55 protein-coding genes (1 of these 55 running past the window's edge) are annotated in these 56,990 nt (G+C 68.5%); 28 read left to right on the forward strand and 27 right to left on the reverse strand.

All coding sequences use genetic code 11. The annotated features are described in order from the left end of the window. A partial coding sequence (locus RU09_RS14030; RefSeq protein WP_042541495.1) for an LLM class flavin-dependent oxidoreductase occupies positions 1-752 on the forward strand: 752 nt, incomplete at its 5' end. Positions 753-782: 30 nt separating this feature from the next. Here the strand turns inward: RU09_RS14030 and RU09_RS14035 are convergent. Beyond that, a complete protein-coding gene (locus RU09_RS14035; protein WP_042541496.1) occupies positions 783-962 on the reverse strand; it encodes a hypothetical protein in 180 nt (59 codons plus the stop codon). 99 nt (positions 963-1,061) lie between these two features. Between RU09_RS14035 and RU09_RS14040 the strand changes: the two genes are divergently transcribed. From RU09_RS14040 to RU09_RS14050, 3 genes are all read left to right on the forward strand, one after another. After that, entirely contained in the window at positions 1,062-1,511 is a 450-nt protein-coding gene (locus RU09_RS14040) for a carboxymuconolactone decarboxylase family protein (protein WP_042541561.1), read from the forward strand. A gap of 124 nt (positions 1,512-1,635) precedes the next feature. Then, on the forward strand, positions 1,636-2,676 hold the full coding sequence (locus RU09_RS14045) for an iron-containing redox enzyme family protein (RefSeq protein WP_042541562.1): 1,041 nt from the start codon (positions 1,636-1,638) through the stop codon (positions 2,674-2,676). Continuing rightward, complete coding sequence (locus RU09_RS14050) at positions 2,673-2,879, forward strand: CDGSH iron-sulfur domain-containing protein (RefSeq protein WP_042541497.1); 207 nt, start codon at positions 2,673-2,675, stop codon at positions 2,877-2,879. Before RU09_RS14045 ends, RU09_RS14050 begins: the two co-directional genes overlap by 4 nt. 45 nt (positions 2,880-2,924) lie before the next feature. Here RU09_RS14050 and RU09_RS18580 read toward each other — a convergent pair whose 3' ends face one another. Beyond that, the gene (locus RU09_RS18580) at positions 2,925-3,461 is read right to left on the reverse strand and encodes a hypothetical protein (RefSeq protein ID WP_156145939.1); all 537 of its coding nucleotides are present in this window, start codon (positions 3,459-3,461) and stop codon (positions 2,925-2,927) included. 327 nt (positions 3,462-3,788) lie between these two features. Between RU09_RS18580 and RU09_RS14060 the strand changes: the two genes are divergently transcribed. The 5 genes from RU09_RS14060 to RU09_RS14085 all read left to right on the forward strand — a co-directional run bounded on the left by RU09_RS14060 (position 3,789) and on the right by RU09_RS14085 (position 7,676). Further along, entirely contained in the window at positions 3,789-4,466 is a 678-nt protein-coding gene (locus RU09_RS14060) for a response regulator transcription factor (RefSeq protein ID WP_042541499.1), read from the forward strand. Continuing rightward, the gene (locus RU09_RS14065; protein ID WP_042541500.1) at positions 4,459-5,790 is read left to right on the forward strand and encodes a sensor histidine kinase; all 1,332 of its coding nucleotides are present in this window, start codon (positions 4,459-4,461) and stop codon (positions 5,788-5,790) included. Before RU09_RS14060 ends, RU09_RS14065 begins: the two co-directional genes overlap by 8 nt. A 312-nt stretch (positions 5,791-6,102) precedes the next feature. Beyond that, the gene (locus RU09_RS14075) at positions 6,103-6,942 is read left to right on the forward strand and encodes a PepSY domain-containing protein (RefSeq protein ID WP_231567601.1); all 840 of its coding nucleotides are present in this window, start codon (positions 6,103-6,105) and stop codon (positions 6,940-6,942) included. 162 nt (positions 6,943-7,104) lie between these two features. Further along, complete coding sequence (locus RU09_RS14080; RefSeq protein WP_042541503.1) at positions 7,105-7,407, forward strand: hypothetical protein; 303 nt, start codon at positions 7,105-7,107, stop codon at positions 7,405-7,407. A 41-nt stretch (positions 7,408-7,448) separates the two neighbouring features. Beyond that, positions 7,449-7,676 carry an RNA-binding S4 domain-containing protein gene (locus tag RU09_RS14085; RefSeq protein WP_042541504.1) on the forward strand — a complete coding sequence of 76 codons (228 nt, stop codon included), beginning with the start codon at positions 7,449-7,451 and terminating at the stop codon, positions 7,674-7,676. Positions 7,677-7,694: 18 nt separating this feature from the next. On the opposite strand, the gene RU09_RS14090 is transcribed toward RU09_RS14085, so the two are convergent. Beyond that, positions 7,695-8,252: a dihydrofolate reductase family protein gene (locus RU09_RS14090; protein WP_042541505.1), complete on the reverse strand. Its 558-nt coding sequence runs from the start codon at positions 8,250-8,252 to the stop codon at positions 7,695-7,697. A gap of 261 nt (positions 8,253-8,513) precedes the next feature. On the opposite strand from RU09_RS14090, the gene RU09_RS14095 reads away from it, so the two are divergent. Together RU09_RS14095 and RU09_RS14100 are read left to right on the forward strand one after the other, a co-directional pair. Then, the gene (locus RU09_RS14095) at positions 8,514-9,410 is read left to right on the forward strand and encodes an SDR family oxidoreductase (RefSeq protein WP_042541506.1); all 897 of its coding nucleotides are present in this window, start codon (positions 8,514-8,516) and stop codon (positions 9,408-9,410) included. Positions 9,411-9,510: 100 nt separating this feature from the next. Further along, positions 9,511-10,296, forward strand: coding sequence for a DNA/RNA non-specific endonuclease (locus RU09_RS14100; protein WP_042541507.1), 786 nt, complete (start codon positions 9,511-9,513; stop codon positions 10,294-10,296). Positions 10,297-10,639: 343 nt separating this feature from the next. Here RU09_RS14100 and RU09_RS14105 read toward each other — a convergent pair whose 3' ends face one another. The 6 genes from RU09_RS14105 to RU09_RS14130 all read right to left on the reverse strand — a co-directional run bounded on the left by RU09_RS14105 (position 10,640) and on the right by RU09_RS14130 (position 17,608). Further along, on the reverse strand, positions 10,640-11,587 hold the full coding sequence (locus RU09_RS14105) for a hypothetical protein (RefSeq protein WP_042541508.1): 948 nt from the start codon (positions 11,585-11,587) through the stop codon (positions 10,640-10,642). Beyond that, positions 11,584-12,375 carry a signal peptidase I gene (locus RU09_RS18115; RefSeq protein WP_194285978.1) on the reverse strand — a complete coding sequence of 264 codons (792 nt, stop codon included), beginning with the start codon at positions 12,373-12,375 and terminating at the stop codon, positions 11,584-11,586. Before RU09_RS18115 ends, RU09_RS14105 begins: the two co-directional genes overlap by 4 nt. A 71-nt stretch (positions 12,376-12,446) precedes the next feature. Further along, complete coding sequence (locus tag RU09_RS14115; protein WP_042541509.1) at positions 12,447-13,181, reverse strand: SipW-dependent-type signal peptide-containing protein; 735 nt, start codon at positions 13,179-13,181, stop codon at positions 12,447-12,449. A gap of 43 nt (positions 13,182-13,224) precedes the next feature. Continuing rightward, complete coding sequence (locus RU09_RS14120; protein WP_042541510.1) at positions 13,225-14,133, reverse strand: hypothetical protein; 909 nt, start codon at positions 14,131-14,133, stop codon at positions 13,225-13,227. Continuing rightward, positions 14,130-14,780, reverse strand: a complete 651-nt coding sequence (locus tag RU09_RS14125) for a SipW-dependent-type signal peptide-containing protein (protein ID WP_042541511.1) — start codon at positions 14,778-14,780, stop codon at positions 14,130-14,132. The genes RU09_RS14120 and RU09_RS14125 overlap by 4 nt, the downstream gene beginning before the upstream one ends. Beyond that, positions 14,777-17,608: a hypothetical protein gene (locus RU09_RS14130; RefSeq protein ID WP_156145940.1), complete on the reverse strand. Its 2,832-nt coding sequence runs from the start codon at positions 17,606-17,608 to the stop codon at positions 14,777-14,779. The genes RU09_RS14125 and RU09_RS14130 overlap by 4 nt, the downstream gene beginning before the upstream one ends. 451 nt (positions 17,609-18,059) lie before the next feature. On the opposite strand from RU09_RS14130, the gene RU09_RS14135 reads away from it, so the two are divergent. Then, positions 18,060-20,651 (forward strand): LuxR family transcriptional regulator, encoded by a 2,592-nt coding sequence (locus RU09_RS14135; RefSeq protein WP_156145941.1) that lies wholly within the window; start codon positions 18,060-18,062, stop codon positions 20,649-20,651. A gap of 245 nt (positions 20,652-20,896) precedes the next feature. Here RU09_RS14135 and dnaB read toward each other — a convergent pair whose 3' ends face one another. Continuing rightward, positions 20,897-22,270 (reverse strand): replicative DNA helicase, encoded by a 1,374-nt coding sequence (gene dnaB / locus RU09_RS14140; protein WP_042541564.1) that lies wholly within the window; start codon positions 22,268-22,270, stop codon positions 20,897-20,899. A 554-nt stretch (positions 22,271-22,824) separates the two neighbouring features. Between dnaB and RU09_RS14145 the strand changes: the two genes are divergently transcribed. From RU09_RS14145 to RU09_RS14155, 3 genes are all read left to right on the forward strand, one after another. Further along, on the forward strand, positions 22,825-23,916 hold the full coding sequence (locus tag RU09_RS14145; protein WP_042541514.1) for a hypothetical protein: 1,092 nt from the start codon (positions 22,825-22,827) through the stop codon (positions 23,914-23,916). Between the two features lie 109 nt (positions 23,917-24,025). Then, complete coding sequence (locus RU09_RS14150; protein ID WP_042541515.1) at positions 24,026-25,813, forward strand: chaplin family protein; 1,788 nt, start codon at positions 24,026-24,028, stop codon at positions 25,811-25,813. A 263-nt stretch (positions 25,814-26,076) separates the two neighbouring features. Next, positions 26,077-26,568 carry a hypothetical protein gene (locus RU09_RS14155; protein ID WP_042541516.1) on the forward strand — a complete coding sequence of 164 codons (492 nt, stop codon included), beginning with the start codon at positions 26,077-26,079 and terminating at the stop codon, positions 26,566-26,568. Positions 26,569-26,661: 93 nt separating this feature from the next. Here RU09_RS14155 and rplI read toward each other — a convergent pair whose 3' ends face one another. From rplI to rpsF, 4 genes are read right to left on the reverse strand one after another with little or no spacing between them, the layout of a single operon-like run. Next, the gene (gene rplI / locus RU09_RS14160; protein WP_042541517.1) at positions 26,662-27,114 is read right to left on the reverse strand and encodes a 50S ribosomal protein L9; all 453 of its coding nucleotides are present in this window, start codon (positions 27,112-27,114) and stop codon (positions 26,662-26,664) included. 11 nt (positions 27,115-27,125) lie between these two features. Beyond that, complete coding sequence (gene rpsR, locus RU09_RS14165; RefSeq protein ID WP_042541518.1) at positions 27,126-27,380, reverse strand: 30S ribosomal protein S18; 255 nt, start codon at positions 27,378-27,380, stop codon at positions 27,126-27,128. A gap of 50 nt (positions 27,381-27,430) precedes the next feature. After that, entirely contained in the window at positions 27,431-27,946 is a 516-nt protein-coding gene (locus RU09_RS14170; protein ID WP_042541519.1) for a single-stranded DNA-binding protein, read from the reverse strand. A gap of 5 nt (positions 27,947-27,951) precedes the next feature. After that, on the reverse strand, positions 27,952-28,320 hold the full coding sequence (rpsF, locus tag RU09_RS14175; RefSeq protein WP_042541520.1) for a 30S ribosomal protein S6: 369 nt from the start codon (positions 28,318-28,320) through the stop codon (positions 27,952-27,954). A 226-nt stretch (positions 28,321-28,546) separates the two neighbouring features. Between rpsF and RU09_RS14180 the strand changes: the two genes are divergently transcribed. Next, positions 28,547-29,245, forward strand: a complete 699-nt coding sequence (locus RU09_RS14180; protein WP_231567603.1) for a hypothetical protein — start codon at positions 28,547-28,549, stop codon at positions 29,243-29,245. Positions 29,246-29,646: 401 nt separating this feature from the next. On the opposite strand, the gene RU09_RS14185 is transcribed toward RU09_RS14180, so the two are convergent. Genes RU09_RS14185 through RU09_RS14205 form a run of 5 tightly spaced genes read right to left on the reverse strand, consistent with a single transcriptional unit; the run spans position 29,647 to position 34,935 of the window. Further along, a complete protein-coding gene (locus RU09_RS14185; protein ID WP_042541522.1) occupies positions 29,647-30,486 on the reverse strand; it encodes an ABC transporter ATP-binding protein in 840 nt (279 codons plus the stop codon). Continuing rightward, on the reverse strand, positions 30,479-31,369 hold the full coding sequence (locus RU09_RS14190; RefSeq protein ID WP_082041141.1) for an ABC transporter ATP-binding protein: 891 nt from the start codon (positions 31,367-31,369) through the stop codon (positions 30,479-30,481). The genes RU09_RS14185 and RU09_RS14190 overlap by 8 nt, the downstream gene beginning before the upstream one ends. Next, positions 31,366-32,277, reverse strand: coding sequence for an ABC transporter permease (locus RU09_RS14195; protein WP_042541523.1), 912 nt, complete (start codon positions 32,275-32,277; stop codon positions 31,366-31,368). The genes RU09_RS14190 and RU09_RS14195 overlap by 4 nt, the downstream gene beginning before the upstream one ends. After that, a complete protein-coding gene (locus tag RU09_RS14200) occupies positions 32,274-33,335 on the reverse strand; it encodes an ABC transporter permease (protein ID WP_042541524.1) in 1,062 nt (353 codons plus the stop codon). Before RU09_RS14200 ends, RU09_RS14195 begins: the two co-directional genes overlap by 4 nt. Positions 33,336-33,348: 13 nt before the next feature. After that, complete coding sequence (locus RU09_RS14205; protein WP_042541525.1) at positions 33,349-34,935, reverse strand: ABC transporter substrate-binding protein; 1,587 nt, start codon at positions 34,933-34,935, stop codon at positions 33,349-33,351. Positions 34,936-35,084: 149 nt separating this feature from the next. Here RU09_RS14205 and RU09_RS14210 point away from each other — a divergent pair, with 149 nt between their 5' ends. Further along, positions 35,085-35,672 carry an Lrp/AsnC family transcriptional regulator gene (locus RU09_RS14210; RefSeq protein ID WP_228385602.1) on the forward strand — a complete coding sequence of 196 codons (588 nt, stop codon included), beginning with the start codon at positions 35,085-35,087 and terminating at the stop codon, positions 35,670-35,672. 56 nt (positions 35,673-35,728) lie between these two features. Here the strand turns inward: RU09_RS14210 and RU09_RS14215 are convergent, their stop codons facing one another. Further along, positions 35,729-36,088 (reverse strand): hypothetical protein, encoded by a 360-nt coding sequence (locus RU09_RS14215; RefSeq protein ID WP_231567606.1) that lies wholly within the window; start codon positions 36,086-36,088, stop codon positions 35,729-35,731. A gap of 207 nt (positions 36,089-36,295) precedes the next feature. Between RU09_RS14215 and RU09_RS14220 the strand changes: the two genes are divergently transcribed. The 8 genes from RU09_RS14220 to RU09_RS14255 all read left to right on the forward strand — a co-directional run bounded on the left by RU09_RS14220 (position 36,296) and on the right by RU09_RS14255 (position 44,410). Then, positions 36,296-37,267, forward strand: coding sequence for a hypothetical protein (locus RU09_RS14220; protein WP_042541526.1), 972 nt, complete (start codon positions 36,296-36,298; stop codon positions 37,265-37,267). Further along, positions 37,264-38,397: a hypothetical protein gene (locus RU09_RS14225; RefSeq protein ID WP_042541527.1), complete on the forward strand. Its 1,134-nt coding sequence runs from the start codon at positions 37,264-37,266 to the stop codon at positions 38,395-38,397. Before RU09_RS14220 ends, RU09_RS14225 begins: the two co-directional genes overlap by 4 nt. Before the next feature lie 377 nt (positions 38,398-38,774). After that, positions 38,775-39,470, forward strand: coding sequence for a DUF1684 domain-containing protein (locus RU09_RS14230; protein WP_042541528.1), 696 nt, complete (start codon positions 38,775-38,777; stop codon positions 39,468-39,470). Positions 39,471-39,498: 28 nt separating this feature from the next. Then, complete coding sequence (locus RU09_RS14235; RefSeq protein ID WP_042541529.1) at positions 39,499-40,992, forward strand: ABC transporter substrate-binding protein; 1,494 nt, start codon at positions 39,499-39,501, stop codon at positions 40,990-40,992. 52 nt (positions 40,993-41,044) lie between these two features. Continuing rightward, entirely contained in the window at positions 41,045-42,007 is a 963-nt protein-coding gene (locus RU09_RS14240) for an ABC transporter permease (RefSeq protein WP_042541530.1), read from the forward strand. After that, complete coding sequence (locus tag RU09_RS14245) at positions 42,004-42,864, forward strand: ABC transporter permease (RefSeq protein WP_042541531.1); 861 nt, start codon at positions 42,004-42,006, stop codon at positions 42,862-42,864. Before RU09_RS14240 ends, RU09_RS14245 begins: the two co-directional genes overlap by 4 nt. Continuing rightward, positions 42,861-43,658 (forward strand): ATP-binding cassette domain-containing protein, encoded by a 798-nt coding sequence (locus RU09_RS14250; RefSeq protein WP_042541532.1) that lies wholly within the window; start codon positions 42,861-42,863, stop codon positions 43,656-43,658. The genes RU09_RS14245 and RU09_RS14250 overlap by 4 nt, the downstream gene beginning before the upstream one ends. Then, positions 43,655-44,410: an ABC transporter ATP-binding protein gene (locus tag RU09_RS14255; protein WP_042541533.1), complete on the forward strand. Its 756-nt coding sequence runs from the start codon at positions 43,655-43,657 to the stop codon at positions 44,408-44,410. Before RU09_RS14250 ends, RU09_RS14255 begins: the two co-directional genes overlap by 4 nt. A 39-nt stretch (positions 44,411-44,449) precedes the next feature. On the opposite strand, the gene RU09_RS14260 is transcribed toward RU09_RS14255, so the two are convergent. The 5 genes from RU09_RS14260 to RU09_RS14280 all read right to left on the reverse strand — a co-directional run bounded on the left by RU09_RS14260 (position 44,450) and on the right by RU09_RS14280 (position 50,072). Beyond that, positions 44,450-44,851, reverse strand: a complete 402-nt coding sequence (locus tag RU09_RS14260; RefSeq protein WP_042541534.1) for a DUF779 domain-containing protein — start codon at positions 44,849-44,851, stop codon at positions 44,450-44,452. A 134-nt stretch (positions 44,852-44,985) separates the two neighbouring features. Then, positions 44,986-46,551, reverse strand: coding sequence for an acetaldehyde dehydrogenase ExaC (gene exaC, locus RU09_RS14265; protein ID WP_042541535.1), 1,566 nt, complete (start codon positions 46,549-46,551; stop codon positions 44,986-44,988). A 212-nt stretch (positions 46,552-46,763) separates the two neighbouring features. Beyond that, positions 46,764-48,089, reverse strand: coding sequence for a GAF domain-containing protein (locus RU09_RS14270; protein ID WP_042541536.1), 1,326 nt, complete (start codon positions 48,087-48,089; stop codon positions 46,764-46,766). Between the two features lie 199 nt (positions 48,090-48,288). After that, entirely contained in the window at positions 48,289-49,716 is a 1,428-nt protein-coding gene (locus RU09_RS14275; RefSeq protein WP_042541537.1) for a CCA tRNA nucleotidyltransferase, read from the reverse strand. Between the two features lie 62 nt (positions 49,717-49,778). Continuing rightward, complete coding sequence (locus RU09_RS14280; protein ID WP_042541538.1) at positions 49,779-50,072, reverse strand: hypothetical protein; 294 nt, start codon at positions 50,070-50,072, stop codon at positions 49,779-49,781. Between the two features lie 71 nt (positions 50,073-50,143). Between RU09_RS14280 and RU09_RS14285 the strand changes: the two genes are divergently transcribed. Together RU09_RS14285 and RU09_RS14290 are read left to right on the forward strand one after the other, a co-directional pair. Further along, a complete protein-coding gene (locus tag RU09_RS14285) occupies positions 50,144-51,901 on the forward strand; it encodes an alkaline phosphatase family protein (protein ID WP_042541539.1) in 1,758 nt (585 codons plus the stop codon). 20 nt (positions 51,902-51,921) lie between these two features. Next, positions 51,922-52,383 (forward strand): ASCH domain-containing protein, encoded by a 462-nt coding sequence (locus tag RU09_RS14290; RefSeq protein WP_042541540.1) that lies wholly within the window; start codon positions 51,922-51,924, stop codon positions 52,381-52,383. Between the two features lie 110 nt (positions 52,384-52,493). On the opposite strand, the gene RU09_RS14295 is transcribed toward RU09_RS14290, so the two are convergent. Together RU09_RS14295 and RU09_RS14300 are read right to left on the reverse strand one after the other, a co-directional pair. Beyond that, a complete protein-coding gene (locus tag RU09_RS14295; RefSeq protein ID WP_042541541.1) occupies positions 52,494-53,549 on the reverse strand; it encodes an LLM class flavin-dependent oxidoreductase in 1,056 nt (351 codons plus the stop codon). A 40-nt stretch (positions 53,550-53,589) separates the two neighbouring features. After that, on the reverse strand, positions 53,590-55,146 hold the full coding sequence (locus tag RU09_RS14300) for a DUF7059 domain-containing protein (RefSeq protein ID WP_082041143.1): 1,557 nt from the start codon (positions 55,144-55,146) through the stop codon (positions 53,590-53,592). 75 nt (positions 55,147-55,221) lie between these two features. On the opposite strand from RU09_RS14300, the gene RU09_RS14305 reads away from it, so the two are divergent. Further along, positions 55,222-56,990, forward strand: partial view of a DUF6049 family protein gene (locus RU09_RS14305; RefSeq protein ID WP_052492992.1) — the 5' portion only. Its footprint extends 445 nt past the window's final position; only the first 1,769 of its 2,214 coding nucleotides appear in the window; the start codon lies at positions 55,222-55,224; its stop codon lies off the right edge, out of view.

Consider the following 56,990-nt stretch of genomic DNA (forward strand, 5'->3'; position numbering starts at 1 on the left):
ACATCTCCGAGCCGTCGCCGCAGCGCACCCCGGTCATCTACCAGGCCGGAGCCAGCCCTCGCGGTGTGCGCTTCGCATCGGAGAACGCCGAGGCGATCTTCGTCGCCGCGCCCTCGAAGGAGGTGCTCGCCGGCACCGTGAAGCGCATCCGCGATGCGCTGGAGGACGCCGGTCGCGACCGCTACGACGCGAAGATCTACACGCTGCTCACCGTCATCACGGGGGCCACGAGCGCGGATGCCGCGGCGAAGCACGCCGAATACCTGTCCTACGCGAGCCCCGAGGGCGCGCTGACCTTCATGTCGGGCTGGATGGGCGTCGACCTCTCGCAGTATGCCGAGGACGAGCCCGTCGGCAACGTCGAGTCCAACGCGATCCAGTCGGTGCTGCAGCACCTCAAGGAGGAGGCCGACCTCGGACGCGAGTGGACCGTCGGCGACTTCGGCCGCCACAACGCGATCGGCGGCCTCGGGCCGACGATCGTGGGCTCTGGCGTAGAGATCGCCGACGAACTGCAGTCGTGGGTCGAGGAGACCGACATCGACGGATTCAACCTCGCCTACGCGGTCACGCCCGGCACCTGGCAGGACGTCATCGAGCACGTCATCCCCGTGCTGCGCGAGCGCGGCGTCTACCCGAACGAGTACACGCCGGGAACTCTGCGCAACAAGCTGCAGGGCAAGGGCGACCGCGTGCAGGACACGCATCGCGCAGCCCGCTACCGGGTCGGAGCGAACGCCCCGGTCGCCTGATCAGCGCCGGGTGGTGACCAGAGGCGCCGGTCAGTCTGCCTTCGAGCTGAACATCCCGCGCAGCACCAGGAACACCACGACCGCGACGACGGCGACGATCGCGAGCTTCGCGATGAACCACAGGATCGAGAAGAGCGCGCTGACGATCCACCAGGCGATCACGACGGCGAGGACGACGCCGATGATGGTCCAGAGCGAGTTCTTGTTCATGCATCCAGCCTAGGCGGCGCGGGCGCATCACAGATCCGGATGCTGTGGCGTCAGTGCTCATGGAGGCGCATTCCGCGCCCCATGAGCGAAGGAGACGACGTGTCGCACGTCAACATCGGCAAGGTCTACGCAGCCCCGTATCAGGCGATGCTGGAGTTCAACGCCCAGGCGGTCGCCGCAGCCGAGGATGCCGGACTCTCGCCGTTGCTCGTCGAACTGGTCAAGGTCCGGGCGTCGCAGCTCAACGGCTGCGCGTTCTGCCTCAGGATGCACTGCGCCGATGCCGTCAAGGCCGGCGAGACGGCCGACCGGCTGGCCGTGCTCGCAGGATGGTGGGAGTCGCAGTACTTCTCGGCCGAGGAGCAGGCCGCCCTGCAGATCGCCGAGAACGTGACGATGATCGGCGACCACGGCCGCCTCGCGGATCGCGGAGTCGACGTCGAGGGCGTGCTGACCGAGAAGCAGATCGCCGCCGTGACCTGGCTCGCCGTCGTCATCAACAGCTGGAACCGCATCGCGATCAGCAGCCGCTACCCCGTGCACGCCTGATCGAGCGATGGTGAGACGGTGGCGGGAGGGCGGATGCCACGGCATCCGCCCCCGTCCCTTCCGCATCGGATGTGTCGCCGTCAAGACCCTTCTCGAGAAGGGGATCGGGGGCGAGACTACGAGCATGTCTGCACCGGCCCTCACTCCGTCCGCCCTTCACGGCATCGCCGCCCGCGGCCCGCTCAGCGACGGCATCATCCGCCGACTGACCGGAGAAGACGCCGACGACCTCGGCGCCCGCGCCGAGAGCGCGCTCGCCACCAGCGACGATGTCGTGCGCGACGACGACATCCAACTCGCGCTCTTCGTGCTGTACGCCTCGTCGTACGGATCTCTGTCCGAGCTCGATCCCGCCCTCGAGTGGGACCCGGCGCTGATCGCGACGCGAGGACTCCTCGAGCACGCCTTCGAGCGGGCGCTGCGGGCGACCGTGCCGACCCCGGAACTGCCCGAGCCGACCGTGGACGCCGTCGGACGAGCCCTGTTCGCTCTCGCCGAGGCCGACACCGGACCGAGCCTCTCTCGTTACGTCGCGAAGAAGGCCACGGACGAGCAGATGCACGAGTTCTTCATGCAGCGCTCGATCTACACGCTGCGTGAGGCGGACCCGCACTCGTGGGCGATCCCCCGCCTGACCGGTCGGCCCAAGGCGGCGCTCGTCGAGATCCAGTCGGACGAGTACGGCGGAGGGCGCCCCGACCGTGTGCACGCGACGATCTTCGCTCGCGCGATGCGCGGCGCCGGCCTCGACGACACCTATGGCGCCTACGTCGACGACGTGCCGGCGATCACGCTCGCGTCGCTCAACACGATGTCGATGTTCGGCCTCAACCGTCGGCTCGTCGGAGCGATCGTCGGCCATCTGGCCGCGTTCGAGATGACCTCGTCGATCCCCAACCGGTTCTACGCCGACGGGCTGCGACGGCTCGGCTTCACCGAGGACGTGACCGACTACTTCGACGAGCACGTCGAGGCGGATGCCGTGCACGAGCAGATCGCCGCGCGTGACCTCGCGGGCGGGCTGGCCGAGGACCGCCCCGACCTGCTGCCCGACATCATGTTCGGCGCCGCGGCCTGCCTCACCGTCGACGGATGGGCGGCGGGACACATGCTCGACTCCTGGACGCGCGGCGAATCCTCGCTGCGAGAGAGGGACGCGCGATGAGCGGGGCGCAGGGTGCCGTCACGATCACGGCGTACCCCGACGGTCCGCTGCTGGTGCGCGGAGCAGCGGTGCTCGAGACCTCCGACGGCGAGCCGATCGAGGTGACGCGCCGCACGGTGGCGCTGTGCCGTTGCGGTCTCTCGACGATCAAGCCGTTCTGCGACGGGACGCACAAGGCCGCCGGGTTCCGCACCGACGCCTGATCTCGATGATGCCGGTCGGTCTTCGTCGGCGCACGTCGATCGTGGTCAGTGCCCGATCGCCGGCAGGCAGCCGCCGTCCATGATGACGCCGCCGATCTCGACCGTGAGAGTATCTGCCGAGACTTCGCCGAAGATGCATCCGCCCTCAGGTGCAGCCGCGCCGAAGGCCACCGCGCGTTCGTCGCCCAGCGTCTGGACGCCCGCGAGGCCCGCCGCGGCGAACACCTCCTCGACCGCGTTCACCGACAGGTCTCCCGAGGTACGGAGCGTCTCGAGCCCGGTGCGGACGGCAGCCGCAGGCTCCTCGGCGACTACCCGGCTCTCCTCCGAGAGATCGACCCGGTCGCGATAGCGCTCGTTCTGCGCCATCGCGTGATCGGGGTCGTACGGCGCGCAGTCCGGTGGCAGGTCTACGCCTTCGATCTGCGGGCACGCGGCCGTAGGGGTGGGACTCGGGGATGCGGACGGCGATGCGCCGGGCGGACCCGTGGTCGCCGTCGCGCACCCTGCGAGCATCATGGTCGCCGCGACGACGAGAAGAAGACGTGCACCTCTCGACCTGTCCCCCCGGATTCCGGTCATGCCCTCATGCAACCACACGGGACGGACAGCGCCAACCGGTGTGCGCTACGTCGGCGACCTTCGCCTGCGCCACGGGAGGAGCACTGCGCCACGGGAGGAGGACTGCCCCACGGGAGGAGAACTGCGCCACGGGAGGAGTCTCAGCGGCATTCTCTCCTCCCGTAGGAGAGTTCTCCTCCCGAGGGCGCACGAGGGAGAGCCCGAGGGCGCACGAGGGAGAGCCCGAGGGCGCACGAGGGAGAGCCCGAGTGCGCGCGCTGATGCGCGACTGAGCCTCATCTGACCCGCTTCAGCGCGGATTCAGCGTGCGCCCGCCACACTGGAGGAATGCGGATCCTGGTGGTTGACGACGAGGTGCGTCTTGCCGACGCCGTGCGCCGGGGTCTCGAGGCGGAGGGCTTCGCGGTCGACGTCGCGAACAACGGCGTCGACGGGCTGTGGCGTGCGCGTGAGACGCGGTACGACGCGATCGTGCTCGACCTGATGATGCCCGGCATGAGCGGGTGGAAGGTGTGCGAGGCGCTGCGCGCCGAGGAGAACTGGACGCCCGTGCTCATGCTCACCGCCAAGGACGGCGAGTGGGACCAGGTCGAGGCTCTGGAGACGGGCGCAGACGACTACGTGACCAAGCCGTTCTCCTTCGCGATCCTCGTGGCTCGGCTCCGTGCTCTCGTGCGCCGCGGCGCTGTCGCGCGCCCTGCGGTGCTCGAAGCCGGAGACCTCAAGCTCGACCCGTCGTCGCACCACGTCTGGCGCGGCGAGACCCAGGTCACGTTGACCGCGCGCGAGTTCGCCGTGCTCGAACACCTCATGCGGCACCGCGGTCAGGTGCTGTCGAAGCGCGCGCTGATCGAGGGCGTCTGGGACGACGACTTCGACGGCGACCCGAACATCGTCGAGGTCTACGTCGGTCACCTGCGCCGCAAGCTCGACAAGCCCTTCGGGCGCGAGGCGATCGAGACGATCCGCGGCGCCGGCTATCGATTGGCGGCCGACGGTGGCTAGCCGCGCGTTCCGGTCGGTGCGTGCCAGGACGACCCTCGGCGCGACCGTGGTCGTGGCCGTCGCGCTGCTGATCGGGGCGTTCTCGTTCTACGGCATCCTGAGCTCCAGCATCCACGCCAGCGCCGAGCGCGCCGCCGAGCAGCGACTCGACGAACTCGCCGAGCGCTTCGACGGTCCCGGCGGCGGCCCGGGCGGCGAGCGCGGGGTCGACTCCCTCGACGACGAGATCGTCCAGATCATCGGCGAGGACGGCGCGGTCAGGGCCGCCAGCGAGGATGCCCGCGACGAGCTCGGCTCCACCGCGCTCCCCCTCGCCGACCAGGCACGCACCACGACGATCGGCGGCGAGCCGATGCTCGTCGTCTCCGACGACCTCGAGAACGACGAGACGCTCGTGCTCGCCGTCTCGATCGAAGACGGTGTCGAGACGCTGTCGACGGTCGCCGTGCTGCTCGCGGTCGCCGTGCCGCTGCTTCTGCTGCTCGTCGCCGTCACCACCTGGCTCGTCGTCGGCCGGGCGCTGCGGCCGGTCACCCGCATCCGCGAGGAGGTCGACGGCATCACCGCCGAGCACCTGCACCGACGCGTCGAGGTGCCGCCGTCATCCGACGAGATCGCCGCACTCGCGACCACCATGAACCGGATGCTCGATCGCCTCGACTCGTCGGCCACCGCCCAGCGCCGCTTCGTCTCGGATGCCTCACACGAGCTGCGCTCACCGCTCGCGACGATCCGTCAGCACGCCGAGCTCGCACAGGCGCATCCGGCCACAACGAGCATCGGCGAGCTGGCCGAGGTCGTCTCAGAGGAGGGGCTCCGACTGCAGGGCATCGTCGAGTCACTTCTGCTGCTCGCCCGGCTCGACGAGGGCGGCGGCACGCACGACGAGGCCGTCGACCTCGACGACCTGGCCCTGGGCGAGGTGCGACGCCTGAGGTCGCGAGGGGTCGAGGTCGACGGGTCGGGCATCCGTGCGGCCCGGGTCGCCGGGGATCCTCGGCTTCTCGGCCAGCTCCTGCGCAACCTCGCCGACAACGCCGTCAGGCACAGCGCCGGCCGCGTGGCCATCAGCGTGATCCCGCAGGACGCCTGGGTGTTCGTGACCGTCGAGGACGACGGCGCAGGAGTGCCAGCCGACGAGCGCGAGCGCATCTTCGAGCGCTTCGTGCGGCTCGATGAGGCCCGCAGCCGGGATGCTGGCGGCAGCGGTCTCGGCCTCGCGATCGTGCAGGGCATCGCCGCGGCCAGCGGCGGGACGGTCTCGGTCGACGCCTCGCGCTGGGGCGGCGCCCGCTTCGTGGTGACCCTGCCCCTCTCGGACTGACATCCTCTCGGCATCCGGTCCGTCTGCAGGGACCCGGCACCTCTCGGCATCCGGTCCGTCTGCAGGGACCCGGCACTTCCCGGCACCCGGCCCGTCTGCGGGTCCCGGCATTTCCCGGCACCCGGCCCGTCTGCAGGACCGAAGCACGGATGCGGGACCAGACACCTGTTCTCGTCCTGCATTCGTGCCCGGATCCTGCAAACGGTACGAGGAAACCCCGGTTCGCGGCCCCGGCCGTTCGGTCGCTGGTTCCTGAAGAGGTCTTCAGGAGGCTTCAGGGTGGCTTCAGCACCGCCGGGAGAGCATCGAGACATGAACGACAAGAACTCGACCCCCGACCAGACGCCCGAGAACCTCCCCGTGAACTCGACTCCGCCGGAGCCCCCCGCTCCGCCCGCGCCGACTCCGGCCCACGACGCCGAGACCGTGCCCGTCGCACCGCTCGCCGCTGAGACCGGCACTCCGGCATCCGTTCCCGCAGCCCCCGCGAAGCGTGGTCGCAAGCGTGCCCTTCTCATCGGCGGTGGAATCGCGGCCGCGGTGGTTCTCGCCGGCGGCGGCGTGGCCATCGGAGCAGCGATCGGCGACGAGTTCGGCGACGACGACGACCGCCCCTCGGTCTCCGACGGCCCCCGTGGCGACGCCGACGACAACGGCGGACAGCCGGGCGGCGACCGAGACGACCGCGACGACGACGGAGAGCAGGGCTCACCCCAGGGCGGGGGCCCGGTGACCGACATCGGCACCGACTCCGCCGACGAGCTCGTGAAGATCGCGGATGCCGCCCGCGGCGCAGCCGAAGGCGACGTGACGTCCATCGACGCGAAGCGCGACGGCACCTGGGAGGTGCAGCTGACCGGGGCGAACGGCAGCGAGACCGAGGTGCGGGTGAATGCCGACCTCGCCGCCACCGTCGTCTCGACCGAGCAGGACGACGATGACTCCGCCCCCACCCACACCCTCGACGAGTCGGCCATCCGCGCACTCGTCGATGCCGCGCTGGCCGAGGCCGACGGCATGATCACCGACCTCGACGCCGACAACGACGAGGTCAGCCCCTACGACGTGTCGGTGCTCACGACCGACCGCCGCTCGATCGACATCGACTTCAGCGCCGACTTCGCCGTCGTCGGCACCGACATCGACGACTGAGCACCCCGCGTCGTTCCTCGAGCCGCCGGCCCCACGGGGTCGGCGGCTCGACGCATCTCCGACGAGTTCGGCACTTTCGCATCATGATCCGTTCACCGCGCGGTCTCTGTAGGTGGGTACGGTCTCGATCGCAGACCGAAGATGCTGTCGTCAGGGGAATCCATGCCGGTCACGGTGCACACGTACTTCTACACACCCGCGCGGGCGGACTCCGTCGTGCGGGTGCTGCAGCAGCTCACGACAGAGCTCAAGCGCGTCGAGTGGCGAGTTTCCGATCATCGTTCCGTGGCGTTCAGCACACGACGGACGCTGTTCGGGGGAGCCGCCGACGTGAGGGTCGTGGCGACTCCGTTGGCTGAGGGAGGATCCGACGTGAGGATCGCACTGCAGGCGCCGACCCGTCGCCGGACGACCACGAAGGCGGCCGACCGGCTCAGTGAACGGATCCAGCGGGCGCTCGGCTGACCGCGAGCCGCGGCCCGCATCCGGCGGCTACCATTTCAGTCATGACGAATTCCGGCCGCATCGACGATGTCTCCATCGGCGGCGAGATGATCCGCCTCGGGCAGTTCCTGAAGTACTCGGGTCTGCTCGACTCGGGTGGCGACGCCAAAGAGGTCGTGATCGACGGTTTCGTGAAGGTCAACGACGAGGTCGATCGTCGTCGGGGCCGTCAGCTGCACGACGGCGACCTGGTCACCTTCGAGGGCCGCACCGTTCGCGTGCGCCCCTGACGCCGGCAGCGATCGCCGTCACCGCCGCGTCGCGTAGCGGAGGAACATCACCCCGCTGCTGAAGCGCTTGTCGTCGAGCAGTTCGAGATCGACGTGCACGTCGGCGGGGAAGAACGGCTTGCCGCCCCCGACGATGCCCGGACCGATGAACAGGCCGAACTCGTCGACCAGACCCGCGCGGATCGCCTCGGCCGCGAGCGTCGGCCCGTCGACAGAGAGGTCGCTGTCGGATTCGGCTTTCCAGCGCTCGATGGTCTCGGGGTCGAACGTGCGCTCGAGCCGCGTGCGCTCGCTCGACACCTCGGCGAGTGTCTTCGAGAAGACGACCTTGTCGGCCGCCTGCCAGACCCGTGCGTAGTCGATGCCGACCTGCGGCTGATCGGGCTCGAGGTGGGCGGTCTCCCAATAGACCATCGTCTCGTACATGCGCCGCCCGTAGAGATAGGTGCCGACGTCGGCGAACTGCCTGTTGATGAAGTCGTGCAGCTCCTCATCGAGCGCCCAGTCGAATCCTCCGTGGGGCCCGCTGACATATCCGTCGAGCGACGTGATCATGGAGTAGATGAGTCGGCCCATGCGGCGAGGCTACTCCGCGCGCCGGGGGTTGGTCGACCCCCCTCGCTGCCGCCCTCTCGGGAGGAGATCTGCTCTTCGGGAGGAGCAATCCTGCGAATCTCTCCTCCCGAAGAGCAGTTCTCCTCCCCCCAGCGACATCGACGACGGCCCCGGGCTTCGCCCTTAGCGACCTGAGTCCGCGGACGCAAGGCGCTGGCCGACATCCCGACCTCGGCGCACGCTGGAGACATACCCCCAGACCAGCGACCGAGAGGACACCCCATGTCTCGCGACCAGTACACCTTCGTCAACCCGGCCGAGCTCTATTCCGACATCGAGCCCGAGAAGCAGCACATGCCCGAACCAGGGCTCGACGCCGACCTCGCTCCCAAGGCCGACCTCGGCGAGGAGAGCTATCGCGGCACCGGCCGTCTCACCGGCCGCAAGGCTCTCATCACCGGCGGCGACTCGGGCATCGGGGCGGCGACCGCGATCGCCTTCGCCCGTGAAGGGGCCGACGTCGCGCTCTCGTACCTTCCGGAAGAGGAGGAGGATGCTGCGCGGATCGCCGACATCCTTCGCGACGCGGGCGCCACCGTCGCGCAGATCCCCGGCGACCTGCGCGACCCCGAGTACTGCCGCACGCTCGTCTCAGAAGCGGTCGGTGCGCTCGGCGGTCTCGACATCCTCGTCAACAACGGCGGCAAGCAGGTCTACCAGGAGTCTCTGACCGACATCACCGACGAGCAGTTCGACGACACCTTCAAGACGAACGTCTACGCGATGTTCTGGATCACGAAGGCCGCACTCCCGCACCTCCCCGCCGGATCGACCATCATCAACACCACGTCGATCCAGGCGTACTCGCCGTCGGGGATCCTCGTCGACTATGCGTCGACCAAGGCCACGATCAACGCCTTCACCAAGGGCCTCGCCGACCAGCTCGCACCGAAGGGCATCCGCGTGAACGCCGTGGCACCCGGGCCGATCTGGACCCCGCTGCAGCCCAGCGACGGACAGCCGCAGGAGAAGCTGCCGGAGTTCGGTGAGGACACGCCTCTCGGCCGCATGGGTCAGCCGGCCGAGCTGGCACCCGCCTACGTGTTCCTCGCCTCGGCCGAGTCGAGCTACGTCGCCGGCGAGACGCTCAACGTCAACGGCGGCATGCCCACGCCGTGACCCGCTGACAGCGAACGCCCCCTCCCGAAGCGACCGGGTGGGGGCGTTCCCGTGTTCGGAGATGCTCGGCGATGTCGGGGGCACGAGGCAATATGACGGTATGGCAGACGGATACGACCTCGATTTCCTTCCGACGCGAGTCCCCCTGCCCCGGCCGGCGCAGGATGCGACCGAGCTGACCTACCCGCGCTTCACGGTGCTGCTCGACCACGACCGTCGGCTGGCCTCCGTGACCGGCGTGAACATCGACGGAGCGCTGCTGCGCGAACTGCCGCGCACCGGCGAGTGGAGGCTCGACCCCCGGATCGACGACGAGCTGCAGACGGGTCCCGATGTCTACGCGCGCAACGACCTCGATCGCGGTCATCTCGTGCGGCGGCGTGATCCGGGATGGGGCGATGTCGATGAGGCGAGGGATGCCACCGAGGCGACCTTCTTCTATCCGAACGCCGCCCCGCAGGCGGCAGGATTCAACCAGTCGAAGGACCTCTGGCTCGGCCTGGAAGACCATGTGATCGAGTATGCCGAGACGACCGATCAGCGTGTCTCGGTCTACACCGCGCCTGTGCTGGGCGACGACGACCCGCCGTATCGCGGCATCCGCATCCCCCTCCGGTTCTGGAAGATCGCGGCCTGGCAGGCGCCGGATGGCCTGTCGGCCGCAGGGTTCGTGCTCGATCAGTCCGAGCTGGTCGACACCTCCGACGGCCTGCTGGCCGCGCCGCCACTGGGCGCCTTCCGCACGTTCCAGGTTCCGGTCGCCGAGATCGCCCGAGTCACGAAGGTCGATGTGGGCCCCCTGCTCGACGCCGATGTGCTCGCCCGGCCGAGTGCGCGATCGACCGAGTGGCGACCGCTCGCCTCCGCATCCGACATCACGCTCTAGGCGTCTACCGGGTCATCGACGCGACGAGGCACACCGCTGCCGCGGACGAACCCCTGCATCCTCACCGCCAGGTGGACGTGCTCGCGGAGGAGTGCGGTGGTCGTCCTCGCGTCCGCGGGTCATCGCAGCCAGAGCGAACGGGTGAACGCCGCCACGATCCGGGGAGAAGAAGTCGCGATCGGGGAGGGAAGCGACTCTGTGGCGGCGTTCGTGCGGATGATCCGCGATGATCCGACGGGGTGATCGAACGGTTCAACCATCTCGTGAACCGCGCGCTCGCACGCCGAGAAGGGGGCGGATTCCGAGCCGGGAACCGCGGTCTCCGGTGCCGACGCCCGATCTCTCAGTAGTGAGGAGTGCCCGCCGCAGTAGTGCCGCGCAGTGCGCAGTCCGGGCACACGCGCCGACGGCCGCGGTCGGGCTCTGTCAGATCGACCCAGGACTCGTCCTGACCGATGGCCCTCGAGCAGTCATCGCACCGCCGCCGACGGCCGGCGACGAGGAGAAGCCCCACGAGCAGCAGCAGCGCCGCCGCGATTCCGAAGAGAAGGAGCGAGCTTGCCCCCGTCGCCGCCAGTCGAGTCGGCTGCTCGTCGACCTCGCCGGACATCGTAGACACGACATCGAACGCGAGCTCGGTCGACTCCTGTCCCTCGTTGCGCTGCGATGCAGTCGCGGCGGGGAGCTCGAACCCGATCTCCACGGCCACCGTCTCACCCTGGGCGACCCGCACCTCGGCGATGTCGACCGTGCCGGTCATCTCTTCGGCGAGTGCGGAGAAGCGCTGCCGCCCCTCGACACCGCCGACACTCCAGAACAGCTCGACCTCGTCGGCGAGGCCGGGATTGCGAGCTCCGCCGGGGACGCTCTCATCCAGACGCAGCGAGACGGTGAGGCCGGCTCGCGCAGGACCGCTGTTCGTCAGCATCAGGGTGCGTTGAGTGCGATCTCCCGGCGCGGCGATGCGCTGACCGACGAACGACGACTCCGCGGTCGAATACCCCCGGCCCGACCAGTCCAGGTGCGTCGCCGGACCGTCCCAGGCGGCCTCGGCAATCGCATCCCCTGACTGCGAACCACCCCCGGATGCCGGTGCCACCGCCCTGTCGACGGGTTCGCCGGTCGTCGAGACACCGGTCGTCGAACCCGCCGCCACGGCAGGGAGCACGCCCGCAGCAGAGAGCACCCCGGCCAGCATGAGCAGGAGCACGACGGCGAGGATCCAGGCGATGGACGTCTCACGTCGGGTGCGACGGCGTGCCTCCGCGAGGAGGCCGTCCACTCCGTTCATCGCCGGCTCCTCTCGGCATCCGTCGCGTGCGACAGCATCTCGCGCAGCGAATCGTCGTCGAGCGAGAGGAGTCCGAGCCGCGCGAGGTGGAGTTCCTCCTCGCGGATCGCGATCTCCCGCTCTCTGAGATCGAGCTCCCGGATCCGGAGGTCGTCGGCGACAGAGGGAACGACAGGGGCCGCGGATGCCGCGGGGGCGTCGTTCACGCCCCGTCCGGAGGTCACGATCACGCGGGTGCGAGGCCGCCGGAAGGTGGTCCATGCGCCGTAGCCGAGAAGCCCGGCACCGAACGCGACGCCGAGCACCACGATGTTGTCGGTGGCCCACTGGCGCACCCATCCGAGGGCGGGCAGGCTGTAGAGCATCGCCCCGCGAACCTGCTCGGGAGACACGGGCGCGTCGGCGGCGGAGTTCGCGTCGCCCTGAGTGATGAGCCTGCAGTCCGTGCCGTCGTCGAACGTGCCGACGGTCTTGCCCACGACGCGGTGGGTGATGAGAGCCGGGTCGCCGGGCTCGGGAAGATAGGTCACGATGTCGCCGACCCCGATCTCGGCGCACACCTGATCGGGCGCGACGCCTCGCACCGCCACGACGTCACCGGGTGCGAATGTCGGCTCCATCGATCCTGTGAGCACCGTGAGCGAGGTTCCGCCGGAGACACGCGGCACCACGAGAAGCGCGGCGATGAGCGCGAACAGCGTCACGACGAATGCGATCGATACGGCTCGTCCGGCGATGCGCCAGGGCGACTCGTACCAGCTCCTCGGAATCCTGCCGGTGGTGCGCATGCGTGCGTCTCTCTTCATGATCGTGAGCGACGGAGGCGCCCCTGTCTCGGGGCGCCTCCCGACGGTGGGTCTTAGAACTGCTCCCCGGTGTCGCGAACCTGCTCGAGCCTGAGGTTCAGCCCCGACAGCGTGTCGGTGAGCGCGACGTCGGTGCGGTCGGTGACCGTCGACGAGAAGGCGCCGTAGACGACGACCGTCACGTCTTCGGTGGTCTCGGCCATCGAGAGCACGGTGGTGCCGTTCGCGTCCTCGAGGCCAGCGCTCTGACCCGTCTGCGGCGCCGACAGGTACAGCAGCGTCGCATCTGCCGCGACGGGCAGCGCGATCTCAGGCTGCACGAGCGCACCGTCCTGGTAGACCTCGTAGGTGTAGGTCATGCCGCTGATGTCGTAGTCGTTCGCCGTGAGACCGTCGAGCGAGAGGCGACCGACGAGGTTGTCTCCCTCCAGCGTCACGGCGGCCGAGAACGAGGCCGCGACCTTGTCGCCGGGCACGATGCGCCAGGTCGACGCATCCGCGGGGGCCAGCGCGTGGCCGAGCTGCGAGCCGTCCGTGCCGACGACGGTGGCGGTGGCGTCGTCGCGGTCGGCCGAGACGTCCCAGAAGGTCGTGTCGGCAGTCTGCACGACGTCGAGGTCGCCGGCGGTGATCTGTCCGCCGCTGAAGCCGTCGGTCGCCGTCCACAGGGCGAACGTCGACCCGCCCGCGAGCAGTGCGGCGGCGCCACCGGCGACGAGCAGCAGAGCGCCGCGGCGCTTCTTCCGCTCTTCGGTCACGACGATGATCTGAGGATTCTGGTTGGACATGTTCTTCTTCCTTCTCCTGGGTGGTGTGTTTCTGCTTCGGCGACTAGCGAGTGGCGTGATCGCCGGGTGCGACGGCGGGGTTCGCGTTCGTCACACGGGGGTCGATGCGGATCACGAGGTCGGGTTCGCCCGCGGGATCCGGATGCACCGATCCGCTCCACGACGAGTCGTCGCGCGACTGGGTGCCGTCATCGCCGGTCCCTTCCGCCCACGCCGTGTGGTCGTAGACGCCGATGGCGTTCAGGGACGCGGGAAACGCCACCGCGGCGTCCCACGTGTCGAAGTCCCGGTTCTCGCTGCCGTCGACGGCGATCCCCCGGGCGCTCGCCTCCGAGACGTACACGCCGTCGGCACGGTGGTTCCAGAGCATCGCGACGCACCAGGTCTGTGTGACCTCGGTGCCGGTGGGGTTGGCCGCGGGCGCCTGCAGCGTGCGATCGGACGCGTCGAGCAGGTGCACGTCGACGGCGGCCCCGCCGTCGACGGGCGCGTCGGGGATCACCGAGCAGTCGTCGCCGAGTCCGGCCGGGTAGATCCGAACGGTCGAGTCCGCCAGCAGTGTGCCGTCCTGGGCGACGCCCCCGGCGAGCTCGGCCGAGCGACCGTCGTGCCAGACCTGATCGCCGAGCGTGATGTCGTAGTCGAGTCCGGCGATGCCGAGAGCGGCCCCGGTCACCTGAAAGCGCCAGATCACGGGTTCTGTTCTCAAGCCGCCCTGATCGAGCACCGTGGCGATCTCGGTGCCGGGCAGGGTGATCTCGACCGGCTCGCCCGCCGCCGACAGCACACGCTGCGACTCGGCGGCGGCTCCGAAGGTCACTGCTCCTGTGCGGAGCTCAGGAGCCACGACCGCGTCGTTCGCGGTCCACAGCGCGTTCGCTGTCGAGACGACCCCGAAGGCCATGACACCGGCGATCGCGGCGGTGAGCGACAGAGTCGTGCGCAGCCTCATCGACCGGCACCGTTCGCGCGCACCTGATCGAGACGCACGATGAGGTCGCCCGCGGCCCAGACTCCCGCGGCACTGTGGACGTCGGCGTCCGTCCAGGCGTAGTCGCCGCGCACCTCGACGGTCACGATCACCGACCACCGATCGGACTCGCCCTGCGACGACCCCGCGAGACCGGGAACGGCCAGCGGCGTCCCGTCGGCAGAGCCGGTCGCGACCGTGTCTCCCTCGGCATTCTCCACGCGCAGTGCGATCGCGATCTCGCCCGTCTCCTCCTGCGCCCGCACTGCGTCGGGAGACGCGAACTCGACACTGAGCGCCGCGGTCAGATTCTCGCCGCACAGGTAGGTCTCGAGCGGCTGCGTGATCTCGATCACGTCGCCAGGCATCGTGAAGAAGTCCTCGGGCGTGGTCGCCAGGTCGCCGGACCGCGGCTCGGTCACGCCCGGGGTGATCTGCCGCCAGGATGCGTCCTCCGTAGTCATCGAGAGGTCGCCGGCCTGCCACAGAGACCCTGCGAACGTGTCTTCCGACGACCACAGCGCGTAGGTGCCGGCGCCGATCGCCGCGACCGTCAGGGCTGCGAGGGCGATCACGCTCACGACCAGGGGCAGCGTGCGGCCGCGGGGCCGAGCCTCGACGGCGGTCATCGTCCCCACCCGTCGGCAGTGCCGTTCGAGACGATCGTGCCGCACGCGGCGACCCTCGCGTTCTCGCCGACGGCGAGCTGCGAGATCGAGCCGATCACTCCCCGCGCGCCCAGGCGCAGGTCCGAGTCCGTGACGACGATGTCGTGCAGGCTCGTGATCCAGTCGTCGGCCGATCGGTTCGTGACCGTGTACACGAAGCACACCGCCTGTCCGTCGACGAGGCGCGCGCCGGTGAGCACGGGCCCACCCGTCTGCTCGATCGTCGCGGGAGTCGAGGCATCCGCCACGTCGGCGTAGGCCCGCTTCTCGATCTCGATGGTCGGGTCTGTGGCGAACAGGAACGCGCTCACCGACGGCACGACCAGCCCGTCGTAGTTCTCGTCCTCCGAGGCGACGGTCGCTGCGATGGTCGCCTCGGTGTTCGCCGTGACATCTCCGTCGGTCGCCTGCAGCACGATCGACTCCGTCGAACGCGCGCCAGGGGCGATGATCGGAGTGGAAGTCGAGAGACCGACTCCATGCGCGACGCCCACTGCGTCGATCTTCGACGAGAAGATCAACGGCGATGTCGGCACGGGCGCACCGGCTCGCAGCATCATCGAGTAGGACTTGCCCTTCTCGTCTCCCGTGACGAGCGTGAATCGGGGCGAGGTGACCTGCAGCGGATTGACGAAGGTCACTCGAGGGTCGGCAGAGACCGCAGCAGCGGTGTTCGTCAATCCCGATGTCGACGTGACGCGACCGGCCGCGAGAGTCGCCGAGACGGATGCCGAGTCGTCGACCCTCGCGACCACGTCGAACTCGAGTCCGTTCGTGCCCGCGACAGGCGTCACGGCGATGACTCGCGGATCGAGGCGCCCGGTATCGAGGGTCTCGGCGGTCGCCGCAGCGCTCAGCTGGATGTCATCCGCGGTGACGGTCGACGGGTCGAGAGGCAGCGAAGACCTCAGCGTGTAGTGCAGGTCGCGACTCATGGTCGGGTCGTTCTGACCGCCGGCCTGATCGAGCATGAGAGTCGGGCGGCAGTTGCCGGTCACGGCCACCGTGCGGCTGAGCTGCGACGACGTCAGCTGCGGCGTCGTCTCGACGTGCGTCTGCACGCGCACGAAACCCGAGACGTCGCCCGTCGTGGCATTCACGGCCTGCGCGGAGGCGGGCACGGTGGCGCCGGCGAGCGGCTGCGGTCCGACGGGCAGCGAGAAGGCGACGGATGCCGCAGCGGCGGTCACTCCGGTCACGCGCCCGAGGTGGATCTCGGCGGTGCGGTCGGCCGTCCAGTAGAGGTCGAGCGACACGGGTCCGCTCGGCACCGACTTGCCGCTGCCTGCAGGTTTCGCCACCGTGATCTCCGCGGTGCATGTTCCGCCGGGGAACGTGGCGCGGGGCGCTGCGACCATCGCGCCGCTCGAGGGAGCCGCCACGACAGACGCCGCGGCAGTGGGGTACCACGTCGACACCGTCTGGTTCGATTCGGTTCCGTTGTCGACCAGGAGCGAGCCTCCGTCGCCGGTCTCCTCCCCCGTCGCCGGCCTGCCCTGCGACCCTGAACGCGTGCCGAAGGTGTTGCCCGAGACGGTGGTCAGACCGTTGCGCGAGAGACGGATGCTCGACTCGTAGCCGTCGAAGTAGTTGTCGGTGATGCTGAGCCCGCTCGGCACCGTGCCGGTGCGGGTGAGGCCGTCCCAGGAGATCGCGATGGTCTGTCCCGACGTCGCGCGTACGAAGTCGTTGCGCGAGATCCGGTTCTCTCCGCTGAGGGTGCCCGGGGGCAGCGTGACGAACGCGTACTCGTCTCCCGTGCCGTTTCCGACGGAGTTGAGGAACTGGTTGCCCGAGATGTTCAGGTTCGACAGCCTCACACCCGTCGTGCTGTTGTTCGAGAACTTGAAGGCCGTCGCCCCGTTGAGGTTCCGCACGGTCGAATCGGTGAACGAGAAGCCGTCGAGGACGACGTTCGCGTCGCGCGGCGAGAAGGTGGTGAGGTTCGTGCGGCAGCCAGAGCCGTCGGATCCGTTGCACACGCCGCCGGCCGTGTAGTTGACCTTCACCCGCGCGATGGAGATGTTCTTCATCGGTGTGGCGGTCGTGGCGTTGAACAGGAACAGCCCTGAGGTCTGCTGTCCCTCGTGGTAGAACCCCTGCAGCTCGTAGTCGCTGACCGAGATGTCGCTGGCACCCTGGCGATAGACGACGAAGCGCTCGGGGTAGTAGTTCTCCTTCGTCACGGTCGAGCCGCCCGCGAGGCTGATCCTCTTCGCCTGCTCGCCCATCACGATGGACGTGCCGCTGGAGAGGATGTCGCGGAAGTTCTTCAGCGCGACGTCCGGACCGTTGATCTCGAATGCCGCCGCCTCGGTCGACTCGGACGTCGGAATGATGGAGACACGATTGTCGAGGTCGAGCGTGACCGGTGCAGTGATGCGATAGAAGGCGCCGTCATCCCAGGTCGACACCGCACTCGTCTGCATCCAGTTCGCGGTGGAGCGGGTCATCACCGGACGGATGATGCCGCTGAGGCCGGGCTTCACGGCGATGACGACGGCCCCGGGCGCACCGTTCAGGGCATTCGACTCCTCGAGCGCGGCGCGCAGCGTGCAGGAGCCGTCGGCTGTCCGGCACACGCCATCACCCGGCGCCTGATCGACTCCCGAGAACGCGAGGCTGGTGATCTCGAGCTCGTGGCTGGGCGCGGACATCGCCGGAGCCGCCACCAGGAGGCCGCCGGCGATCAGGCCGACGCATGCCGTCACCGCAGAGACGAGGCGCATGCGTCGCACCAGGCGACGCCGGCGGCGCACCTGTCGACGACCTTCTTCTCGCGGGCTCACAGCTGACGTCCTCCAGAGGGTTCCGCGCGACGCATGTGGCGCGCTCGAGTGATGGGAGACCGCGGGCACGATGTGCGCAGAATGGGCGGTCATCGTAAGGATGCGGTCGGCGACCTGCCCGCTTGGAGGGGTTTCGGGCGTCTTCAGCACTCCGCCACCTCGATATCAGTGGGCCTCTCCGACGGTTGCGTGGCGGGTGTGCACGACCCTGCGGAGTACCACGCGTCGATGCTCAGTAGTGCCCTCGCGGGTACTGGCCCACACTGCTTCTCCCTGCCGCTGATCGCTCGTGAGTACGCAAGGTCGGCACTCGCCGCTCGTACTCCTCGGGATTCACGTCACCAGCGACGCCGCCACCGGGAAGGCTCATGCGAGGGAGCAGCCGCATCACCCCCGCCGTGCGGCTATCTCTGACAGGCCCGGGAGAGTAGCTTTTGCATAGGAACATCACGTGAGGAAGCGGAATCTCATGGTGGTCGGTCGTGAAGAGAGTCTCGCCGCGGCAGTGGACCTCATCCAGGCGGGCGTCAGCATCGATGTCGTCGGCAGCCGCGGTTCGGGTCGGAGCGCTTTCCTCAAGGCGCTGCGTGCCCGGGTCGAGCAGGACGAATGGACGGTCGTCTCGGTGCGCGGAATCGCGTCGCTGCGCCAGCATCCGCTCGCCGCACTGCATCTCGCCGGCATCGGCGCGACCAGTGGTCAACGGCCGGGGCCGAGCCTTCACGAGACCGCCGACTCGCTGCGCCAGGCGCTCCGCGCCTCGCGCTCGGTGCTGTTCCTCGATGACTGGGATGACCTCGACGAGTCGTCGTGGGGTGTCGCGGAGTCGGTGCGACGCGAGTACGGCGTGCCGATCGTGCTCTCTCGCCTGCAGGGTCTTCGAGCCAGACACACTCCGAGCGGCCTGCCCGCGTCGACTCTCGAACCCTCGTACGTGATCGACATGACCCCGTTGCGCTTCGAGGAGCTCGAGACAGCTCTCGAGAAGTATCTGGCGCACCCGATCGAGGCGAGCACGATGAGCCGGGTGTTCGCGAAGTCGGGGGGAAACATCGGCCTCGCCCTGAGCCTGGTCGACGCGACCGTGCGTGAGAAGCGTCTCGTGCTGCGCGGCGGCGAGTGGACCGCCACCCGCGATCTGTGGAGCAGCGGACTGCGAGCCGTGCTGGAGGCGCACCTCGAGAGCCTCGATGACGCCACGCGTGATGCGCTCGAGATCATCGCGATCGTGGGGGTGGCCGATATCGACACGGCGAGCCAGCTCGTCGACTGGGGCACGCTCGAGCTGCTGGAGGAGCGCCGGATGATCACTTTCATCCCCAGCGGCGACCGGCAGCTCGTCGCCGTCATGCCGCCGCTGCTGGTCGAGTTCTTCCGGCACGAGCCGCTCACAGCGCGACGCACGCGACTGACGAGCCAGATCGTGCGACAGCTGAGCACGCCCGAGTCGGTGTGGTCGGTGCTCACCGACCAGCAGTCGTCTCCGACCGCGTCGGGTGGTCAGGATGCTCTCTTCGTCCGGCTGCTGCAGGAGCGTGCCCGCGCACGCCGTATCGTGACGGCCGCCGAGTGGGAGGCGAACCCGACCGCCGCCAGTGCCGTGCGCTACATCCGTGCCCTCATGCACACGCACACAGCGAGGGTGCGAGACGTGATCGCCGACGTCCTCTCGTCTCCTGCGACGCGCACCGGGGACGACGCCAGTCGTGCCGAGTTCGCCTCGCTCAAGGCGGAGTGGACCGCCTACGTCGACGACGACCTGCAGCGAGCGGTCGCGCAGCTGCAGGACGATGCCCAGACCGTGGGTGCGCACGCCGGGATGCTGCGGGCCGTCGAGGTGCAGCTGCTCGCGAACCTCGACACCGTGCCCGCTGACTTCGGCAACCGCCTCGAGGTGTCCGACGAGCTGCCCGCGGCGGTCAAGCTGATGATGCTCGAGACCCAGATGAGCGTGCTCGTCAGCCTCGGTCGTTTCTCCGATGCACTGCGGGTCTTCGGCCTCATCGAGGCGCTGGAGCACGAGGAGCAGCGGTACACCCCTCGGGTGCTGCTCGGCATGGCACTGTTCGGCCAGGGCGACCCGGGCGCCGCTCTCGACGTGCTGCAGCGCGGGTTCGACGAGGCGCACGGCTATCTCGACATCGACGCCGTGCGAGCCTTCGGCACCGCCGCATCGCTGTGTCATCTGGCAACAGGTGATCATGCGGCCGTCGACGATCTGCTCGAGGTCATCTTCTCGGCGGGAGAGCCCTCACCGCTGCCGCCCGGAGTGCAGCTCTCGCTGCTCGCGGTCGCCGCCGTGGTCGCCATCCGACGAGGGCAGGTGACGACCGGCGAGCGGCTGGCCGCCGACCTGGATCAGCTCGGAGCCGAAGACGGCCCGCTTCCGGGGCAGAGCAAGGCGTGGCCCCAGGTGCAGCTGCTCGCCTTCGACGGAAGCACCGACAAGGCCGCCGAGCTGCTCGCCCGCTCCGGCGACGCCCTCTGGAACCGCGGAGCCCGCGTGGCAGGGCTCACCGCCCAGCTCTCCGCCGTCGAACTCGACCCGACGCCGACCCGCCTGTCGGCCGCGATGGCGCACGCGAAGGAGCTGCCGGAGGCGGCAGGGCTGGCGGCCCAGGCCTCGTTCGTGAGCGCGCTGGTGCAGCGGGATCCCGTGGCGATGCTCGCCGTCGCGGACGAGCTCGACGTGCGCGGGCTCACCGGCACTGCGCTGTCGGCCTGCCGCTTCGCGCGGGCCTGGTTCGCTGCGGGGGCGGACGACCTCGGACAGCAGCGCGCGGTCGAGCGCGAGGAGCAGATCCGTGCCCGTCACCCGGGGAGGAGCTACGACCTCGCGCGGTTCGGTGCGACAGCTGTCACCCTCACCGACCGCGAGAAGGAGGTGGGGCGCCTCGCCGCGGGGGGACTCTCCAACGCCGAGATCGCCTCCCGACTCGTGCTGAGTGTGCGCACGGTCGAGAGCCACATGCACCGGATCATGCGCAAGCTCGACGTCTCGAACCGCAGAGAGCTGCGGCGTCACGCCGAAGCGCTGACCTGATCGGAACGCTGCCTCGACCCGCGCATACCGGTCGACAATAGGGCTTGTGCGGCGAGGCGGCTGGTGTCACGCTTGCCTCACAGTTCTGTCGCGCTGTAACGCGACAGCTGGGGTGCCGCCCATTGACGGCATCGGATGGGGCGCCCTTTCTGCCGCCTCCCCCGTGGTGGGGGCGTCCCGTCCTCCCCCGGATCAGCTCGCAGCCGAACGATGCGACCACGCAGAGACCGGGAGCCCCACCCGACTCAGTTGAAGTCGCCGCCCGGCGCCATGTCCATGAAGCGCGAGTAGTGACCCTGGAAGGCCACGGTGATCGTGGCCGTCGGGCCGTTACGGTGCTTGGCCACGATCAGGTCGGCCTCACCCGGACGAACGTCCTTGTCGTAGACCGAGTCGCGGTGCAGCAGGATCACCATGTCGGCGTCCTGCTCGATCGAGCCGGACTCACGCAGGTCGCTGATCGCGGGCTTCTTGTCGGTGCGCTGCTCGGGACCACGGTTCAGTTGCGACAGTGCGATGACCGGAACCTGCAGCTCCTTGGCGATGAGCTTGAGGCTTCGCGAGAACTCCGAGACCTCCTGCTGGCGCGACTCGACACGCTTTCCCGACGTCATCAGCTGCAGGTAGTCGATGATGACCATCCGCAGACCCTCGCGCTGCTTGAGTCGCCGGCACTTCGCGCGGATCTCGACCAGCGTCATGTTGGGGCTGTCGTCGATGTAGAGGGGGGCGTCGTTGATGCGGCCTCGAGTGGCCGCGACGGTGGTCCAGTCCCGCGGGTCGAGGTTTCCCTTGCGCATGTTCTGCAGCGGGATCTGACCTTCGGCGCTCAGCAGACGCATCGCGATCTCGCTCTTGCCCATCTCGAGCGAGAAGAAGACGGAGGGGATGTTGTGGCCGATGGATGCCGAGCGCGCGAAGTCGAGCGCGAGGGTCGACTTACCCATCGCAGGACGCGCGGCGACGACGATCATCTGCCCGCCGTGCAGGCCGTTGGTGAGCTCGTCGAGCTCCTTGAAGCCCGTCGGAACGCCCGTCATCGACCCGTCGCGGCCGCTGGCTGCCTCGATCTCTTCGAGCGCGGCATCGACCGCGATCTGCAGCGGCACGTAGTCTTCGGCAGTCTCGGATCCGGTGATCGAGTAGATCTCTGCCTGGGCGTTGTTGACGATGTCGGTGGCGTCGCCCTGTCCGTCGTAACCGAGCTGCACGATGCGGGTGCCCGCATCGACCAGACGGCGCAGGATCGCCCTCTCCGACACGATGCCCGCGTAGTAGCCGGCGTTCGCCGCAGTGGGGACGATCGAGGTGAGCGTATGCAGATAGTCGGCACCGCCGGCGCGACTCAGCTCCCCCGTCTTGATGAGCTCGTCGGTGACGGCGACGACGTCCGTCGGCTCGCCGTGCGAGTAGAGCGACAGGATCGCCTCGAAGATGAGCTCGTGCTTGGGGATGTAGAAGTCGGCGCCCTTGAGCGTCTCGATCACATCGGCGACGGCATCCTTCGAGAGGAGCATTCCACCCAGCGCGCTCTGCTCGGCGAGCGTGTCGTGCGGGGGTGTGCGCTCTGGCGGACGCTTGCCCCCGAGGCGCTCCTCTGAGATGTCGGCGATCGACACACTGCTCCCTTCGATGCGACGTTCTTCCGGTGTGCTCGGTGCCGACTGCGTCGGCCACTCGATGCGATTCAGCTCGAGAAGGACCGTTCGCACAGCAAACCAGGCACTTCCGACATCGGGTCGCTGCACCACGCTACGAGCGGGTGTTTTCGGTCGCAACACGGCCTGTGGATAACTATGTGGAAAGCGTGCGAACAAGTCCGGAGAGTCTGTGCAGAACGCATGTGGATAACTCGGTGGAGTACCTCGAAACAGGGTTCTATTTTTTTCTCTGGTCTGGGATTTAGAGTTTCCCCACCCTGTGGATGAGAACGTGGTTCAACTGGGCATTGAAGGTTGATCGCATCCGGTGGGGGATGTGTAGAACCTGGGGAAAGTCAAGCCGAGATTCAACCGGGCGCGTCACACTGCGCAACCCCCTGAAATGTGCGCGAGATGTCATCGTTTTCGAGCGGAACCCTCTAGACATCGCGATATGCCGGGAGTATCGTCACCGGCAATCGACGCAGTGCGCGTCGTGAACGAACGATGGCTCTCGGGGGAGGGAAGTCGACGTGAACGCTCAAGAAGCCCGGCGTGGCCTTCCGGCTGTCGCCCTGTGGGGCAGCCTGGGCGCGGTCGCGTGGGCGGCGATCACGATCTTCACGGGAGGGTCGCCTGCGAGCGCGGACGACAGCTCGAGCGATTCTCTGCTCGACGGCGTCTCCTCTGTCGTCAGCGAGACGGTCTCGACCGTCGAAGACACCGTCACGGCAGCGACCACGCCGATCGTGGCGCCGGTCGCCCCCGTCGTGACCCAGGTCGTGGCCCCGGCCGTCACCCAGGTGGTCGAGCCGGTCGTCACCCACGTCGTCGAGCCGGTCCTCACCCACGTCGTCGAGCCCGTCGCGGCCCAGGTCGTCGAGCCGGTGCAGCAGGTGGCTCAGCCGACCGTCGAACACGTCGCGGAGACGATCGCGCAGGTTCCGGTCGTCGGCCCGGTGACGTCGCCGATCGTCGACATCGTCGCCGACACCACCGAGGCCGTCGTCACGCCCGTGACCGATCTGGTCGACGGATCCCCGGTGGCGCCGATCGTGACACCCGTGACGGACCTGATCGCAGGACTGCCGATCGTCGGAGATGTGACCGGCGATCTCGGAGTGCCCGCGGTGATCGACGTGGTCGTCGGTGTCGTCGACGGGACGACACCGATCGTCGGAGAGGTCGTCGACAACACCGTGCCGCCGATCGTCCCGGGCCTCACGCCCAGTCGGCCAGCCGTTCCCGCATCCGGGCCGGACTCCGATCCGGTCGGACCGATCCCTGCCGCAGCCGATGCGCGGACGGGCCTCCACTCCCCTGCGGTCGCGCGCCTTCAGCCAGTCGACCCGGCAGCATCCGGACTCCAGCCGGCAGCACCCATCACTGTGCCCGCCACGAGTGCGCCGGCATCCGATGACCGGCCCTCGCCTTTCTCTCCGCCCTCCGGTGCCCCGGCGGCGCCGTCTTCCTCCGCCGGTTCGAGCGGAGCCTCCTCACTCTCCTGCGCGCACCTCAGCGACGCGGGTCTTGTCGCGTTCCGTGCTGTGGAGCGCTCCCCCGGCGCACCCGACGACGTCTTGCCGACGTCACTGGTCGCCGACACCGACGTCTCTCCTGACTGACGGGTTGTCCGGTCGTTCCTCGTGAACGACAGATGCCGTGCTGCGCGCGCACATGCTCTTCGCGTGCACCCATCCAGACACACCCATTTCCAGTCAGGAGAAGGACATCATGCGTACATACATCAAGCGGGCCCTGTGGGGCACGCTTCTCGCCGGCGGGATCACCCTGCTCGGCGCAACGGCCGCCAACGCGGCAGACACCTCAGGAGAAGACGGCCTGCTGTCGGGCACCCAGGCGGATACCGCGATCACGGCGCCCGTCACGATCGTCGACAACGCCGTCTCGCTGCTCGGAGATTCCTCCGCGGAGCAGGCCCCGGCTCCGGCCCCTCAACCGGCTCCGGCACCTCAACCGGCTCCGGCTCCCGCACCGGCCCCCACCACGAGCGGTGAATCCGGCACCGCGTCGGGCACCCAGGCCGTCGTGGACGTCGTCGTTCCCGTCACGGTGACCGGCAATGCGATCACCGTGCTCGGCGACTCGTCGAGCGAGTCGGCGGCGCCGGCCGAGGTTCCCCAGGCACCGGCCCCCGCCCCCGCCCCGGCTGTCACGACGAACGGCGATGACGGTGTGCTGTCGGGCACCCAGGGCCTGCTTCAGGTCGACGCGCCCATCACCGTGTCGGGCAACTCGATCGCAGTGCTCGGCGACAGCGAGACCCTCGGACAGGATGCCGCAGCACCGGCCCCCTCGAGCGGCAGCGCAACCGGATCCACAGCGCCGTCCACGTCGGGCGACGACGGCGTCGCGAGCGGCACGCAGGTGACAGCACCCGTGACCGCACCGGTCACCGTCGGCGGTAACGCGATCTCCGTCATCGGAGACAGCGAGAGCACCGGAAGCAGCGGCACCACCGCACCCGCATCCGGGGGCAGCACCACCGCACCGGAAACCTCGGGTACCGACGCGGTCGGGAGCGGCACACAGGTGACCGCACCTGTGACGGCGCCCGTCACCGTCGGCGGTAACGCGATCTCCGTGATCGGAGACAGCGAGAGCACCGGAAGCAGCGGCACCACCGCACCCGCATCCGGGGGCAGCACCACTGCACCGGAAACCTCGGGTACCGACGCGGTCGGGAGCGGCACGCAGGTGACCGCACCCGTGACCGCACCCATCACCGCCGCCGGCAACGCGATCTCCGTCATCGGAGACAGCGAGTCGACGAGCGGAACCGGCCCCACCGGAACCACCGGGGCAACCCCGTCCACCGGCAGCACCACCACCGGTGACGACGGAATCCTCGGCGGAACCCAGGTCACCGCACCCGTGACCGCACCCATCACCGCCAGCGGCAACGCGATCTCCGTCATCGGAGACAGCGAAGCCGACGGAGGAGCCGGCAGCACCGCACCCATCGCGGGAACCCCGTCCACCGGCAGCACCACCGGTGACGACGGAATCCTCGGCGGCACACAGGTCACCGCCCCCGTGACTCTTCCGATCACGATCGGCGGCAATGCGATCTCCGTGGTAGGAGAGAGCACCGTCACGGCTCCCCCGAGCGATCCCGGAACCGACCCGGGAACGGATCCCGGCACTGACCCCGGAACCGACCCCGGCACCGACCCGGGAACGGATCCTGGCACTGACCCCGGCACGGACCCCGGAACCGACCCCGGAACCGACCCCGGGACCGACCCGGGCACGGACCCCGGAACCGATCCCGGCACAACTCCCGGCACAACTCCCGGCGCAGTCACGGGAGTGGGCACCGACGCCGACGCCGGCACGTCCGCGACCGCTGTCGCGAGCGGCGCAGCCGTGACGGCATCCGCCCCGGCTGAGGGACTCGCCGCCACCGGTGGTTCCTCCTCCTTCGGCTTCGCATTCCTCGCCGCACTCCTGCTCCTCCTCGGAGCCGGAATGCTGCGTCGTCGCCCCGTGACGGCGTAGCCGCAGACCCCGGCGGTGTCGACGTCCTCGGGGGAGGAGATGCGACACCGCCGGTGTGCGGATCCCGTGATGCCCTGAGCAGGTTCCCCAGACCTGCCCGCGTCTGCGATGCCGCACAGTTCACGGATGCCCCGCGTCCCCAGCGCGGGGCATCCGTCGTGCCCGGAACCCGCACGAGGCGCGTCGGATGACGCCGAGGACGATCCGCCTAGACTCTCCGGGGAGGTCATCATGCAGAACGCGCTCGCCTCGCAGGTGCCGCGGTGACAGAAGATCCGCGCCGTCTGCGGTGGGCGGTCAACGGCGCACGGACATTCCATATCCCTACTGATGCCGCCGATGTCGCCCTGGTCGAGATCGACCGTGCGATGCAGGCTGCCCACTTCCGTGCAGACGTGCCCGGTGCCGAGGCCGGGGTGCAGCGAATCCACCGGCGCGGGTCGGTTGTCGGCGATGTCCTCATCGGCGGAAGTGGGCTCTCCACCCTCACGACCAGGCTCGGTCCGCTGTCTGCCCGAGGCGTCGCCGTCACCTGGATCGGCCCGGTCGACGCGCACTCGATCCGCGTGATCGTCTCACTGGTCGCCGGATCCCACGTCGGAGGGGACTTCGTGGACGGGGTCGACGAAGCAGTGCGCGCTCTCGTCTCCCACGGCATACCTGTCGAGGACGACGGGTGGTCACGGTCCGTCGACGTCGATGAGACTCTGCCCGCGAATCCCCGTCGCGCCGCCGAACTCGGTCTCACCCGCTAGCCGCCTTCACGAGACCCTCCGAATCACCGACCGGCCGCGCACGCAGAACGCCCCCTGTCCCGAAGGACAGGGGGCGTTCGAGAGCGTCTCGCCTTACTTGGCGGCGACGACCTGCAGCGTGATGACTGCGGTCACGTCGTCGTGCAGACGAACGGTGGCCTCGTGCTCGCCGACCGACTTGATCGCCGACGGGATGTGCACCTTGCGCTTGTCGATCGAGCCGAGACCCGCGGCTGCGACAGCATCCGCGATGTGATCGGTCTTGACCGAACCGAAGAGGCGACCCTCGTTGCCGGCCTTGACGGCCAGGCGCACCTTGGTGGCCTCGAGGGAGTTCTTCAGCGCCACGGCCTCGTCGCGGTCGTGGATCGCGCGAGCCTGACGAGCAGCCTGGATCGAAGCGACCTGCTTTTCGCCACCGCGGGTCCACGCCGTAGCGAAGCCCTGGGGGATGAGGTAGTTGCGGGCGAACCCGTTCTTGACCTCGACTACGTCACCGGCGCTACCCAGCCCGGCGACCTCGTTCGTGAGAATCAGCTTTGCCATCTCGATACCCCTTACCGGCCGGCGCCAGCGTAGGGCAGGAGTGCCATTTCGCGTGCGTTCTTGATCGCGGTGGCGATCAGACGCTGCTCCTGCACCGAAACACCGGTGATACGACGGGCGCGGATCTTGCCACGCTCCGAGACGAACTTGCGGAGGGTGGAGACATCCTTGTAATCGATGACTCCGACCCGGATCGACTTCGCGGGAGCGGTGGGCTTGCCACCCTTCCGCGGCTTGCGGCGGTCGCCGCTAGACTTTCCAGCCATTGTTTTTCCTTAATGATGAGACGGATGCCGAAGCATCCCGAGATCCTGTTTCAGAAGGGGGTGTCGTCGCCGAAGCTGCCCGGAGTGCTCCAGGCGTCTGCGCTCGTCGACGAGCCGGGGGTTGACCACGGCTCTTCCGACACCTGCTGCTGCTGAGCGGGGCGCGACTGTCCGCCGCCACCACCGCCGCCGCCACCGGTCGACGCCGCACGGGTGACCTGCGCGGTCGCGTACCGAAGCGAGGGGCCGATCTCGTCGACCTCCAGCTCGATAGCGGTGCGCTGGTTGCCCTCGCGGTCCTGGTAGGAGCGCTGACGCAGACGGCCCTGCGCCATGACGCGCATGCCCTTGGTCAGCGAACCCGCCACGTGCTCGGCGAACTCGCGCCAGACCGACGCACGGAGGAACAGCGCTTCGCCGTCCTTCCACTCGTTGGCGGCGCGGTCGAAGTTCCGAGGCGTCGAAGCGATGGTGAAGTTCGCCACCGGCAGTCCGTTCTGCGTGTAGCGCAGCTCGGGGTCGGCCGTGAGGTTACCCACCACGGTGATGACTGTTTCGCCGGCCATCGGACTCAGGCCTTCGCAGCCTTGGCGGCCTTGCGAGCAGCCTTCTCTTCGGTGCGCTTCGCTTCGAACGCGACCATCGCCTGAGCTTCCTCAGAACGGAGGACCTTGGTGCGCATGATCTGCTCGTTCAGCTTCAGCTGACGGTCGAGCTCCTGCGTGGCCTCGCTGGTGGCGGTGAAGTTGACGACGGCGTAGATGCCCTCGTTCTTCTTCTGGATCTCGTAAGCCAGACGGCGCTTACCCCAGATGTCGACCTTGTCAATCGAGCCACCATCGTTGGTGATGACCTTCAGGAACTTGTCGAGCGTAGGGGCTACCTGGCGCTCGTCGATCTCGGGGGTCAGAATGACCATGAGTTCGTACTGGTGCGTCACTTACCCACCTCCTTCGGACTAGAACGGCTTCCGGGACTTTCCCGGAAGCAGGAGGGTGTGTGAACGTCATCCGCCGAGCCACCCGAGTGGGGGCCTGATGGCAGACAACCTTGACAGTCTAGCGGAGAAACCTTCGGCCTGCCCCCACGCCTCTCGCCGGGCAGTTGGCATGCTGGAGTGCGTGCGGTCTGACACTCAGTGCGCACACGACCTAAGGGGGAACGCCATGCGCGTCAACAAATGGGGGGTCGGCATCGTCCTGACCGCCACCGTACTGCTCACCGGGTGCACCGCGGGTGCCGAGGAGCCCGCCGAAGAGGAGCCCACAGCGGCCGCGGAGGAGACCACCGCACCCGAGTCCGACTGCCCTGAGCTGACCGAAGGCGCGACCGTCGACGGCACCGCGCTCGGCGCCTGCATCACCGAGGCGATGACCGACACCGCCGGCTACCAGGCCAAGACATCGATCCTGGGCATGGACACGACCGCCCGGTACAACCCCGCGACGGATGCCGTCGAGACCATCACTCCGATGGGATCGCTGATCATCATCGGCGACGACGCCTGGGTCAAGACTCCTACGACCGAGTGGCAGGTCGCCGACCCGAACTCGAGCGACCCGATCGTCGCCGCGCTCAGCAGCGGTGCGGCGACGGCGGCCGGCACCGACCCGGCCACGGCCGCAGGCGCGCTCACCGGCGAGTTCACCGTGACGGGAACCGGCAGCCGCCTGGGTCAGGACGTCTACCTCGTGAGCGGCACGTCCGAGGCGCAGGGCGTCGCCGTCGACGTGGTGTTCGAGGTCACCGACGACTACGTGGTGCTGGCGACGACCGGCAGCACCGAGGCCGCCGGCCAGATGATCGAGACCTCGCTCGAGATCACCGAGTGGGACGTCGAGCAGGACATCGTCGCACCTCTCTGATCCACCAGCAGATGCTGCGGGCCGGGGCGATCGCCTCGGCCCGCGGTGCGTTCCGGGCTCTGCTGGCGCAGCATCCGCTCGGGTCATCCCTCGACCCACCCTCTCGGGCCATCCCCTGGGGAGGAGATCTGCGCTTCGGGAGGAGGATCGGGTTCGGAACCTCCTCCCCGGAGACAGTTGTCCTCCCGAGGGGCAGACGCGAACGCGCCAGCCGTGTTCAGCGGCGCCGTGACCCGCCGATCAGGCTGAGGCCTCGAGGGCCCTCCCGTCGGGAGGAGAACTGCGCCACGGGAGGAGGCTTCGCGCCCATCCGTCCTCCCGAGGCGCAGATCTCCTCCCGAGGGGCAGAGGGGCAGATGTCCTCCGAGCGGGCAATCGCCCGAGGGAGCAGACGACAGACGTCAGTCGATGACGGGGGCAATCTCCGACCAGACGATGCGCTCGTTCGTCGAGGGCGCGACCGGGATGCGACCTGCTCCGTCGGGCTCGGGGATCGCCGCGAGCAGCGCCTGAGTGTACGGATGCTGCGGCGCAGACCACACACGATCGGTGGCCCCCGCTTCGAGCACCCGTCCGGCGAACATCACGAAGGTCCGATCGGCGATGCGCCGGACGACGGCGAGGTCGTGCGAGATGAACAGCATCCCCGCGCCGGCCTCGGCGACGAGGTCTCGCATGAGACCGGCGACGCTCGTCTGGGTCGATGCATCCAGAGCCGAGATCGGCTCGTCGGCGACGAGCAGCGACGGCCGCGCGGCGAGCGCGCGCGCGATCGCGAGCCGCTGCTTCTGGCCGCCCGAGAACTGATGCGGGAAGCGCGTGGCGACCTCGGTGGGCAACCCGACGCGGTCGAGCCACTCGGGGACGGTCGATCCTTCGGCGCCGCGAGCGCGGGCGGTCGCGATGCCGTCGGCGATCTGGTCGCCCACGCGACGCCGCGGGTTGAGCGACGTCGACGGATCCTGGAACACCATCTGGATGCCGGTGAGAGCGAGCTCGCGCCGACGGATGCCGAGCGGCTTCACGGGCTCGCCGCGGAACCGCACCTCTCCCCCGGCGAGCTTCTCGATGCCGACGACCGCACGGGCCAGGCTCGACTTGCCGCTGCCGGACTCGCCCACGAGCGCGACGGTCTCTCCGGGGGCGACGGTCAGTGAGACGCCGTCGACGGCGACCACCGGCGGGCTCCCGGGGTAGCGCACGACGACTCCCTGCGCGTCGAGGACGGCGATCTCACTCATCTGCGGCCTCCTCTTCGGCATCCTTCACGGCAGCATCCGAGAGTGCCGCATCCGACATCACCGGATCGATGAGCGCGGGATCCGGTGAGGCGATCTCGAGCTTCGACCCCGGCAGGGCCGCGAGCAGCGTGCGGGTGTACTCGTGCTGCGGGTCGCGGAACAGGGTCGCGCGGTCTGCCCGCTCGACGATCTGCCCGTTCTTCATCACGGCGACCTCATCGGCGATCGCACTCATGACGCCCAGGTCGTGCGTGACGAGCAGCACGGCGAGATTGCGGTCGGTCGCGAGGTCGCGCAGCAGCCGGAGGATGCCGGCCTGCACCGTGACGTCGAGCGCGGTGGTCGGCTCGTCGGCCAGCAGCACCTCGGGGTCGCACGCGAGCGCACACGCGATGGCGATGCGCTGGCGCTGACCGCCGGAGAACTGGTGGGGGTAGCGCTTCAGTGCCGCATCCGGATTCGGCACCTGCACCGTCTCGAGCAGCTCGATGGCTCTGGCCTTCGCGGCCTCGCCCCGAAGACCGAGATGCACGCGCATGTGGTCGGTGAGCTGCCGGCCGATCGGCAGCTGCGGGTGCAGCGACGCCGACGGGTCCTGGAAGATCATGGCGATGCGCTTGCCGCGGATGCGGTTGAGGGCGCGGCGGCGCATGCCGACGAGCTCCTCCCCCGCGAGCGTGATGGATCCGCCGGTGCGCGCCTGCCGGGGCAGCAGCCCGAGCACGGCGAGCGCGGTGAGTGTCTTGCCGGATCCGGATTCGCCGGCGAGGCCGTGGATGCGACCGGCTTCGAGCTCGAGCGAGATGCCGTGCACGAGTGGGCGACCGATGTCGATGGTCAGGTCGCGGATGCTCAGCGCGCTCATGGGCGTCGAGGCGGTCATGCTGCCGCCCCCTTCGCCGATGCCACGTGCTCGGCCTGCTTCTCGTGCGTGACCTCGGCCGTCGGGTCGAGGATGTCGCGCATCGCGTCACCGAGGAAGTTGAAGGCGAGCACCACCGTGAGGATCGCGAGACCGGGGAAGACCCCGAGCCACCAGGCATCGAAGTTCTGCATGGCGGCGGAGATCATCGATCCCCACTCTGCGGTCGGAGGCTGCGCGCCGAGACCGAGGAACGAGAGGCCGGAGAGCAGCAGGATCGCCGCACCGATGTCGAGGGTGGCGAGCACCAGCACGGGTCCGGCGATGTTCGGAAGGATGTCGATGAACAGCGTCCGCAGCGGCGAGTGACCGAGCAGACGACCGGCGATGACGTAGTTCTGCCCGCGGAGTCCCATCACGATGCTGCGCGTGACTCGCGAGTACTGCGGCCACGAGACCACGATCGCCGCGATCACCGCGTTGAACAGCGACGGCCCGAGGGATGCCGCCACCACCATCGCGAGGATGACCGTCGGGAACGCCATGAACAGATCGGTGATGCGCATCAGCGTCTCGTCGACCCAGCCGCCGAAGTAGCCGGCGACCGCGCCGATCACGGTGCCGATGATCATCGCGGCGATCACGAGCATGAGCGCCAGGGGAAGGCTCACCGTCGCACCGGTCATCAGGCGCGAGAAGATGTCTCGCCCGTTGCCGTCGGTGCCGAGCAGTGTGTCGATGCCCGGCGCCTGCAGACGAGGAAGCACCTGGGCATTGGGGCCGTAGGGAACCCACCACTGCGCGGTGAAGGCGACGATGATCCATGCTCCGGCGATGACGGTGCCGATCACGCCGAGCGGCGTGCGCCAGGCGCGGGGCCAGCGGAACCGGAACCGCCAGGGACCGGATGCCGAGTCGATGCGGCTCATGCGATCCTCACTCTCGGGTCGAGGACGCCGTAGAGCAGATCGACGACGAAGTTGATGAGGAGGTAGATGAAGCCGACGACGAGACCGACGCCCATGATTCCGGGGAGGTCGAGGTTCGCCGCCGAGTTGTAGGCGTAGGTGCCCAGGCCGGGCCACGCGAACACCGACTCGACGAGCACGGTGCCGGAGAGCAGCGAGCCGAACGCGACGCCGACGATGGTGAGGATCGGCAGGGATGCCCCTCGGAGCACGTAGTCGAGGATCACGCGCATGGCCGGAAGGCCCTTGGCGCGGGCCGCGCGCACGTAGTCGCTGCCGAGCACCTCGAGCACCGATGTGCGGATGAAGCGCGTCAGCAGACCGATCGTCACGAGCGACAGCACCATGACCGGGAGGGCGAGGTGGGCGAGGGCATCGGCGAATCCGACGCCGTCTCCGTTGAGGAGGTAGTCGACCGTGTAGAGCCCGGTGATGCGGGGTGGCGGCGTGATCGACGGAGAGATGCGACCGGAGCCGGGCGCGATGCGCAGCTCGAGGAAGAACACGTAGAAGCTGACCAGAGCGAGCCAGAACGTCGGGACGCTCAGCCCGATCAGCGTCACGATGCGGATGACCTGGTCGGTGACGAGGCCGCGGCGGTAGGCCGCGAGGGTTCCGAGCACGACGCTCACCGCGAGGCTGAGGATGATGGCCCCGATCGCGATCTCGATCGTCGCCGGCACCGCGGTGGCCAGGTCGCTGGTGACCGGTCGCCCGGTCACCAGCGATGTTCCGAGGTCTCCTCGAAACAGGTTGCCCATGTAGATGAAGTACTGCACGAAGAGAGGCTGATCGAGGCCCTGGGCCTTGATGAACGCCTCACGCGTCTCGGGGTTCTGCGATGCTCCCTCACCCAGAGCCGCCGACACGGGGTCGCCGGGCACGAGGTTCGTCAGCGCAAAGGTCACGATCGTGACGCCCACGAGAAGGAGCAGCGAAGTGCCGATCCGGCGCAGCAGGTATCCGACGAGCGGTGACCTGCGACGCTGAGCCTGCCGTCGCACGGCCACCGTCGTCATCAGTCAGCCCCGATCAGCCGGCAGGCGTGATCTCGGCGATGTCCATCTCCCACACCGAGTTGTACACGGCGCCGGTGACGGCATCCGCCGTGGCGATGTTGCGGCCGGGGACGATCAGCGGCACGAAGGGGCCCTCGGCCTGCATCGCCTCGGCGAACGAGGTGAAGGCCTCGCTGCGCTGGGCCTCGTCGGTCGCGGCGGCAGCACCGGCTGCGATGCCTGCGATCTCGGGGTTCGCCTCAGCGGCCCAGCCTGCGCGCAGACCGACCTTCAGGCCGGGAGCGAACGGGAGGAAGTTCGCCGAGTCGGCGTAGTCCGGGCCCCAGAACCACAGGCCGAAGCCCTCGGTGCCGTTGACGTAGGCGTCGAGCTCGGTGGCGAACGGCGCCGGCGCGAGTTCGACCGTGATGCCGGCATCCTCGAGCTGAGCCTGGATGCGCTCGGCGAGCGGGGTGAACTCCACACCGCCGACCGGGTAGTCGTTCGGGAACTGCAGCTTGAGGGTCTGACCCGTGTAGCCGGCTTCGGCGAGAGCAGCCTCGGCCTTGTCGAGGTCCTGCTCCACGCCGGTGTCGAGGGCGCCCTCGAATCCGGGCGGGATCACGCCGGTCGCCTGCACGGCTCCCGCACCTGCGAGCTCGAGCAGCGCGTCGTAGTCGAGTGCGTAGCGGATCGCCTCGGCGATCTTGACGTTCGCGAGCTCACCCGCGACGGCCTCCGACTGGTTGAGCAGCAGGAAGATCGTCTGGCCGGACGGCACCGACTCGACGTTCAGTCCGTCGCCGAGGCCCGAGACCTGGTCGCCGTTGAGGTCCATCGCGACCATCGAGTCGCCGCCCTTGAGGTTCGCGAGCTGCGTCGCGCTCTCCGAGACATTGCGCACGACGACGCGGCCGTATGCCGCCTCTTCGTCCCCGTTGTACTCGTCGCTCTTGGTCAGCACGACCTGCGACGAGAGGTCGAGCGTGTCGAGCACGAACGGACCGGAGCCGGCGGACTCGCCGTCGAGGAAGCTCTGCGCGCTGTCGGAGCCGTCGATCGATCCGCCGTTCTCGATGACCACATCGGAGTTGACGATGCCGAGCGCAGGGTTGGCGAGGATCGCGGGCAGCTGCAGCAGCGGCGTCTCGGAGGTGATCGAGATCGTCTTCTCATCGACCTCGGTGATCGTCAGACCGCCCAGGAGGAAGTTCGGCTTGGCGTCGGTCATGCCCTGGATGCGCTGCAGGGTGAAGACGACATCCTTCGCCTCGATCGGCGTGCCGTCGGAGAAGACGCGGTCGCCTTCGAGCGTGAAGGTGAACTCGGTCGCCTCATCGTTCTGCTCCCACGACGCGAGGCCGGGCACAGGGGTCGAGACATCCGAGCCCTCGAAGTCGACGAGGGTCTCGTAGAGCGCCTTCGCGATCATGTTGCCGGTCGGGTCGTAGGTGTGACCGGGGTCGGCGGTCTCGATCGAGAACGCGGTGTCGATGACCAGCGAGTCGGAACCGGAGGATTCTCCCCCGGTGTTCGCCGAGTTGCCACCGGAGCAACCGGCGAGAGCGAAGAGCGCGACAGCTCCGATCGCGATGACGGACGTGCTGCGACGTGACGACATATGGGCCTCCAGGGGCGAGGAGTTTCATCGGGTTCGGTCGACGCCGGGTGGACGACCGGTGATCAGATTCGCATTGTATGGGACTATGTGTCCAGCAAGAATGCAGACGTCATCACAGTCTGTCCAAGACCCCGCCCATGAGGAGCATTGTGTCCACCAAGAGCGACGAAGCCGTGAAGCAATCTGGACGAAGTGCCGCCCCACTGGACGACATCGGATACAGAATCCTCGAGACGCTGCGCGATAACGGTCGGATCTCGATCGCCGCGCTGGCCGAAACCGTGGGGATTTCTCGCGCGAACGCCTACACGCGGGTCGAGACGCTCATGCAGGACGGCGTCATCACCGGGTTCAGCGCGCGGGTCGATCAGTCCAAGGCGGGGCTGTCGATCGGTGCGCTCGTCTTCGTCACCGTGCATCCGCAGGCCTGGGCGTCGTTCCGCGAGAGCGTGCTCGAGATGCCCGACGTCGAGTGGTGCGCCATCACCACGGGCGAGCACGACGCCATGCTGCTCATCCGTGCCGTCGACGTGAGCGGTGTGCACGAGTTCACGACCGGCGTCGTCGCGCAGCTGCCCGAGGTGCGCACCGTCGTCAGCGTGGTCGTGCTCGACGAGGTGATCCGCCGGTCGTTCCTGCTGCCGAGCGACCTGCCGGAGCGCGACCTGGCGACACCGCTGGGCATGACGCGATGGACTCCGGCGACGCCGGGTCGCGACATGCTGCCGCCACGCTGACGCGGAACTCGGTGGTCGAGCGAGGACGGCGAAGCCGACCGAGACGAAACGCCCGATCAGGCCGCGATGGGCTCTTCGCAGACGCTGAGCTGCGGCAGTCCGTGCATCTCGTAGTGCTCGACGAGACGGATGCGGCCGTCATCCGTGAGTTCGAGCTGGCTCTCGCCGTCTCCGGTCACGACGGCGCCGTCTGAGACGAGCACGTGCACGAACGACACCCAGATGGTGTCGCCGGTGCGGGTGCCGACGAAGCGCCCGAAGGTGACGGTGTCACCGGAGTAGTCACCCCAGATCGCACCGTCCTTCTCCCAATAGACGAACTCGCTGGGAGATTCGGGGTCGACAGCCGAGGTGGTCGAGGAGACCATCAGGAACCGGCGGCCGTCGAGCGAGGGGATGGTTGCAGTCGAACTCACCCTCCGATTATGGAGGGCGCTCGAAGGTGCACTGAAGCCCCTTCGGCAAGCGTCTTCCCGGGCAGCTCGCGGAGCAGGCGGGGTGAGACGAAACGGGCGCGGGCACCGATGCCCTCGGCGTTTCGTCTGACCCTCGTTCGACGTCGAGCATGCGCCCCTCCGCCGCGCGGGCAGGTGAACCGATGCCTCGCAGGTACCGTGGGTCGCATGCAGTGGATCTCTGACACCTCGGCGGGCGACTGGCTGCGCGATCGCCTCGACGATCCGTGGAAAGCGACGATGCACGACGTCGTGCCGCACGGGTTCCCCGCGTACGCCCGCATCCTGCATCCCGCGACCGTGCGCTCTCTGCCCGACCGCCCCGTGCCCTCCTACGAGGAGTACGAGCGGATGTCGGAGGCCGAGCATCTGAGCCTGAGAGATCAGTACGTCGACGAGCCCGCGACGTGGGCGGAGACGGCATCCGCCTTCGGCACGACCCTGCACCCGTCGGCTCAGTGGCAGCGCATCGTGCGCACCCCGATCGACGGTGACTGGAACCTGCGTCTGTCACCGGACGGCCGAGAGTTCACGGGGCCGATGGAGGGCGAAGTCTCTCCGGAGATGCTCTCCGTGATCGCCGGGCACCTCACCACCCACACGACGACTCCGGATGCCGGCTTCGCGGCGCTCTGGGAAGGTCGGGGCGGTCTCGTCGGACACCTCGGCCATTCACCGTCCCGGATGTTTTTCACGTTCAACGACGAGCCGAATCACCAGGCGATGCTCGACCGCAGCATCCATGACCCTCTCAACAACGCCTTCCGCAAGCCGACGTGGCAGGAGGGCATCCTGTCACGCGAGATCTCGGAAGGACCGCGGTTCCGCCTCCCCGGGCGCGACCACGTGCTGTTCCGCGGGGCGGTCAGCGACTTCGCCCGCGCGGACTGGGTGCTCGACGTACCCTGGCGCGACCGTCCGGGCGAGGAGCACGGCTTCCCGCCGTCGGCGCAGAGCCCGACGATCCTGTGGCCGGACGACCACGCGTGGACCCTCGTGAGCGAGATCGACTACGACTCGACCATCGTCGCGGGGTCCGCCGAACTCGTCGCCGCGATCTGCGCCGACGAGCGTCTCGAGGCTTTCCCGATCCCCGAGAACGCCGACCTGACCTGGGATGCCGACGAGGTGAACCGATGACGACTCCGCGGCCCGCGTCCGCGGCGTCCTTCGACGCCGCTCCGCTCACCGAGCCGGTCGATCCGAAGGCTGTCACCGCGTTCGCCGCCGAGCTTCGAGCCCGAGGGTCCAGCGGCACGAACGGCGCGAGCATCATCGCGATCGTCGTCATCGCGCTCATGGCCATCATCGTGGTGCCTGTGGTCTTCACGACCATCGTCGGCATGGTCTCCACGCCCGGCGGATCCGGGTTCGCCATCGTTCCGCTGGTGATCTTCGGCGCCGTCGCCGTCGTGATCGCCATCGGGTCGTTCGTCGGATGGCGGCGCGCCCGCGTCACGCGCTATCGACTGCACCGGTTCGCTCAGGCGAACGGGATGTCGTACGAGGGACGAGTGACTGCCCCCGCGCTGCCGGGGATGATCTTCAGCCTCGGCGGCTCGCGCATGTCGACGGATCTCGTGCGTGGCACGACGCCTCGGTTCGTCGAGTTCGGCAATTACCAGTACACGGTGAAGCGAGGCAAGAGCTCGACCACCTACCGCTGGGGCTATGTCGCGGTGAAGCTCGACGTGCCGCTGCCCAATATCGTGCTCGACGCCAAGGGCAACAACGGATTCGGATCGAACCTGCCGGCGTCGTTCCAGCGCGAGCAGCGGCTGTCGCTCGAGGGCGACTTCGACGAGTACTTCACCCTCTACTGCCCCGAGGGATACGAGCGAGACGCGCTGTATCTGTTCAGCCCCGACATCATGGCCCGGTTCATCGACAACGCCGCCGAGCTCGACGTCGAGATCGTCGACGACTGGATGTTCCTCTACACGCAGCGCAGGGTGTCGACGCTCGACCCAGCGACCTGGGCGTGGTTGTTCGGCGCCGTCGGCGCCTTGATCACGAAGCTCGATCAATGGGAACGATGGAGAGACGAGCGTCTGCTCCTCGAGAATCAGCCGGCTGCGGCATCCGCGTCCCCGGCCGCCTCACCGCGGCCTGCAGGCGAGCGGCTTCCGTTTGCGCCACCGGCCGGCCTGCTGTCGCCGCCGCCGGGCGTCGCGCACGAAGGACGCAGACTGAAGCGCAGCTTCCCGTGGGTGCCGGTGGTCTTCATGATCGCCTTTGCGGCGTTCTGGTTCTGGTCCAGATCGTTCTGAGCGGGAGCCCCCGAGGGTGGGTTGTGGGGGTGGGTGCTGACTGGGGATCAGCGTTCCCACCCCATCCCCCCTCGGGATCAGAAGGAGATCTGACACTCCCTCCGCAGGACGGTCGAACCGTCCATACGCGCGGGTCAGCTGGGGACTGACAACTCTGCGCGTATATGAGTAATGGTATACCGGCATACGTTGCATTCCGTTGCGTCGGAGAGACTCGACCGAACCGGTCGAATCCCGCGGAATGATGCACGAAATGCGGACAGAAAGGCCCTCCGGAAGGCGGCATTCGTGCACTCTCGCGAATGCCTGTCATCGCGCATTACCTCGAGTGACGGACCCGGCCCCACCCTCTTCTGCATGCAAGAGAATGGAAGGTGATGTCTGAACGCGAAGATCACACCCAGTGGCAGGCCGAGCGCCGCGCCTCCGTCACGTCCGCGACGGGCAACCTCGCCCTGATCGAGACCCGCTGGACGGGCGAGGCGCCTGATCTGGATGCCGAGCAGCAGGCGGCATCCGACACGGTGACCGTGACGCGGATCCAGCGCACGAACATCGAGACCGGCGAGGCCGAGCACGGACTGCGTCTGTGGGATGCCGATGCACCGGCGATCCGCGCCTTCGACCGCATCGACACCTACGACTACGACCCTGCGTGGGTGCTCGAGGGCCACTTCACCCCGGTGTCCGGCGATCGCCGAGTGTCGTTCGAGCACATCCGCGACAACGGCGGCACACGCGAGCTCGTCGTCCCCGGCGACATCCACTTCGAGCTCGACGGCCGTGAATACGATCTGGCCGCCTTCGACGACGGCGGCACCCTGCTGCTCGTGTTCGGCGATGAGACGAACGGCGCCGAGTCCTATGGATCCGGCCGCTTCCTGTTCGTCGAGCTGCGCGACGACGAGGGCACCGTGGTGCTCGACTTCAACCGCGCCTTCGTGCCGCCGTGCGGGTTCAGCGCCCAGTACAACTGCCCGCTGCCGCCGGCATCCAACCGCTTCCCCCTGCCTATCCGAGCAGGCGAGAAGAACGTCGTCTTCCGCGACGGCTTCGACATCTACGCGGCGTGACGCCGCACACTCTCACCCTGGAGCACTCATGAGAAGAACCCGCATCCTCGGCGCGCTCGGCGCCGTGGCCACGCTCGCCCTCGTGGCCGGATGCGCGTCGGGCGCCACCGACGACGCCGCGAGCGAAGACGCCACGATCTTCATCGGGTCGCTGTACGAGCCCACCAACCTGAGCAACACGCAGGGCGGCGGCCAGGGCGTGACCGAGGCCCTGACCGGCAACGTCTACGAGGGCCTCTACCGCCTGACCGACGACGGCGAGGTCGAGCCGCTTCTCGCCGAAGACGCTCAGGTGTCCGACGACGGCCTCACCTACACGATCACCCTGCGCGACGACGTGACCTTCCACTCCGGTGACCCGCTGACCTCCGCCGACGTGAAATCGAGCATCGAGGCCGTCACCGCCGAGGACTCCGTGTCGGCGCGCAAGTCGAGCTTCAAGACGATCGCCGACATCGCGACCCCCGATGACCAGACCGTCGTCTTCACGCTGTCGCAGCGGTCGATCTCGTTCCTCTACAACCTCAGCTACGTCTGGGTCGTGAACGACGAGGCCGGCGACATCACCGGGTCGGAAGACGGCACCGGGCCCTACACGCTCGACGAGTGGAAGAAGGGCTCGACCCTGACGCTCGAGCGCTGGGACGACTACTGGGGCGAGCCGGCCAAGAACGCCGAGGTCGTCTACACCTACTTCACCGACGCGACCGCCGAGAACAACGCTCTGGCCACGGGCGAGATCGACGTGATCACGAGCGTGCAGAGCCCGGATTCGCTCGCGCAGTTCGACAACGACGACTACGTGATCAGCGAGGGAACCTCGACCACGAAGGAGCTGCTCGCCTTCAACGACCGCGTCGCCCCCTTCGACAACGCACTCGTGCGCAAGGCGATCTACTCGGCGATCGACACCCAGAAGCTCCTCGAGTCGATCTGGGGCGACTACGGCACGCTCATCGGCTCGATGGTGCCGCCGACCGACCCCTGGTACGAGGACCTCACCGCGGTGAACCCCTACGACGTCGAGCTGTCGAAGGATCTGCTCGCTCAGGCCGGCTACGCCGACGGCTTCACGTTCACGCTCGACACCCCGAGCTACGACCCGCACCCCGCCGTGGCGGAGTTCCTGCAGTCACAGCTCGCGGAGGTCGGCATCACGGTCGAGATCAACACGATCAGCGCCGACGAGTGGTACACGAAGGTGTTCAAGGAGCAGGACTTCGAGGCCACGCTCCAGGAGCACGTGAACGACCGTGACGTGGTCTGGTACGGCAACCCCGACTTCTACTGGGGATACAACGACGCCCAGGTGCAGCAGTGGGTCGCGGAGGCCGAGCAGGCAGCCACGACCGACGAGCAGACCGCCCTGCTGAAGCAGGTCAACGAGAAGATCGCCGAGGATGCCGCGAGCGTATGGTTGTACCTCTACCCGCAGATCGTGGTCGCCTCGAGTGACCTCAGCGGATACCCGGTCAACGGCCTGAACTCCCAGTTCTTCGCCTACGACATCGTCAAGTCCTGACGCGCGAGGGGGATGCCGCGCGTCGGCATCCCCCTCCTCATCCTGAACAGCCATGCTCGCTTATCTGATCCGCCGTCTCGCCTTCCTCGTGGTGTCGCTCGTCGTCGCGATGATCGCGATCTTCGTGCTGCTGCGCCTGCTTCCCGGCGACCCGGCGAACGCCCTGCTCTCGGTCAATGCCACTTCTGAGCAGATCGCCGCGGCCCGCGCGCAGGTCGGTTCCGACCAGCCCCTGCTGCAGCAGTTCACGACCTGGGCGGGGCAGCTGCTGCGATTCGACCTCGGTGAGTCCTTCCTGAGCTCGCGTCCGGTCGGCCCCGACATCGCCGACCGCCTCGCCGTGACCCTTCCGCTCACGCTCATCGCGTTCGCCGTCGCGCTGCTCGTCTCGCTCGTGATCGGCATCACCGCGGCTGTGAAGTCCGACCGCTGGTACGGCATCGCGCTCTCCGGTTTCGCGCAGCTCGGCGTCGCGGTTCCCGTCTTCTGGGTGGGCGTCGTGCTCGTCTGGGTCTTCGCTCTCGGACTCGGCCTGCTGCCTTCGGGCGGCTTCCCCCGAGACGACTGGGAGGATCCGGCCGATGCCCTGCGCTCGCTCGCCCTGCCGGTGATCACGATCGTGATCGTGATGAGCGCCTCTCTCAGCCGGTACGTGCGGTCGGCCACCCTCGACGTGATCGGCAGCGACTACCTGCGCACCGCCCGGGCCGGGGGTTCCGGCACTGCCGAAGCGCTTCTGCGTCACGGTGTGCGCAACGGCTCGGTGCCCGTCGTCGCGATCCTCGGAATCGAGCTGTCGACGACGCTCCTCGGCGCGGTCGTGGTGGAGAGCGTCTTCACTCTCCCCGGTCTCGGCAGCCTGCTGCTGTCGGCCATCGAGCAGCACGACTTCCAGGTCATCCAGGGCGTCCTCGTGGTCAGCACCCTCTTCGTGCTGCTCGTCGGGTTCGCCGCCGACATCGTGCAGCGCCTGATCGATCCGCGTCTGCGCACGAGCGTCTCGGGCAACCGATGAGCCGCGTCGCCGAGCAGTTGATCACCGGCTCCGTCCCCGTGCGGCGCCGACCGAAGGCGACCCTGCTGATCGGACTCGCGCTCACCGGCGTCATCGTGCTGATCGCCCTGGTCTCGCTGTTCTGGCTGCCGTACCCGCTCGCCGACACCAGTGGGAGCCGCCTCGAGGGCCCGAGCGCCCTGCACCTGCTCGGCACCGACCGTCTCGGCCGTGACCTGCTGTCGCAGCTCATGTGGGGTGCGCGGATCGCTCTGATCGTCGGCACCTGCTCTGTCGCGATCGCCGCCGTGCTCGGCACGATCGTCGGCCTGATCGCCGCCTTCTCCCGCCCCTGGGTCGACGACACGCTGTCAGCGGGGCTCGACGTCGTCATCGCGTTCCCGGTGCTGCTGCTCGCGATGCTCGTCGTCGCCGTGCAGGGCGCCTCGCTCTGGTCTGCGGTGCTCGCGATCGGTCTCGCGATGTCGGCAGTCGTCGCGCGTCTCACCCGCATCCTCTCGCGCCGTGTGCTGCAGGAGCAGTTCGTCACCGCCGCGCGCACCAGCGGCACGGGTGTTCTCGGCATCGTGATGCAGCACGTGCTGCCCAACATCGCGCCGACACTCGCCGTCAGTCTCGCGTTGCAGTTCGGTGCCGCCGTTCTCGCCGAGGCGAGCCTGTCGTACCTCGGACTCGGCGCCCCGCCGCCCAACGCCTCGTGGGGTCGGATGCTGCAGGAGGCTCAAGGCACCGTGCTCACCGCCCCGGTGGGCGCGATCGCCCCCGGCATCGCGATCATCGCCCTGGTGCTCGGAGTCAACTTCCTCGCCGACGGCCTGCGCGATCTCGCCGACCCGACCCGCAGGAGGAGCCGATGAGCATCCTCGACGTCTCAGGCCTCACCGTGCGTTCGGCATCGGGCGCGCTCGTGCGCGATGTGTCGTTCTCACTCGCACCCGGAGAGCGTCTGGGCCTGATCGGCGAATCCGGGTCGGGCAAGTCGCTCACCTCGCTCGCCGTCACCGGTCTGCTGCCGGATTCCCTCACGGTCTCGGGGTCGGTGCTGCTCGACGAGCACCAGGTGGTCGGCGCGCGGGATGCCGACCTCAGGCCTCTGCGCGGACCCGTCGCGCAGATCGTGTTCCAGGAGCCGATCACCGCGCTCGATCCGCTGATGCGCGTCGGACGACAGATCGCCGAGCCGCTGCGCCGTCATCTCGGACTGCGCGGCGCCGAGCTGCGTTCTGCGGTGGCGGCCGCCCTCGACGAGGTCTCTCTCACCGACCCGCGCATCGCGCGCGCCTACCCGCACGAGCTCTCGGGTGGTCAGCGGCAGCGGGTCGCGATCGCGATCGCCCTCGCCGCCAAGCCGCAGCTGCTCATCGCCGACGAGCCGACGACCGCTCTCGACGTGACGGTGCAGGACGCCGTGCTCGCCCTGCTCGAGCGTCTCGTCGCCGAGCGAGGCATGGCGCTGCTGTTCATCAGCCACGATCTCGCCGTCGTGTCGCGCATGGTCGATCGCATCGTGGTGCTGCGCGACGGGCTCGTCGTCGAACAGGGCGCGGTGGCACAGGTGCTGCAGAGCCCGGCGCAGCCGTACACGCGGATGCTGGTCGACAGCGCCCGCGCACTCGATGCGTTCCTCGACACCGCGGAGGGTGAGCGATGAGCCTTCTCGAACTGCGCGGCGCGGGCTTCGCCTACGGATCCCGGCGAGTGCTCGACGACATCTCGCTGAGCCTCGACGAGGGTGACACTCTCGGCCTCGTGGGCGAGTCGGGTGCCGGCAAATCGACGATCCTGCGCCTGCTGCTCGGCCTCGCCGCGCCTCGGGTGGGGCAGGTGCTGTTCGACGGCGAGCCTCTGTCGCTGCGCGATCGCGCGCAGATGCGTCGCTTCCGCGCGAGCGTGCAGCCCGTGTTCCAAGACCCGTATTCGTCGCTCGACCCCCGTCAGCGCATCGACCGCATCATCGGCGAGTCGCTTCGGTCACTGCGCCTGGCATCCGGTGCCGACGCCCAGCGCCGCATCGCCGAATCCCTCGAGTCGGTCGGCCTTCCCGCCGACACCGCGCACCGCTATCCCCATGAATTCTCGGGCGGACAGCGTCAGCGCATCGCCATCGCACGGGCCGTCGTCTCCCGTCCGCGGGTTCTGCTCGCCGATGAGCCCGTGAGCGCGCTCGACGTCACCACCCGGGTGCAGGTGCTCGAACTGCTCGACCGCCTGCGCCGCGAGAACGGCCTGTCGCTCGTGATGGTGTCGCACGACCTCACGGCCATCGCCTCGGCGTGCGACCGGACGGTCGTGCTGCAGAACGGTCGCGTGGTCGAGCAGGGTGCCACGGCATCCGTACTGCATGCCCCGCAGGATCCGTACACGCGGGCGCTGGTCGACGCCGTTCCGCGCCTCCCCCGCTGAGCGCCGCCGGCGGCGTGACGTGGCATCAGTCCGCGGTCGTCAACCCGCCGAACCCGCCAGCCCGAAGTACTCCAGCTCCGCGTCGTTCAGCATCCGGGAGCGGATCAGGAACCGCATTCCCGTCGGTCCCTCGACCGAGAACCCCGCGCCACGCCCCGGCACGACGTCGATCGTGAGGTGCGTGTACTTCCAGTACTCGAACTGCGACTCCGACATGAAGACCTCGACCGGGGCGTCCAACGCCACGTCGAGTGCGCCCAGCAGCACATCGCCCGGACCTGTGATGAACATGCCCACGGGGTAGCACATGGGCGACGATCCGTCGCAGCATCCGCCCGACTGGTGGAACATCAGCGGGCCATGCTGCGCGCTGAGGTCGCGGATGAGGGATGCCGCGGCATCCGTCACGTCGACCCGCTGATAGGTGCCGATGCTCACCATGATTCCTACCTTTCGTCAGCTCCCGGTCGTTGAGCGAGGACGGCGAAGCCGACCGAGACGAAACGCGGCGAGCGGCTCAGCGCGTTTCGTCTCGGGGCTTCGCTCCTCGCTCAATTACCGGAGGCGGGCTTCGCTCAGAAGAAGCCCATCGGGCCCTCCGCATACGAGACCAGGAGGTTCTTGGTCTGCTGGTAGTGGTCGAGCATCATCTTGTGGTTCTCGCGCCCGACGCCCGACTGCTTGTATCCACCGAACGCTGCGTGCGCCGGGTACTGGTGATACGTGTTGGTCCAGACGCGACCGGCCTCGATCGCACGCCCCGCACGATATGCCGTGTCACCGCTGCGGCTCCAGACTCCGGCGCCCAGACCGTAGAGCGTGTCGTTGGCGATCGAGATCGCATCGTCGAAGTTGTCGAACGAGGTGACCGACAGCACCGGCCCGAAGATCTCCTCCTGGAAGATGCGCATGTCGTTCGTGCCCTCGAACACGGTGGGAGCGACGTAGTACCCGTCGCTGAGGTCGCCGCCGAGGTCGACGCGATCGCCTCCCGTGAGCAGCCGCGCGCCGCCCTGCTTTCCGATGTCGATGTAGCTGAGGATCTTCTCCAGCTGGTCGTTCGACGCCTGCGCGCCGATCATCGTGGCCGGGTCGAGCGGGTTGCCCTGGATCACCTTGCCGACGCGCTCGAGTCCGTCGGCGAGGAACCCGTCGTAGATCGACCGCTGGATCAATGCGCGCGACGGGCACGTGCAGACCTCGCCCTGATTCAGCGCGAACATCGTGAAGCCCTCGAGCGCCTTGTCGTAGAACGGGTCGGCGGTGTCGCGCGCGACATCCTCGAAGAAGACGTTCGGGCTCTTGCCTCCGAGTTCGAGGGTGACCGGGATCAGGTTCTGCGACGCGTACTGCATGATCAGGCGCCCCGTCGTGGTCTCACCCGTGAAGGCGACCTTGCGGATGCGCTTGTGCTGCGCGAGCGGTGCACCCGCCTCGATGCCGAAGCCGTTGACGATGTTCACGACACCGGCCGGCAGCAGGTCTCCGATGATGTCGAAGAGGAAGAGCAGGGATGCCGGGGTCTGCTCCGCGGGCTTGATGACCACGCAGTTGCCTGCGGCGAGCGCCGGCGCGAGCTTCCACACCGCCATCAGGATCGGGAAGTTCCACGGGATGATCTGGCCGACCACTCCGAGGGGCTCGTGGAAGTGATACGCGACGGTGTTCTCGTCGAGCTGGCTGATGCCGCCCTCCTGCGCACGGAGCACGCCGGCGAAGTACCGGAAGTGGTCGACTGCGAGGGGGATGTCGGCCGCGAGCGTCTCGCGCACGGGCTTGCCGTTCTCCCAGGTCTCGGCGACGGCGATCTCCTCGAGGTGCTGCTCGATGCGATCGGCGACCCTGTTGAGGATCACCGATCGTTCAGCCGGGCTGGTCTTGCCCCAGCTCGCGAACGCCTTCCACGCGACGTCGACCGCGCGGTCGATGTCTTCGACTGTTCCGCGGCCCACCTCGGTGAAGGGCTTGCCGTTGACCGGACTGACGTTGTCGAAGAACTGCCCTTTGACCGGGTCCACGAACTCGCCGCCGATGTAATGGCCGTATCGGGGCCGGTAGGTCGCGATGGCGCCCTGCTGACCGGGAGCGGCGTAGGCGGACGACGCGGATGCGGTGGACACGTCTTCTTCGACGATGGTCATCGGTGACTCCTTCGACGGGCCGCGGCTCCGATGCCGTGCGGCTGTGATCCGACGGTAGGTCGCCGCACGTTGCGTCCCGATGCGCAACGTTGCGAACGGTTGCGGGGCGGGCATGGCGGCATCCGTCGAACGGCTGATACTTCCCCGGATGGCGGGTATGCCGTCGGCGTGTGGGCGGCCGGGCGGGGATCCGTCAGCCGGATGACCCCGGGTCAGCGATCTTCGATGCGTTCGATGCGCGCGACGAGTCCGGCGCGCTTCGGAGACCGGGCCGGCAGCATCTCGAGAGCGAGACGCAGCGCCGCGGCATCCCCCTGCCCTTCCGGAATCTCGGCGTATTCCAACAGAACGTCGAGACTCGCCTCCGACAGCATCGTCTCGCGCAGCGCCGCTCTCACCGACTCACGGAACTCCTCCACACCCGGCGAGGTCGACTCGGGAAGCACAGGGCCGCGATAGGCGGTGAGGGCGACACGATGTGCGCCTCGGTCGAGCAGCGAGAGCACGTCGTGCGCATCGGTCTCGAGCGGCACCGTCAGTCGGTAGGGCCGGGACTCCGGAACGAGGCTGGGCGCGTGCTTCTCGAGAACCTTGCGCAGGCGCACCATCTCAGGACGCAGCGTGTCGGCAGACGCTTCGGGTCCGTACACGAGTTCGCTCAGTCGCTCGGCAGACAGGCCCTGGCGGTTCACTGCGAGCATGAGCAGGATCGCGGCATGTCGGGCGCTCAGCTCGATCATCGACTCCTCGAGCTCGGTCTCGGTCTCGAGACGCGCTCTGTCTCGCCCGAGCACGTGCAGGGTCGCGCGGGTCGTGGGCTTGGCGCGCGACGAGAACGTCGCGGGGCGTGGGGCCTCGCTGCGCGCCCGAAGCCGCGCCACCATCAGCTCGGACTCGACGGCGCGCGCCGTGGCGTCGACCAGCAACCGCGCCTGGGTCGAGACGACCTCGTCACCACCCGTGACATCGATCACTCCGAGCACCCGCCGCGTCTCGGGGTCGCGGACCGGTGCCGCGGTGCACGACCACGGATGCACCAGCCGGTTGTAGTGCTCGGCCCCGCGGATCTGCACCGACTGATCGAGGGTGAGAGCCGTGCCCGGTGCCGTCGTGCCGACGGCGTTCTCTGCCCAGTTCGCGCCGGCGACGAATCCCATGCCCTCGGTGAGCGACTGCAGTTGGCGGTCGCCTTCGATCCACAGCAGCCGACCGGCCTGATCGCCCACGGCGACGACGACCCCCGCCTCCTCGGGGGTGCCGGGCAGGAGCAGCGCGCGGATCATGTCCATGGCGGATGCGAGCGGATGCGCGAGTCGATAGGCCTCGAGCTCCTCGGTCACCAGCTCGATCCGCGGCGCCTCCTCGGGCCCGACCCGGCCTCGCCACGACCGCACCCACGACTCACGGACGAGAGGACGCACCTGCTGCAGTCGATGATCTTCGAGGTTGCCGGCGATCAGCTCTTCATGCGCGCGCTCGATCAGGAGACGAGAGGCCTCAGGAGGGCCATCACGTGACACCTGCCACGACACAACCACGGCGTCTCCATTCGTCGTCGGTGGAGCGTTACCTCAGTGTAGGAGCCGGATGCCGCGGGCGGTACCCGCGATATTCCGGTTGCGCACTCAGATCCACGCGCAGGTGAATGCTCGGATCACGGATGCAGGGTGACATGCGTGTTCTGGGCATGCACCTGCCGTACGGGCATCCCCAGGTGTGCCCGCCCGCGGAGCGAGCTCAGGCCCGGGCGGCCCACCATTCGCGAAGGCGCTGCTCAGCGGCATCCGTTCCGATGACACCCTCGTCGAGGCGCAGCTCGAGCAGGAATCGGTATGCCTCGCCGACCTCGCGGCCGGGCGCGATGCCGAGGATGCTCTGGATCTGGTTGCCGTCGAGCTCCGGGCGGATGGAGTCGAGCTCCTCCTGCTCGCGCAACGCGGCGATGCGCGACTCGATGTCGTCGTAGGCCGAGGCGAGCCGCCCTGCCTTGCGCTTGTTCCGCGTGGTGACGTCGGCGCGAGTGAGGATGTGCAGGCGTTCGAGCTGGTCGCCCGCATCGCGCACGTAGCGGCGCACCGCGGCATCCGTCCAGGCGCCCTCGGCGTAGCCGAAGAACCGCAGATGCAGTTCGATCAGCTTCGACACGGCCTCGGTCGTGTCCGTGTCGAACCGCAGCGCTTGCAGACGCTTGCGCGCCATTCTCGCCCCGACCACGTCGTGGTGGTGGAAGGTGACGACGCCGCCGTCTTCGAGCTTGCGAGTGCGGGGCTTGCCGATGTCGTGCAGAAGCGCGGCGATGCGCAGTGCGACGTCAGGTTCAGCCCCGGGGTTGCGCGACTGCTCGAGCGAGATCGCCTGGTTGAGCACCGTGAGCGAGTGCTCGTAGACGTCCTTGTGGTGGTGGTGCTCGTCGACCTCGAGCCGCAGAGCGCTCACCTCGGGCAGGAACTCCTCGATCAGACCTGTCTCGACGAGCACGCGGATGCCGCGCACGGGGTCGTCGGTCTGCATGAGCCGCACGAGCTCCGACTGGATGCGCTCCGGGCTCACGATCTCGAGAGTCGCTCGCAGCTGAGTGATCGCGTCGAACGTGTCGTCGTCGATGCGGAAGCCGAGCTGAGCGCTGAAGCGCGCGGCGCGCAGCATCCGCAGCGGGTCGTCGCCGAACGACACGTGAGGGCTCGCCGGCGTGCGCAGGACACCTGCGATGAGGTCTTCGACTCCCCCGGTCGGGTCCACGAGCTTCACAGCCGGCACGAGCAGCGCCATCGCGTTGACGGTGAAGTCGCGTCGGTGCAGGTCGGCCTCGATCGTGTCGCCGAACTCGACGGTCGGCTTGCGGGTCACGCCGTCATAGCTGTCGGCCCGGTACGTCGTGACCTCGACCTGTTCGCCCTGCACACGCGCGCCGATGGTGCCGAATGCGCGGCCGATGTCCCACTGGGCGGTCGAGATCGGCTTGACGATGCGCAGGATGTCGTCCGGCATCGCGTTCGTCGTGAAGTCGAGGTCGTGCGTCGGCCTGCCGATCAGCGCGTCACGCACGGGTCCGCCGACCACGGCGAGGTCGAAGCCCGCTGCCTCGAACGCCCCGGCGAGGGTGCGGACGACCGGGTTCTCGGCGAGCGCGCCGAGACGGACGAGGCCGTCAGCCATATTGAGCATGGGTTCCAGCGTACCGGGGTGCGGGTGTCATCCGTCGGCGGCTGGTGTGTCCGGGCAGGGTGTCAGAACAAGGGGTTCTCGCCCTTGGCCTGCGCGACCGCGCGAGCTCTCGCCTGCACCAGCCGCATGAGGAGCATGCTCATCAGGAACCCGCCGATCACCGCGACGGCGACGATGAACCAGATCCCGATCTCGGGATCGATGAGCTCGAAGCCGTAGATCGCGACAGCGAGGAGCAGCAGCACCGGACCCTCGATCAGCGCGAACGTGACGAACAGCCGCGTCTGACGGCGACCGAAATCGGCAGTGACCGCCCGGACGCGCGCCTCGATCGAGGACTCTCCTGCGTAGCTCATGCCCCCCACCGTAGCGGCGCCGCGTTCCGCATCCCGTGCGACGACACCCTCCGCGTCCTAGGATCGGCATCGTGACCGGAGAACAGAGCGAGTCCCCCACCGCGCCTGAGCCCTCCCGGCGAGGATTCCTCAAGATGGGCGGCGCCGCACTGGCCGGCGCCGTGATCGGCGGCGCCGGAGGTGCGGCGATCGGTGTGAACGTCGCGAATCAGCGAAAGGGCTTCGCCTCCGACCCCGATCCGTTCGCCGCTCTGACTCCGCGCAGCGAACCCGGCTTCGACCACCTCGTCGTGGTGATGGGCGAGAACCGGTCGTTCGACAACCTGCTGGGCTATCTGTACTCGAAGGAGACGCTTCCGAAAGGCGAGAAGTTCGAGGGTCTCGCGTTCGGCACGCACAGCAACACCGCGGCCGACGGCACGGTCGTCGACGCACACGTCTACACCGGAGACACCGACCGGATCATGAGCCTGCCCGACCCCGACCCGGGCGAGGAGTATCCGCACGTCAACACGCAGATCTTCGGCACGGTCGACCCGAAGGACAACGCCGACCTGTTCGTCGATCAGATGTCGGCCCCGTTCAACGCACCGACGCACGGCGAGAAGGCGACGATGTCGGGGTTCCTCGAGGACTACATCATCAACTTCCGCCGCCTGCGCAAGGGCGTCGAGCCCAAGCCCGAGGAGGCCGCGCACATCATGGGCTCCTTCTCCCCTGAGATGCTGCCCGTGCTGTCGACGCTCGCCTCCGAGTTCGCGGTGTTCGACCACTGGTATGCCGGGGTGCCGTCGCAGACGTTCTGCAACCGGTCGTTCTTCCACGCGTCGACCTCGCATGGCTTCGTCACCAACCAGGCGGGCGGCGGCTACCGCAAGTGGCTCGACGCCCCTGCGGCGCCGACGGTGTTCAATCGGCTCGAAGACGAGAAGGTCAGCTGGAAGATCTACATCGACAAGCTCCAGCTGGTGTCGTTCACGGGGATGCTGCACGCCGCAGTGCTCGAGAAGTACTGGCGCACCGAGCACTTCGGCACGATGGAGGACTTCTACGCAGAGGCGAAGAACGGCACCCTGCCGGCATACGCGTTCATCGAACCGCGCATGGTCTACGACCACAACGACTTCCACCCGCCGTTCGGGTCGCCTCGCGAGAGTGTCGTCGACGGCGAGCCCGTCTACGACAGCGCGATCTCCGATGTCCGGGCCGGAGACCGTCTGATCCACGACATCTACGAGGCGGTGCGCACCAGCGCGTCGCCCCAGGGCTCGAACGCGGTCAACACCCTGCTGCTCATCACCTTCGACGAGCACGGCGGGTGCTACGACCATGTGCCTCCCCCCTCGGCGACGAAGCCGACGAAAGACACCGGGGCGGGCGAGATGGGTTTCACGTTCGATCGACTCGGATGCCGTGTGCCGGCGATCGCGGTGTCGGCGTACACGCGTCGAGGAACCATCGTCCACGACGAGATGCACCACGGGTCGGTCACGGCCACCCTCTCGCGCCTGCACGGCCTGAAGCCGCTCAACGACCGCGACCAGTCGGCCAACACGCTCTTCGCCGCCGTGAACCTCGACCAGCCCCGGCATCCCGCCGACTGGCCCGTCACGACACCCGCCTACACGCCGCCGAACCCCGAGCGTGCGGAGCCGAAGCCCGGTGACCCCACCGAGATGAAACCGCTCACCCCGCCTGCCCGAGGTCTGCTCGGTCTGCTGATCGCCAAGTACGGCAAGCCGGGCGAACCCGAGCCCGAGACCTTCGCCGACGCCTACCGGCTGCTGCACGAGCACGGCGAGGAGCTGTTCGGCCCCGCCGCCAAGTAGCACGGCAATAGGCTTGCCGCATGACCGACAGTGCCGCGCTCACCGCCTTCTGGAACCATGTCCGCGCAGAGAATCCTGCGCTTCCGGAGCAGACGCCCGGCGCCTGGGCCTTCGGCGCGACGCCCGACCATGCCGATTCTCTGCTCGCGCTCGTCCTCGCCGGCGTGAAGACCGGCACCGCCTCCTCGCAGTGGGACTACGACGAGACGGGTGACCCCGAGCCGTACGTCGGAGAGCTGAGCATCATCCTCGACGGATCCGGCGCTCCGCGCGCCGTGCTCGAGACGACCGCGGTCCGCACTGTGCCCTTCGACGAGGTCACCGACGAGCACGCGCACGCGGAAGGAGAGGGAGACCGCACCCTCACCTACTGGCGCGAATCGCACGAGCGGTACTGGCGCGCCCACTCCGAGAACCCCCGGGGATTCGAGGCCGACATGCCGATCATCTGCGAGCGCTTTCGCGTCGTCCACCCCGCCTGACCGACGCCTCCGCACCGCAGAGCACGGTCAGCCCGGAATCCGCGGTCCGCGACAAGGAAAGGGCGGACGCTGTCAGCATCCGCCCTTTCGTCGCCCGAGCCGACAGGTCGTCAGACCGGATCGCCCTGCACAGGCCCTTCGGTGTTCGGCTTCCAGCCGAGAGCCGGAGCGACGTGCGTCGCGAACGACTCGAGCACGTGGAGGTTGTAGGCGGGCCCCAACTGGTTCGGGATCGTCAGCAGCAGTGTGTCAGCCGACATGACCGCCTCGTCGGCCAGGAGCTGCTGGATGAGCACGTCCGGCTCGGCCGCATACGTCTTGCCGAACGTCGAGCGGAAGCCGTCGATGATGCCGATCTGGTCGGCGTTCTCCTCGCTGCGCAGCCCGAAGTAGGCCCTGTCCATGTCGGAGACCAACGGGAAGACGCTGCGACTGACCGAGACTCGCGGTGCACCGGTGTGCCCTGCCTCTTTGTAGGCGGCGCGGAAGAGGTCGATCTGCTCGCGCTGAAGCTGATGGAAAGGCACGCCCGTCGCCTCGGTGAGAAGCGTGGAGCTCATCATGTTCAGGCCCTTGCGCCCGGTCTCCTCAGCCGTGGCCCGTGACCCGGAGCCCCACCAGATGTGGTCGCGCAGAGTCGGCGACTGCGGCTCGATCGCGAGATAGCGCCCGGCGCCGACCATGCGGGGGTCGCCGGGGGCGAGACCCTCACCGTCGATGGCACGGAGGAAGAGATCGAACTTCTCACGCGCGATCACGCTGCCCCGCTCGGGGTCTTCCTCGTCGTGGAAGCCGAAGGTCTCATAGCCGCGCAGAGCCGTCTCGGGTGACCCCCGGCTCACGCCGAGCGCGATGCGCCCGTCGGCGATCAGGTCGAGGGCAGCGGCCTCTTCGGCGAACTGGAAGGGGTTCTCGTACCGCATGTCGATCACGCCGGTGCCGACCTCGATGCGCTTCGTGCGCGCGGCCATGGCCGACAGCAGCGGCATGGGCGAGGCGGCCTGCCGTGCCCAGTGGTGAACGCGCACCGAGGCGCCGTTCACGCCGATCTCGTCTGCACCCTCCGCGATCTCGATGGTCTGCTTCAGCATGTCTCCCGCGGTGCGGGTCGCCGAACCGGGCACGTCTGCATAGTGCCCGAAAGAGAGGAATCCGAAAGCCTTCATGGTGTATTCGAACGCATAGATAGGGTGCGGTATTCCGTCATCACTCCCCCGGAACCAGCAGGCCGTCGAGCACGAGCTGCCGAATGCGGGGTTCGAGGTCGGCCCACAGCTCGACCAGCGGCACCTCGAACAGGTCGGCGAGGGCCGAGACGATCTGCACGACGGTGAGGTCGCCGTCGCACGCTCCGACGAAACCGGCGAGCGCGGGATCGACCGTGATCGTGCGGGCGAATCCCCCGCCCTGTCGGAGTTCGATGATGCTCGGGTCGTCGTTGCCGGGGAGCAGATGGCGTGCCTCGGTGACGTCGGGAGCGACGAGCAGCGTGGCGGGCAGTCCGGTCGCGAGCACATCGTGTGCGGCGAGGCCCGCGCGCAGTGCGGCGCCCACATTCGAGACGGGTTGCGTCACGCGCTCGAGACGGCGCAGCGGGACACCGTCGGCGGCCGGTCTGCGCACCAGGATGTAGCCGAATCCGACCGCGGTGACGCCTCGGGCGGTGAAGTCGTCGAGCCACGCCGTGAGGAGCGGAGTGAACGCGGCATCCCGCGGCGTCGTGCCCCCATCCCTGATCCACAGTTCTGCGTATCCGAGCGGCGAGAGCTCTTCACGCTGGATCACCCACAGGTCGAGGTCGCCGGGAACCCAGGAAGAGAGGCGGTCGAGACCGGAACGCCCGGTCAACGCCACCTGACCCCCGCGTGACTCCCAGTTGCCGAGCAGCTGCGCCACACCCCCAGGAGTCAGGAAGGACGGAACCGCGCGCAGGAACTGCTCGACGAGGGCGTCGCCGACGAGACCTCCGTCGCGGTACTCGTATTCGGGCACGCCCTCTGCGCGCGGGGTGATCACGAAGGGCGGGTTCGAGACGATCAGGTCGAACGCCTCCCCCTCCACCGGGTCGAACATGCTGCCCAGGCGGAACTCGATGTTCGTGACGCCGTTCAGCTGGGCGTTCAACTCGGCATAGGCGAGGGCACGCGCCGAGATGTCGGTGGCCACGACCGAGCCTGCGTGGCGAGCGACCAGAAGTGCCTGGATGCCGCACCCTGTGCCCAGATCGAGAGCGCGGTCGACCTCGATCGGCATGATGATCTCGGCGAGGGTGCGCGAGGCTCCGCCGACGCCGAGAACGTGATCCGCCGGAAGCGCGCCGTCGAGCGCCACCTCATCCAGATCGCTGGCGATCCACCATTCACCGAACCCATCCGAGTCGACGAACGACTGCGGCCGCAGAAGCGAGGTGGGAACCACGTCGCTCCCCTCGATGCGTGCGAGACCGAGAGCGGCGAGGCCGTCGGCGCCGAGTCTCGGCAGAGCCGCGGTCACCGCGGCGAGCGGCTGCGGCATTCCGAGCACCAGCAGCCTGCCGAGCGTGGCGAGCACACCGCCGTCACCGGCGATCGAGCGCAGGATCGGCTCACGCATGCCTCTGGCCAGCGCGTCGTCCTCCTCTTCTCCCCACAGTCGGCGAAGAGGCTCCGAACGCAGATCCGCGTCGTCGAGATCCGCGGCGAGCGCGGTGCTGCGGAGCGGATCGGGCGTGGGGGCGAGGGTGTCGGACACGGCCGTCACTCTACGCGTCTTCAGGGTTCTCATTCAGCCAGCCGCCTAGAATCACAAGGTCAGCACTCACGAGCAGCCTGGGATCCCCGGCGTTCGAGGAAGACCTTCATGACCGCGACCACCCCCGAGAACGGCCTCCGCACGCGCCTGCACCGCCTGGCACGCGGATCCGTCATCTCGGCGATCGTTCTCGGCCTGGCCGGCGCGGGGGCCGGCAGCGCGTTCGCCGCCACCGATGCCGAGTCCGAGGGCTCGTCGATCGATCTGCTCGTCTCTGCCGGTGTCCGCGGCACGGTCGCTCCTGGGGCCGCGACGACGGCCTCGATCACCGTGCAGAACGACTCCCGGACCGAGCTCTCGTCCGGTCGCGTCACCGTGGAGCTCAACCGCACCCCCCTCACCGACGAGGCCGCCGTCTCGACATGGCTCGACGAGGCAGACGCCACGGGCGGCTTCGAACAGCTCGGCTCTGAGACGACTGCGCCCGTCGACGCCGAGGGATCCGTGACCTCGAGCCTCTTCCTGCCGCCCGAGGTTCTGGGCGACCTCGCCCCCGGCGTCTACCCGTTGCGAGCGACCCTCAGCGGAGCACAGACCGATGCTCAGGACGATGCGCGATCGGTGACGTCGACAACGGTGCTCGTCGTGACCGCCGCCGCGAACCCTCCCATCGCCGTGATGGTGCCGATCACGGCCACGCCCGACAACGGTGCCCTCCTGACCGCAGACGAACTCAGTGCCCTCACCGCCCCCGACGGCGCACTCACCGCGGCCGTCGAAGGAGTTCGCGGAACCTCGGCGATCCTGGCGATCGACCCGGCGATTCCTGCCGCCATCCGGGTGCTCGGCTCCTCCGCGCCGCAGAGCGCCCGCGAGTGGCTGCGCCTTCTCGACGCATTGCCCAACGAGCGCTTCGCTCTGCAGTTCGCCGATGCCGACGTCACCACGCAGGCTCAGGCTGGCCTTCCCACGCTCCTGCAGCCCACGACGCTCGCGCCGTTCCTCAACCCGAGCAACTTCACCGAGCCCGCAGACGAGACTCCCACCCCCACCCCCACCGCGACTGCTGAGCCGACTCCGGCCTCGGTACCGACAGAGGGCGCTGTGCCGTCAGAAGGCACTGCGCCGACGCCGGCGCCGACACCGAGTGACGAACCGACGTCGCCGCCCACCGATGGCCCTGTGCTGCCCGATGATGCCGGACTCACCGCCATCGAGGGAACGACCCCGGGAATCCTGTGGCCGCGCAGCGATGTGTCCGCCGCCGACCTCGACGTCTTCTCGACGTATATGAGCGACGGCGCGGTCACGGTCCTGTCGTCGTCGGCCATCGAAGGCGCCGTCGGTGCGCACGCCGGTGTGGATGGGCGCAGCGTGCTGGTCACCTCGGCTGCAGCATCCGATGCCCTGTCGCAGGCCGCAGGGGAAGACGACACCGCCGCGCGTCAGCAGTGGCTCGCCGAGGCGAGCGCCCACATCTCCATGACGGGCCAGTCGAACCCGACCGCACCGCTCCTGATCGGACTCGACCGCGACGAGACGCGCACGGCCGAGGCGCTCAGAGAGGCCGTCGCGTCGGTCGACTCCCTCGGATTCGGTCTCGCCGAGGTGCTGGCAGTCCCGGAGACTCCGGCGACGCTCTCGACCGATCCCGATCAGGCTCGTGCGACGGCTCTGCAGCGGATGCTCGAGAGCGAGATCGTGCTCGGCGATTTCTCCACGATCCTCGACGACAGTCAGCTGCTGCTGAGCCCCAAGCGCATCCAGATCATGCGGGCGACTGCGGTCGGCCTCACGGAGAAGGGATTCGACGACGCCGTCTCCGACGTGAACATCGCGACGACAGAGACCCTGAACGCCGTCGACATCCCTCCGGC

The sequence above is a fragment of the Microbacterium sp. MEJ108Y genome (genome assembly GCF_000834175.1).
GTDB classification, from domain to species: domain Bacteria; phylum Actinomycetota; class Actinomycetes; order Actinomycetales; family Microbacteriaceae; genus Microbacterium; species Microbacterium forte.

Coding starts and splice junctions, on each gene's coding strand:
- rplI (WP_042541517.1), bottom strand. CDS start 27,114: ATGGCAAAGCTGATTCTCACGAACGAGGTCGCCGGGCTGGGTAGCGCC.
- RU09_RS14205 (WP_042541525.1), bottom strand. CDS start 34,935: ATGTCGTCACGTCGCAGCACGTCCGTCATCGCGATCGGAGCTGTCGCG.
- RU09_RS14260 (WP_042541534.1), bottom strand. CDS start 44,851: ATGGTGAGCATCGGCACCTATCAGCGGGTCGACGTGACGGATGCCGCG.
- RU09_RS14195 (WP_042541523.1), bottom strand. CDS start 32,277: ATGAGCCGCATCGACTCGGCATCCGGTCCCTGGCGGTTCCGGTTCCGC.
- RU09_RS14250 (WP_042541532.1), top strand. CDS start 42,861: ATGAGCATCCTCGACGTCTCAGGCCTCACCGTGCGTTCGGCATCGGGC.
- RU09_RS14240 (WP_042541530.1), top strand. CDS start 41,045: ATGCTCGCTTATCTGATCCGCCGTCTCGCCTTCCTCGTGGTGTCGCTC.
- RU09_RS14095 (WP_042541506.1), top strand. CDS start 8,514: ATGTCTCGCGACCAGTACACCTTCGTCAACCCGGCCGAGCTCTATTCC.
- RU09_RS14295 (WP_042541541.1), bottom strand. CDS start 53,549: ATGAAGGCTTTCGGATTCCTCTCTTTCGGGCACTATGCAGACGTGCCC.
- RU09_RS14035 (WP_042541496.1), bottom strand. CDS start 962: ATGAACAAGAACTCGCTCTGGACCATCATCGGCGTCGTCCTCGCCGTC.
- RU09_RS14300 (WP_082041143.1), bottom strand. CDS start 55,146: ATGAGAACCCTGAAGACGCGTAGAGTGACGGCCGTGTCCGACACCCTC.
- RU09_RS14060 (WP_042541499.1), top strand. CDS start 3,789: ATGCGGATCCTGGTGGTTGACGACGAGGTGCGTCTTGCCGACGCCGTG.
- RU09_RS14235 (WP_042541529.1), top strand. CDS start 39,499: ATGAGAAGAACCCGCATCCTCGGCGCGCTCGGCGCCGTGGCCACGCTC.
- RU09_RS14220 (WP_042541526.1), top strand. CDS start 36,296: ATGCAGTGGATCTCTGACACCTCGGCGGGCGACTGGCTGCGCGATCGC.
- RU09_RS14280 (WP_042541538.1), bottom strand. CDS start 50,072: ATGAGCTACGCAGGAGAGTCCTCGATCGAGGCGCGCGTCCGGGCGGTC.
- RU09_RS14100 (WP_042541507.1), top strand. CDS start 9,511: ATGGCAGACGGATACGACCTCGATTTCCTTCCGACGCGAGTCCCCCTG.
- RU09_RS14275 (WP_042541537.1), bottom strand. CDS start 49,716: ATGCTCAATATGGCTGACGGCCTCGTCCGTCTCGGCGCGCTCGCCGAG.
- rpsR (WP_042541518.1), bottom strand. CDS start 27,380: ATGGCTGGAAAGTCTAGCGGCGACCGCCGCAAGCCGCGGAAGGGTGGC.
- RU09_RS14125 (WP_042541511.1), bottom strand. CDS start 14,780: ATGACCGCCGTCGAGGCTCGGCCCCGCGGCCGCACGCTGCCCCTGGTC.
- RU09_RS14120 (WP_042541510.1), bottom strand. CDS start 14,133: ATGAGGCTGCGCACGACTCTGTCGCTCACCGCCGCGATCGCCGGTGTC.
- RU09_RS14180 (WP_231567603.1), top strand. CDS start 28,547: ATGCGCGTCAACAAATGGGGGGTCGGCATCGTCCTGACCGCCACCGTA.
- RU09_RS18115 (WP_194285978.1), bottom strand. CDS start 12,375: ATGCGCACCACCGGCAGGATTCCGAGGAGCTGGTACGAGTCGCCCTGG.
- RU09_RS14230 (WP_042541528.1), top strand. CDS start 38,775: ATGTCTGAACGCGAAGATCACACCCAGTGGCAGGCCGAGCGCCGCGCC.
- RU09_RS14170 (WP_042541519.1), bottom strand. CDS start 27,946: ATGGCCGGCGAAACAGTCATCACCGTGGTGGGTAACCTCACGGCCGAC.
- RU09_RS14190 (WP_082041141.1), bottom strand. CDS start 31,369: ATGACCGCCTCGACGCCCATGAGCGCGCTGAGCATCCGCGACCTGACC.
- exaC (WP_042541535.1), bottom strand. CDS start 46,551: ATGACCATCGTCGAAGAAGACGTGTCCACCGCATCCGCGTCGTCCGCC.
- RU09_RS14050 (WP_042541497.1), top strand. CDS start 2,673: ATGAGCGGGGCGCAGGGTGCCGTCACGATCACGGCGTACCCCGACGGT.
- RU09_RS14225 (WP_042541527.1), top strand. CDS start 37,264: ATGACGACTCCGCGGCCCGCGTCCGCGGCGTCCTTCGACGCCGCTCCG.
- RU09_RS14075 (WP_231567601.1), top strand. CDS start 6,103: ATGAACGACAAGAACTCGACCCCCGACCAGACGCCCGAGAACCTCCCC.
- RU09_RS14150 (WP_042541515.1), top strand. CDS start 24,026: ATGCGTACATACATCAAGCGGGCCCTGTGGGGCACGCTTCTCGCCGGC.
- RU09_RS14085 (WP_042541504.1), top strand. CDS start 7,449: ATGACGAATTCCGGCCGCATCGACGATGTCTCCATCGGCGGCGAGATG.
- RU09_RS14090 (WP_042541505.1), bottom strand. CDS start 8,252: ATGGGCCGACTCATCTACTCCATGATCACGTCGCTCGACGGATATGTC.
- RU09_RS14115 (WP_042541509.1), bottom strand. CDS start 13,181: ATGTCCAACCAGAATCCTCAGATCATCGTCGTGACCGAAGAGCGGAAG.
- RU09_RS14105 (WP_042541508.1), bottom strand. CDS start 11,587: ATGAACGGAGTGGACGGCCTCCTCGCGGAGGCACGCCGTCGCACCCGA.
- RU09_RS14185 (WP_042541522.1), bottom strand. CDS start 30,486: ATGAGTGAGATCGCCGTCCTCGACGCGCAGGGAGTCGTCGTGCGCTAC.
- RU09_RS14245 (WP_042541531.1), top strand. CDS start 42,004: ATGAGCCGCGTCGCCGAGCAGTTGATCACCGGCTCCGTCCCCGTGCGG.
- RU09_RS14255 (WP_042541533.1), top strand. CDS start 43,655: ATGAGCCTTCTCGAACTGCGCGGCGCGGGCTTCGCCTACGGATCCCGG.
- RU09_RS18580 (WP_156145939.1), bottom strand. CDS start 3,461: ATGACCGGAATCCGGGGGGACAGGTCGAGAGGTGCACGTCTTCTTCTC.
- RU09_RS14080 (WP_042541503.1), top strand. CDS start 7,105: ATGCCGGTCACGGTGCACACGTACTTCTACACACCCGCGCGGGCGGAC.
- RU09_RS14045 (WP_042541562.1), top strand. CDS start 1,636: ATGTCTGCACCGGCCCTCACTCCGTCCGCCCTTCACGGCATCGCCGCC.
- RU09_RS14200 (WP_042541524.1), bottom strand. CDS start 33,335: ATGACGACGGTGGCCGTGCGACGGCAGGCTCAGCGTCGCAGGTCACCG.
- RU09_RS14290 (WP_042541540.1), top strand. CDS start 51,922: ATGACCGACAGTGCCGCGCTCACCGCCTTCTGGAACCATGTCCGCGCA.